The sequence below is a fragment of the Saccharospirillum sp. MSK14-1 genome (assembly GCF_003054965.1).
Taxonomy (GTDB): Bacteria; Pseudomonadota; Gammaproteobacteria; order Pseudomonadales; family Natronospirillaceae; genus Saccharospirillum.
Map to the genome: position 1 here is coordinate 114074 of NZ_MIES01000026.1, position 56440 is coordinate 170513.

The following is a 56440-nucleotide window of genomic DNA, read 5'->3' on the forward strand; positions in this document are numbered from 1 at the left end:
GTTTGAGCGCATTGGCGACGCGATCATAAAGATCTTCGCGGTACACCTGACTGGCGGAGAGGTTCACTGACACGGTGATGTCACCGAGGCCTTGTCGCTGCCAGCGGGCCGCATCCACACAAGCCCGTTGCAGCACCGCATCGCTGATCTGACCAATCAGACCGGCATCAATGGCCAGAGGAATAAAGTCTTCCGGATCAATCGGGCCGCGCTTGGGATGCTGCCAACGCACCAAGGCTTCGACCGAATCGATCATGCCGGTTTTCAGGTTGAGCTTGGGTTGGTAATCGACTCGGAGTTGGTCACTGGTTGCCGCCTTGCTCAGTTCTTCCACCAGCTTACGCCGCTCAGCGGGCCGGTCGCTTAACGCCTGCCGGTAGAACAAGAGCGTGTTGCCGCCGCGCTGGCGTGCCTGCCCCATTGCCGTGATCGCTTGGTTAAGCAGCTGATGCAAATTGTCACGATGCACCAGACAGACGCCGAGGCTGGCGGTAATGATCAGCTCGTGCTCTTCAATCAGACTGGGCCGACTGACTTCTTCGAGCGCCATCAGCAACGCAGAATCGAGCGCCTGACGATCACCGCCGTAATCCAACAACAAGGCAAATTCATCGCCACCCAGACGAGCCACCGAGCGAACCGGATCCTGAAGATTGTTCAGACGCGCAGAGACATCGCGCAACAGCTGGTCACCGATGTCCTGACCCAGGCTTTCGTTAATGGCCTTAAAACGATCCAGGTTCAGTACCGCCACCGCGTACTGATTCGACATCAGCGGTTCATGACTTTCAAACTGCTTGAGCAGCTGGTGGAAGTAGGCGCGATTGAACAGGCCGGTCAGCTTGTCATAGTTATTCAGGTAATCGAGTTCCAGCGCCGTGTGTTGTTGCTCGGTCAGATCGCGGACAATGCCCAGATAATGGCTGGTGCGACCTTCTGTACTGCGAATGGCTGTTAAGGTCAGGCGCATCGGAAAGCGATGATGACCATCGCGCAAGGCCACAATTTCACCCTGCCAGCGACCGTTATTGGTCATGCCTTGAGCAATACGATTGCGTTGTTCAGTGCGAATCACATCGAACAAACCATGGCCGACCAACTGGCTCTTCTGGCGGCCCAAGACCTGACTGAACACTCGGTTACAGGTGCGCAGACGCTGATCGCTGTCGAGAATAAACACGCCATCCGGGCTGTTATTGAACAAGGAAGACGACAGCCGCAACTCTTCTTGCAAGCGCATGTCTTTGGAGATATCACGGCGCGTACCCACCATTCGTTGAGGCCGGCCCTGATCATCACGCGAGATAACGCGGCCGCTGTCTTCCAGCCAGATCGGCCGGTCGGCATCGGGGCGGTGCAATCGATAGCGCGCGTGATAAAAACGCGTGCGACCTTTGAGATGAGCGCGCAACGCCCGCCGCACCAAGGCGCGATCCGCGGCGTCGACCCAGGATTCCAGGTCGATGTAATCCACCGCATCGGTCACCTGACCAAAAAACCGCTGCTGATCGGAGTGATACACACGTCGGCCGCTGATGTCCCAGTCCCAGAAACCGATACCGCTGGCGGCCATCGCCATGTTCATCTGCTCTTCGCTTTTCAGCAGCGTCTGGTTGACCTGCTGGCGCAAACTCACTTCATCGTTCAGACGTTGGTTGATCGCTTCCAACTCAGCCGTGCGGCGGCCGACAATGCTCTCCAACTGATCGCGATGACGCGAAAGCTGCGTGGTCAAGCGCCGGCGGTCAATCAAACTTTCCAGGTTACGATACGCCATGTTACTGGCCTGCCAAGACGCCAGCAGAATCAGCATCATTAAGGGTAAATGCAGTTCGAATAAGGTTTTTTGCGACAATCCTGGATCGGACAGAGCCGGGATCAACAGCACGGGCAGGCACGCCATCAACTGGCTGCGCCACTGTGGAATCAGCGCAATACAGGCCAACACAGCATAAGCAATGCCCAGTGTATGGCACAGGCCACCCATGCTCGCCTGAACGCCCCAATAAATGCCATGAGCACCGGCAAGCGTCGCAATCCAGACATCGGGCCGCCAGCCAGGGCGCATTTTTAAATGCTGACCGCCCCAATAAGAGAACGCCACGCCACCCAGCGTTAACGTCGTTATCAATGGCAGTTCATAGTTGGAGAACAGCGTCTGGCGCATCCACAGACAGACAATCGCCAGCAGCAGGGAACTGACCCAGAGCAGCAAGCTGTAGCGCAACAACAATGTTTGGCGCAAAAACCGCAGCGTGTCTTGGGGCTGGTGCATGAATACTTCGCCAGGGACCGGGAGGGTGCCGAATTGAGAATGACCATCATCAGTATAGTGCACATTCTCGGGATTACCGGCCAAAGGCGGCTTCGTGCCCGGTTTTTTTGTATTTTTAAATGAACGCCCGGTCAGCGGTGAAAAGGAACGCCGTTTCATCATCGTTCCACCTCCGCAACCTCGACACTCACCCCGCAACGGCGGCTCCAGATCAACTTGTTCATAGCCTTTCATAGCTCTGTATCACCCAGAGGCCGCTAGGCTAATCCTCTATCGTTTGAATATTCGTTTGAATCTACGTGGTATTTTGCGGTGGCCAGTGGCCATTTGACTCGATTTTTAGTCATCCACCTTCTACAGCCAGCCATCGCTTCTGGTACACTGCTTCACCTGTTTTTATGTACAGCTGTTTGCCGATGGATCTGAACACCTTGCTCGACCAACTGAATCCCGAACAACGCCAGGCCGTGGAAAGCGACGCCCAGCATTTGCTGGTGCTCGCCGGTGCGGGCAGTGGTAAGACACGGGTGCTGACCCATCGCATTGCCTGGCTGATTGCCGCCGGGCTCGCGTCGCCTTATTCCGTCCTGTCGGTCACCTTCACCAACAAAGCGGCGCGCGAAATGCGTGGCCGAGTCGAAGAGTTACTCGAAGCGCCGAGCACCGGTTTGTGGTTGGGTACCTTTCACGGTTTGGCGCATCGGCTATTGAAAGCCCACACCGTCGATGCCGGGCTGCCAGAAAACTTTCAGGTGATGGACAGCGACGACCAGCTGCGACTGGTGAAACGGGTGATGACCGAGCTGGGCATTCCCGACGACCGCGTACCGCCCAAGCAGGCTCAGGGTTATATCAACCGTCAAAAAGACGAAGGCATTCGCGCCCGCTATACCCAAAGCAGCGGCGACTGGTTCGGCGATACGCTGGTACAAATCTACGGCGCCTATGAAGAGTTATGCGAACGCTCCGGCCTGGTCGACTTCGGCGAACTGCTGCTGCGCGCTCATGAGTTGTGGCTGAACCAACCACACATTCTGGCGCACTACCAACAACGCTTTACTCATTTGTTGGTGGACGAATTTCAGGACATCAACACCATTCAGTACGCCTGGCTGCGCGTTTTGGCTGGCGAGCGCTTAAGCCTCACCATCGTCGGCGACGACGATCAGTCCATTTACGGCTGGCGTGGCGCTCGCGTCGAAACCATTCAAACCTTCGAGCACGACTTTCCCGGCACGCACATTGTGCGGCTGGAGCAAAACTACCGCTCCACCTCGACCATTCTCGATGCTGCCAACGCCGTTATCGCCCGCAACCCGGCTCGCCTGGGTAAAAGCCTCTGGACCGACGGCGACAAAGGCGACCCGATTCGACTCTATGCCGCCTTTAATGAGCAAGACGAAGCGCGTTATGTGGCCGACGAAATCAGTAGGCTGATCGACGGCGGCACCAATGCCAATGACATCGCCATGCTCTATCGCTCCAATGCCCAAAGCCGGGTGTTGGAAGAAGCGCTGATTCACAGTCAAATTCCCTACCGCATTTACGGCGGCCAACGTTTCTACGAACGGTTGGAAATTCGCAACAGCATTGCCTACCTGCGCATGGTGCTGAACCGTCAGGACGACGCCGCCTTCGAACGCATTCACAACGTGCCGACGCGCGGTATCGGCGGTAAAACGGTCGAAGCCATTCGCATCATCGCGCGCGACCAAGGCTGTTCTTTATGGGAAGCCAGCGCCAACGCCATTGAAAACAAAGTGCTGCCCACCCGCGCGGCCAATGCCCTAAGTGATTTCATGTTGCTGATCGCCGATCTCGAAGCGCTGATCAGCGAGCAAGACGAACTGGGCAAGATGGTCGAGAAAATCAACGACGCCTCTGGCCTGATCGAACATCACGAAAAAGAAAAAGGCGAAAAGGGCCGGGCGCGCATCGAAAACCTGCAGGAACTGGTCACCGCTGCCCAAAGTTTTGCCGGTGATGATGACGCCGAGACACCCATACAACTACTGGCGCAATTTTTAGGCGAAGCCTCGCTGGATGCCGGTGACCGCCAGGCCGATGAATTCGAAGACAGCGTAAACTTAATGACGCTGCACTCAGCCAAAGGTCTGGAATTCGAGCAGGTCTTTCTGGTCGGTATGGAAGAAGGCTTATTCCCGCATAAGATGTCGATGGACGACGCCAGCGGTTTGCAGGAAGAACGCCGTCTGGCGTATGTCGGTATCACCCGCGCGCGCAAAAACCTGACCCTGACTTACGCCGAAAGCCGACGCCTGTATGGCTCAGAACAATTCAATTCGGTATCGCGTTTTATCAAAGAAATTCCCGCGGAACTGATGAACGAAGTACGACTGCGTTCATCGGTATCACGACCGGTCAGTTTTGGTTTGCAGGAAGATATGGCGATGGACGCCGGTGGCTTCAGTTTGGGCCAGCGCGTACTGCACCCGATGTTTGGTGAAGGTACCTTGATCAACGCTGAAGGTGGTGGTGCCCAGGCGCGCGTGCAAGTTGCCTTTGATGACGGCAGCGAGCGCTGGCTGATGATGCAGTATGCGAAGTTAGAGGTGATTTAATGTTGTTTTTATCGACTGGAAAAAACTGAATGCGCGCTTCCCTTCGTGAAAAAATTATCCAGGTTTGCGACCAGAAAATCGCCACCAAAGGCGATAACGTTGGGTTGTCGTTTTATGCATTCTTTGCCAACAAAAATAACGACCCCAACTTACTGATGGAAGCAGCCACCTGGTGGATCAAGACGCACGAGCTGGACCATTTTGAAAAGGCGGTGAAGATTAAAAAGATGATATTGGCAGATAACTGAAGCCTGCCTCCCTCCGCACTGAATTACTCACCTTCCGAGTAATAAGCTTCATAGATGTCTTTTAGTAACTTGCCTTTGTATTTCAATCTCGGTGAGGGCTGGATGTTATAGTAGCCAAGTTGCTGCATTAACTCAGAAATAGGCTTGGCATCTGAACGCCTGGCTTCACGAATTACTGCCGACATCCATGTAGTCTCCCTTAGCAATTACACTTAGCCATCAACATCAGTTTTCGAGATTCAACTGCATTTCCATCAAAGTAGGAGCAAAGCCCAGCTTTTCATAAGCCCGAATGGCCGACGCATTCTGCGAATAAACATCGAGATAAAAAGCACTGACGTCCTGATCTTTGCCCCAATCGATCAGTCGCTGCATGATCTGTTTATTCAAACCTTGGCCGCGATAATTTTCAGCAACAAACATAAATCCGAGGTAACCGTGCTGATCATGATTCAGCGCGGCTTTGGATCGGCGAACCTGCACATAACCCGAAGCAATGACCTCACCGTCCGCTTCAGCCACCAGCAGCTGGGTCTGTACATCTTCAATTAAATGATCGAGGTCGTAGTAGTAAGCGCCAACTGGTTTCAGCGACGCATTAAAAGGACGTTCGGCTTCAATCAGCGATTGCTCTAACTTAAGCAAAGCGGTTTTGTCATCGTGCAATGCTTCTCTGAAAATAACATCGCTCAAGCCAGGTACCTCGTTTTCAAATGGTCGATAAAGTAGTGTGAATTCAGGGTTTCACCACTGGCATTTTTCAACAAGTCGTCATAACTCCAAAAACGACCTTGCGACCAGACGTTTTGCTCCAGCCAATTAAAGATGGGCTGCAACTGCCAGTGACTGATGCCATCGGCAGCACTCGGGACCTGCTTGATCATCGCCTGGTGTAATTGCGCCGCGTTCATCGCGCCCAGGGTGTAGGACGGGAAATAACCCACCGCGCCCATGGTCCAGTGGATGTCCTGCATCGGGCCGTCTTTGTAGTTACCGCGCGTATCCAGGCCCAGGTATTTATCCATGGCGATGTTCCAGCGCTCGGGAATGTCACTAACGCTGGCGTTGCCCAATATGAGGTCGCGTTCGAGTTCGTAACGCAGAATCACGTGCATGGGGTAGGTCACTTCATCGGCATTCACGCGAATCAGACCTGGGTTAACCTGGCTGTACAGCGCATGCAGGTTATCGGGCTCAAAAGCCGGATCGACACCGAGGTGTTTGCGCAACAGCGGTGACAGGGCTTCGATAAAGGGACGTGAACGACCCAGCTGCATTTCAAAGAACAGACTCTGGCTTTCGTGCACGCCCATGCCCATCGCCTGACCCACAGGTTGGCTGAGCCAGTCTTTGGGGCGACCCATTTCATAACGGGCGTGACCGGTTTCGTGGATCACACCCATCAGACCTTCAATGACATTATTTTCGTCGTAACGCGTCGTGATTCGGGCATCTTCCGGCACACCTCCGCTGAACGGGTGGGCGGTTTGATCAAGGCGACCCGCGTTAAAATCGAAACCGAGTTTGTCCATCAGGTCACGTGCCAGTGCATCCTGTTTTTCGATAGCGAACGGCCCGGTTGGCAACATGGGTTTGGGTTGGCTGTTCTGTCGTTCGAGGATGTTTTGCAGCAAGCCCGGTAAGGTGGCTTTGAGTTCGTCGAACACCGGGTCGATCCGCGCCATCCGCGTGCCCGGGTCGTACAGATCGATCAAGGCGTCATAGTCGTTGGCGTAGCCGCGCTCGTCGGCCAGCGCCGCCTTTAAGGCCTGAGCAGATTCTTTGGCCAGATCAAACACCTTTTGCAGCATCGGCTCAAAATCGGTCCAGTTGTTTTCCGGGCGCAATGTGCGCCAGGCGTGTTCACATTCGTTGCTGGCTAACGCCTGTGCTTCTACCAGTTCTTTCGGCACCGCTAAGGCCTGTTTCCACTGCACGGTCATCTCGCGCAAATTGGCGCGCTGCCAATCGTTTAATTCCGCTTCGTTTTCAGCCGCGCTGAACGCATCGGCCAGGCTTGGGTCCTGCAGAATTTCGGTGCTCATCACACTTAATTCGGCCATGGCCTTACCCCGTGCCGAGTTACCACCGGGCGGCATCATCACCGCTTGATCCCAACCCAGCATGGCCTGGGCATGTTCCAATTGAGCGAGACGATGAAAGGTTTTTACGAGGGTGGTGTAGGACATGATGACGGACCGGTTGCGGTGGAGTGGTTAAGTCTAACAAGAGGCAAGGGTTAGAGGGAGACGCTTGACGGGAGATGCCAAACCCCATTGACTGCCAATCGTGCTCTGCTTCCGCTAACCTGCGTCTTCCGTCTCCCGTTCAGCGTCTCCCGGAACACAATGTCCACCATCCAAAGCTTTGCACCCATCGAACCGACCCAGGCAAAAGTCCTCGTCCTCGGCTCCATGCCCGGAAAAGCGTCGTTACGAGCGCAACAGTATTACGCGCACCCACGCAATGCGTTTTGGCCCATTTGGGCGCGGTTGCTGGGATTCGATGCCGCCGCATCGTACGCACAAAAAGTGGCGCACATAGCAGCCAGCGGCGTTGGCGTGTGGGACGTTTTGGCCGCCTGTACGCGCACCTCGAGCCTGGATTCCGACATCGTTGAATCCTCCATTGTGCCCAACGACTTTGCCGGATGGTTTGAACGCCAGCCACAAACTAGGGCGGTTTTTTGTAACGGCGCCAAAGCGTTCGACAGCTATCGCAAGTACGTCATTCCTGCCCTGGCGCCGGATTTCGCGGCCTTACCACTCATTCGACTGCCATCCACCAGTCCGGCGCACGCCCGTTTAACGCTGGATGAAAAATTTGCCGATTGGTCGGTGGTAAAACTTTATTTGTTCGGCTAATTGGCCCTGGCGCCGCATTCCTTTATTGTAAGCGATTGTTTCGCACCCCGGGCCCACGGATATGCGCTTGGAAAGGACGGTTCGATCTCTGTTTCACCTTGGGATAGGTGGTTTGCTGCTGGTCAGTCAGGCGTTTGGCTATGACTTGGTCATTGGCCGTGATGCCCACAGCGTGCGCTACACCCAGACCGATCTGCTGGCGCTCGACGACACCATCCTCGAAACCGAAACCCCCTGGACCGATGGTCTGTTGCAGTTTGAAGGCGCCCATCTGGCGACCGTGCTGGACGATGCCGATATCAGAGCCGAGCAATTGCTCGCCAGCGCACTGAACGGGTATTCCGTCGTCATTTCTGTAGCGACCGCGATCGAAGAAGGCGCTTTTATCGCGGTTCAGATGGACGGCCGACCCATGCGAGTTCGCGACAAAGGCCCCTTTTGGCTGGTGTTCCCCTGGTCCGACAAACCCGAATTACTCAACCGTGAAGTGCGCTCCTGGTCCATCTGGCAACTGCAACGTCTGGAACCGGTGGAGTAGTGGCGATGATGAAACGCTATGGATTTCTCGTGCTCTGGGCACTGGCGTTTCTGGTACTGCTGATCTGGCTGTGCGCTTTAGTGGTGAACATTTCTCAGGAAATTGATCGCTTCGATGAGCAATTACGCGACGAAAGACCCTGGCATATTTCCCGCCTGCAAGTAGAGATGGAACGCATGGGCGGTTCGTTGGATTTATACCTTGCCGCACCCAACGACGAACACCGTCAACGCGCCTTACTGAATACCGAGATCTTCTGGAGCCGCGCCGCCTTATTGAACGAAGGCAGCACCGGCGAATACACCAATCGGGTTGATCCTGAGCTCTACCAAAAAGTCGCCACCATCATGGCGTATTTGGAAGCGCATCAGGATGAGGTGTATCGAATGTCGCTGGCCGACGCTCAAATGCTCGATAGCCAGTTGGCGCAGTGGATTGATAACTTCCAGTTTGGCGTTTTCCGTCTTTATGAAAGTGGTTATATCCGCGCAGTACAACGCAGCGATAACGTCCAGGCCACTTATTACCAGATTCGCGATGTGTTGATTCTGCTGGGCACGCTCGGCACCTTGGCGATGCTGGCCATGTTAATTGCGTTGTTGCGTACGCGTCGCCTGCGCATGGCGGCAGAGCGATCGCGCCAAGCACAGTCCAACTTCCTGGCGCGTATGAGCCATGAAATACGGACACCGCTGAACGGCATCATCGGCACCATTCAGTTGCTGGAACAGGCGCACGATAAAGCCGAATACGACAACCTGATCGACACACTGCATCAATCGTCTGACGCACTACTGGCGCAAATTAATGACGTATTGGATTACAGCCGCCTGGAATCAGGCCAGCATCAAGTCGATATAACTCGCTTCGATCTGATCGAACTGGTGACTCATTCGATTGCGGTTTTTATGGCGCAGGCACAAACCAAAAATCTGGCGCTGAGTTTTCAGCACGCCCAACCGGACCATCTGTGGGTGCACGGTGACGATGCCAAGATCCGTCAGATTTTGCTCAACCTGGTGGGCAACGCCATCAAGTTTACGGACCGCGGTCGCATCCGCGTTGTGTTATCCGTAGAAGAGCCCGACGACGGTCAGCTCTGGGTACGATTGTCGGTCAACGACAGCGGCATTGGCATTCCGCCAGACCAGCGTCACCGTCTGTTCAAACCTTTTAACCAGGCCAGTGGCCCCGAACAACGCCACGCCGGCGGCACCGGATTGGGGCTTGCCATCTGCCGACAGTTAGCGGAGTTAATGGGCGGCAGCATGGAACTGGAAAGCCAGGTCGGCCGAGGCAGCGAATTCACCCTGTGCCTGCCATTGGAACGCGCACCGGTCACCGTTAAGACCGAGCCTGTGCCTGTGGTGAAAAACCCCGCTGATCACGCCTTGAGTGGTCGTGTGCTGGTGGCCGAAGACAACGCCATCAACCAGGTTATCGCTCGGCGTATGCTGGAAAAACTGGGTGTCCAGTCGGACATTGCCAATAACGGTCGCCAGGCGCTTGAGATGGTTCAACAGACACCCTACGACCTGATCTTAATGGACGTACAGATGCCGGAACTGGATGGGCTAGAAGTGGCTCGGCAGCTACAGCGAGACGGCATTGAAATTCCCATCATTGCTTTGACCGCCAACGCGACACTGGATTCGCGTCAGGACTGTTTGAACGCCGGCATGGTCGACTTCCTGTCCAAACCTTACCGGCTGCGTAACCTCGAAAACGTGGTATCACCTTACCTGAAAGACGCTACCATCAGCGCCGATCCAGCCGTTGACGAAACGTCTCCATAATGGCGTCGTACAACCCATCACCCGCCCAGGCATCTTCCACGCCGCTGTCGATGGATGGGTTGTCGTTTACTTCGATGATGTAAACGTCGTCGCCTTTCTGTTTTAAATCGACGCCATACAAACCATCACCAAAGGCACTGGCCACATCCAGCGCGGCCTTTAATACCGCGCGCGGTACTTCATGCGTCGGCAACGTTTCAAAGCCACCGCTTTGCTGACTGGGCTTGGCCGCGTGGTTATAAATTTGCCAGTGACCCTTGGCCATAAAATAGCGGCACGCATAAATAGCGCGACCACCGAGCACACCGATGCGCCAGTCGTAGTCGGTCGGCACGTAAGCCTGAGCCAGAATGATGGCGCTTTGCGATAACAAATCGGCGGCGGTTTGCTTTAAACCGTCGGCATCGTTCACCTTGATCACACCGCGAGAAAACGACCCATCGGGAATCTTTAACACCATGGGATAACCCAGATCTGCCTCCAGCTCACCCAAGACGTTGCCATTCACTTGGCTGATCGCACGGCTCGCCGGTGCCGGCAAACGCCGGTTATGAATCAGGTCCGACAAATAAATCTTATTGGTGCAGCGCAAAATCGAATCCGGATCATCCATCACCACCATGCCTTCATGCGCCGCTTTGCGTGAAAAACGATACGTATGATGATTGACGTTGGTGGTTTCGCGAATAAACAGCGCATCGTATTCGGCCAAACGGAAATAATCGCTCGGCTGGATAAAATCGACTTCCATGCCCTGGCGTTTGGCCGCTCGCTCAAATTTACGCAACGCGGCTTTATCGCTCGGTGGCAGCGCTTCGTCTTTGTTGACTAAGATCGCCAGATCGTAACGGTAATTGCGTTTGGCTCTGGGTGCGCGCCAGATCTTCTTGGAAAACCGTTCCAGGCTGTCGGCGAAAAATCCCTCTTCATCTTCACCCAGTTTATTCAGGCCCACCGCTCGTACCGACGCCAATTGCCAGTCACTTTTTTTGTGAAAGCGCACTTCCAGAATGGGCAACGGAAACCGCTCAAACAACTGCCGCGAGACATCGGCTAACGCTTCTTGCTGCGTTTCGCCAAAATAGATGCGCCAATTGAGTTTGGTGGCATCACCGGCAACCTTATCCAGCGCCTTGTTGATGGCCTGATCAAAGACACCGTACACCGCCGGTTGTGACAAGTCGGTCAGCGCCTTCACCGAGGGAATCACTTTATGGCCGCGCGCTTCCGCCAGCAGCGAAACGTAGTAACCCCGGCTCATGTATTTGTACGACCGACACAGGTTAATCACCCGTTGGGGTTCCAGGTCGGCACCGTCCAGATAGGCCTGGGCAGAACGCAAATCTTCAGTGGGGTGATAGGCCTTCCAGTCGGCAGTCTGGTCGACGATGATGCTCAGTCGCGTCACGCGAAAAATCCTTTGTGTAAGACCCGAAACGGGCGACTATAGTGTTGTCGATTTGCGAAAAAACACAACGCTCTTTGCAGTGGATTTTTCAACCCGATAAACGCCCACCCGCGGGTCGTTTTGCCGCCACCTTTTTTGAGACTCAGCCATGCATTTCAGGCCCGCTGTCCCGGCCGATCTGGACGTTCTGAACCAGCTGGAACTGGATTGCTTCGACAGCGATCGCATCAGCCCGCGTTCGATGCGTCGTTTTCTAAAACGCAGCTCGCCGATCTTTCGTCTCGCCGAGCACGACGGTGAGGTACTCGGTTATGGCTTGCTGCTGTGCCACAAAGGCACCAGCCTGGCACGGCTGTATTCTTTGGCGGTGTCGCCGCGTGCTCAGGGTCAAGGATTGGGCCGGCAATTAATGGCGCAGCTGGAGCAGGCGGCCGAAGTGGCCGAGCGTCGGTTTATCCGCCTGGAAGTGCGCACTGATAACGCGGCCGCGATCCATCTGTACCAGAGTCAGGGCTACAAAATCATTGGCAAACGCGCGGGCTACTACGAAGACGGTGGCGATGCGCTGTGCCTGGAAAAGCGCCTGCATCCGGCGCATCCGCAACCCGAGAATCTGCCCTTTTTCAGTCAGACAACGCCGTTCACCTGTGGCCCGGCGGCCCTGATGATGGCATTGCATCATCAGGACCACGGACGGCCGCTGGACCGCAACGAAGAAATCCAGCTGTGGCGTGAAGCGACAACCGTTTATATGACCACCGGCCTCGGTGGTACCTCACCCTTTGGTTTGGCCGCCGCTGCGGCCCGGCGGGGTTTTGAAGTGGCCGTCTGGGCCAGCCATCTGGATGTGCCATTTCTGTCGTCGGTCCGTTCGGCTCACAAGCGTGATGTCATGACGCTGGTGCACGAGTCGTTTATTAACGAATGCGCGCAATTGCAGGTAGAGCTGGCGGTAAAACAACTGACCTTGCCCGACATTCGCCGCCTGCTGGATGAGGGCTGGGCGTTACTGGTGCTCATCAGTACCTGGCGTTTAAACCGCAACAAGGCGCCGCATTGGGTTTGGCTGGTCAGCATGGATGACGATCACGCCTATCTGAACGACCCGGACACCGACGAAGAATACGACCGGCGCGATCTGGACAATCTGTTTATGCCGGTTCGACTGGACGAGCTGAATGCACTGACGCGTTACGGTCAGCAACGTTATCGCGCCAGCGTTATGGTTCGGCGGCGTTAAACGCAACAGCTTCTTGGCGAAACCGCCGTTGATCCCGGTGGCCGCCACGCTTAACGTGCGTTGAATCCTATTGTCGAGTTGTCAGGTAACGCCATGCAGTTTGAGCATCTTGAAGTTCACCCTCGTCACGGGCCGAGTCTTTATCTGGATCAATGGCAATTAGCACCGCTGCAGAGCTGGGTGATTCTCGGCGGCAATGGCAGTGGCAAAAGTGCGCTGGCGCGATTGCTGTGCAACGACCTTCCCATCGCCAAGGGGCAACTTCATGACCGGCCGCCGCGCGTGCACTGGTTATCGCTGGAAAATCAGCAGGCGCTGTATGAGCGCGAACTCTACCGCGATGAAACCGACTTTACCGATCATCTTGATCCCGGCACGTCCGTGCGCGAACTGCTCGAAGAAATCCGCCCCTGGAACGACGAGCACCAACGCCTGGTCGATTTACTGAAACTCGCGCCCTTACTCAATCGCGGTTACCGGCTGCTGAGCAGTGGTGAAGGCCGCAAAGTTATGTTGGCGCGGGCGGTGCTCGACGCGCCCGATTTACTGCTACTCGACGAACCTTTTGAAGGGCTCGATCGTCAGGCACGACTCGATTTGATCGAGGTACTGGGCGATCTCGCCGCCCAAGGTCAGTGGCTGATGATGTTGATCGGTCAACGCCAGGACGTCCCAGCCTGGGCCAGCCACCTGGCGCTGCTCGATCGCGGTCGACTGGTACTGCAAGGCGATGCGGCGTCGGTCTTGAACCATCCGGACTGGACCGCAGCATTGGAACTCTCGGCGCGCCAGTCCATTGATCTGCCCGAGCGGCAATCCGAATTCCAGTTGCCCGACTGGCCGGGCGACAAGCCACTGGTTGAACTGAGTAATGGCCGCGTTGAGTACGCCACCGGCGTGCAGTTCGAAGGGTTGAACTGGCGATTGCAACCGGGCGAACACACTCAGATTCACGGCCCCAATGGCTGTGGTAAATCGACCTTGCTCAACCTCATCAGTGGCGACCACCCACAGTGCTACGCCAATGACCTGACCGTATTCGGTTACCGGCGCGGCCGGGGTGAAAGCATCTGGGACATTAAAAAACACCTCGGCCTGGTGTCGGGTCATCTGCATCGCGATTACCGCGTAGCGGGTAATGCACTCACCGCCGTGGTGTCTGGCCTCACCGATTCCATCGGTGTTTATCGCGATACCGGCGCCCACGAAGCGCAGTTAGCGCATCAGTGGCTTGATCTGCTGGGTCTGGGTGACAAGGCCGGCGAAGCCTTTAAGCGGCTGTCGACCGGCGAGCAACGCCTGGTGCTGATCGCCCGGGCGCTGATCAAACAGCCGCCGCTGCTGATTCTGGACGAGCCGACACAGGGATTGGATGATGTGAATCGTTTTCGGGTGCTGGCGGCGGTTGAACGCATTCTCGATGCAGGACCCACCACCTTGCTGTTCGTCAGCCATCGTGAGGATGAACAGCCGGCACTGATTCAGCGTCATTTGCGGTTCAGTGCCAACACCGAACCCTCGGCTTTATTTCAGGTGGCCATTGAATGACCTTGCGTTACTTGCTGAAATTTCTGGTGCTGCCGCCACTGGCTCAATTACTGGGTTTGCTGCTGGCGATCCTACTGTGGCGTCGATTGCCTCGACTGGCCCGCGCCCTGGCCATCCTTTCAACCGTGAGCTTGTGGCTATTGGCAACACCCCGCCTCAGCGCCTGGTTGATCGATGGCCTGGAGCAGCAGCATCCGCTGTTAACTCCCACCGAACTTTCCGACAGCAATGCCCAGGCCATTGTCGTCATTTCCGCCGGACTCGACCCGAACGGCACCGAGTTTGATCGCCCCAGCGCCAGCGAGCACACCTTAGTGCGCTTACGCTACGCAGCCTTTGCGCAACGGCAGACCGGTTTGCCACTGCTGGTTTCAGGAGGGCGGGTACTGACGCACAGCCAACTGACGCTGGCCGAGATCATGGCCACGGAACTGGTTACACAATTTCGCGTGCCGGTGCGTTGGCTGGAAGGTCGCAGCCGCAACACCGCCGAAAACGCGCGCTATTCGGCCGAGATTCTGCGACGTGCCGATGTCGACAGCGTGCTGTTAATCACCGAAGCCTTTCATATGCCGCGAGCCGTAATGGCGTTTGAAAACGCCGGTCTTAGGGTTATTGCGGCACCCACCGCACCGCTTAACAGCAGTGAATCGCGACTGCTCAACTGGGTGCCAACCGCCACGGCACTGAACCAATCCACGCTGGCGCTGCATGAATACCTCGGTTGGCTGGTCTATCGCCTGGGTTATTGAACCGACAGTTGCTCCAACACCAACCACTGCTCATCCGTCACCGGACTGACCGATAATCGCGACTGACGCAGCAACGCCATCTCCGCTAATTCCGGTGTTTGCTTGATCAGTTTGAGCGGAACCGGCTTAGGCCACCGCTGACGAAACGCCACCGTTATCACTGTCCAGCGTGGGTTATCGGCACTGCTTTTGGGGTCGTAATAACGTGATGCCGGGTCAAGGGCATCGGGATCAGGCCGCGGTTCACTGATCACTTCGGCTTCGCCCACCACCGCAGGTTCAGCACAGGCCGAGTGATAGATCAGCACCCGGTCACCCGGCACCATGGCCCGCAGATGATTGCGAGCCTGATAGTTACGAATGCCATTCCAGGGTTCACCGGCCTTACCACGGGCTTCCAGGTCGTCCAGTGAAAACTCATCGGGCTCGGTTTTTGCCAACCAGTTCGCCATTCCATTCTCCTTTGTGCCGTGGATTCATTTTTGTATTTGCTTTTTCGATGATCTGTGCGAAATTGATCGGCCGACGTGAAAATAACTGCATTTAGCAGCATTTAACGTCAATTAAATGGCTTTTCATTAAAACAGTGATCCGGGAATTGCAATACCGCCAAAATTCCGGCAGGGAAGTACGCTTATGAAACGTAAAAAGCCCGATATTTTGATTGCTCTGGCCTTTATGCTCGGCCTGGGTGTAACGCTGTCCAGCCTCAGTCAAGGCGAAGACGATACCCGTAAGTCCGGCTATAACGCCAAGGCTTCCGGTGTCATGATCAACAGCAACACATCCTACTGACGTTCTGGTACCAGACGCACGGACGAAACAGTCAGGGATCGATCACAGCCGCCACTGCTGCTGATCGGTAACAACAGCGGCCAGTGGTATGTCCCAACTTTCCAGCGGTATCCGCTCGACCTGCTGGCACTGGTGTGCCACGCCGATCAACCGCGGCTGCCGCGGCCAGCGCACACGCGCAGCAAACGTCCGATCATAGAAACCACCGCCCATTCCCAGACGACCGCCTTGGTCATCAAAGCCGACTAAGGGCAATAACACCCAATCCATGGCCCAGGGCAATATACGCCGGCCGGATGTCGGTTCAGGGATACCAAAGCGATTGGCTTTCATCGTGCTGCCCGGGTGCCAGGGGCGAAACCAGAGCGCAATTTTGCGCGGCTGCAACACCGGCAAATAAACCCCTTTACCGTCGCGCAGCAAACGTCGCATCAGAGGATACACATCGATCTCACCATCCGTTGCCCAATACAGTGCGACCGATCGCATGCGGCTGTAGCCGGGCGAACGCACCACTTGTTGAGTGAGACGCTGAGCAGCAAAACGTTGTTGGTGAGCGGTCAGTGCGCGTCGGCGAGACCGTAACTGGCGCCGTAGTTGTTGCTTAAGTTGCGCCGTGGTGGATGTCATTGAGCCCCCGACGTCAGCCTCAACAATCGATGGAAGGAAGGAAATGCCCCAGACTACCGCTGCCGTGGGAGACCTTGAACCGTGAAGTCCAAGGCGGCGTTCCACGTATCGAATTAGGCTTTCCGACCAGCGGACATGCTCACATCGACAACTCAGGAACACCTGTATTCAAAGTATCGGCTCGAGGACTGTGCACGACTGGCGCATAGCCCAGGGACACCCTCAATTATAATGAAAATCCCGACAATGACAGTCTTGACAGGGCGCTTTTCGACAGCTGTATAGCGACTTTACTTGCGCGCTCAGTCGTCGCCCGGGCTGTCTAAGTCCAGCGACAGTGGCAGTGCCTCGGCGGGCAGTACCTCATCCAGGCGCCGCAGCAGATTTTCGGTAATGATTTGTTCTTCGCGATTATCGCCCGGTTCGCGATCGAGCAATTCCCGAGTGAGGTTCAATGCCGCCATTACCGCGATGCGCTCAATACCGAACACCTTGCCGGTGGTGCGAATTTCTTTCATCTTCCGGTCCAGCGACGACGCCGCCTGTTCCAGCTTGGCTTCTTGCCCCTCGGGGCAGGCGACTCGGTATTCGCGTTCTAAGATGGTGACGGTCAGGGTATTCTGTTGGCTCATCCAGATTGCTCCATCGTCTTCAGCCGTTCGATCATCGCCTCGACGCGATCACGAGCCAGTTCATTCTGCTTCACCAGCTTAGCGCGTTCGCCCTGCCAGGCAGCACGTTCGGCTTTGAGCAGGCGGTTTTCCTGCTCCAGTTGCTGATAGAGCTCGATCAGCGTTTCAACCTTGTGCTCAAGCTGCTTCAGAGTGGGTTCGGACATAACACCGCTGGCCTGCGAAGAAAGGGTTGGAAGACCGCAGAACTATATAGACTGGCTCAAAGAGCGGTCAACGACTGCGGTCACAGTGCCAACAATGGTAGCATTTTGCCGATCAAACCCCACCTAGGGTGTCGCAACGAAGATCGCCCGCGGAGACTGCATGTCCGAATCGAACCAAGATGTCCCCCAGATGCGCCATCAGGATCTGGCCAAATTTTTTGAATTGCTCGGCTCCGGCCAGAGCCCGACCACGCTGCACGGCTCACTGACGGGCGTATTCGCGGCCGGCCATCGCATGGAGAGCGCCGACTGGGTCAGCTGGGCGAGCGATATGATCGGCCCGAGTGAAACCGTCACCGCCGATCATCAGGCCATTCTTAAGGCGCTCTACAGCACCACCTTAACGGCACTGGAAGACAGCAACATGAGTTTTCGGCCGCTACTGCCCGCCGATGACAGCCCACTGAGCGAGCGCCTGGAAGCCCTCAGCGACTGGTGCGGTTCTTTTCTCGGCGCCTTCGGTACCGTCGGCGTGGTTGCCGAAGATAAAGAGATGCCGGAGGAGATCGAAGAAATACTGGAAGACCTGTCGGCCATCGCCCAGGTCGAAACCGACCAGGACAGCGACGCTCAGGCGGAAGAGGATTTCACCGCCATCAGCGAGCACGTACGTATGGGCGTGCTGAATCTGTTCCTGGAATACAACCGCCCGGCGGCAGACGGCAAAGCCGAACCGACCGTCCATTAAGCGGCTTTGGAGACTCTTTTATGACACGCATCAGCCGAACCGAATTTGCCGAACGCCGCCAGCAGCTTATGGAACAGTTGGCACCGGGCAGCATCGCCATCATTCCTGGCGCCAGCGAAACCATTCGCAACAACGACGTGCATCATCCGTTTCGCCAGAACAGCGACTTCATGTACCTGACCGGCTTCGCCGAGCCCGACGCCGTGGCGGTATTGGTGCCCGGTCGTGAAGCGGCGCAATACATTCTGTTCGTCCGCGATAAAGACCCCGAGCGCGAGATCTGGGATGGCTATCGCGCCGGTCCGGAAGGCGCGGTCGCCGACTACGATGCCGATGACGCCTTTCCCATCGATGACATCGACGACATCCTGCCCGGTCTGATGGAAGGCCGTAGCCGCGTTTACTCACACATGGGCGTCGATGCCGGTTTTGATCATCAATTGATGGCCTGGGTTAACCAGATTCGTGCCCGGGTCCGCCTGGGTGCACGGCCACCGGAAGATTTTTCCGACATCGCCCATCTGTTGCATGACCAGCGTCTGGTGAAATCCGAGCAGGAAATCGCCATCATGCGCGAAGCCGCGCAGCTCAGTGCCCGAGCGCACAAGCGCGCCATGCAAGCGTGCCAGCCGGGCGTGATGGAATACCAACTGCAAGCCGAAATCGAACACGAATGCATGCTCGGCGGCAGCCCCTGGCCTGCCTATCCGGCCATTGTTGGCGCCGGCGACCACGCCTGCGTGCTGCACTACATCGAGAACGCCGCCCCCATCAAAGATGGCGATCTGGTATTGATCGACGCCGGTGGCGAACTGGAATACTACGCCTCCGACATCACCCGAACCTTCCCGGCCAACGGCCGTTTCAGCGAAGAGCAACGCACCCTGTACGACCTGGTATTGCGTGCTCAGCTGGCTTCCATTGAAGCGGTTAAACCCGGCGCCACCTGGATTGAACCCCACGAGGCCACGGTGCGTGTGTTAACCGAAGGTCTGGTCGAGCTGGGACTGCTCAAAGGCGATGTCGATACGTTGATCGAACACAACGCCATCAAACCCTTCTATATGCACAAAACAGGTCACTGGCTGGGCATGGATGTACACGACGTGGGCGATTACAAAGTCGGTGGAGAATGGCGGGTTCTGGAACCGGGCATGGTATTAACCATCGAACCGGGACTCTATATCTCGCCCAATAACACCGACGTCGATGAAAAATGGCGCGGCATTGGTATTCGCATCGAAGACGATGTCGTGGTCACCCGCAACGGCTGCGAAATTCTCAGCGCCGATGTACCGAAAGACCCAACCGAGATAGAAGCCTTAATGGCCAGCTCCGAGCAGCGTCTGAGCTGACACCCCTCGCGGGTATCGTCCGATACCCGCCAACGTCCCTTGCCTGATGCAAAATAATCACGCCCTCCCAGCGCAAATTGTCCGCTTTTGACTAAGCTGTCTTATTGGGATTCAGAAGATTATTGGGCCGGAGACCAACATGCAGGTTCTGATACTCGAAGACGAAGTGGTCATACGAGAACTGCTCAAAACGGTGTTGTACAGCCTGAGCGACGATGTCGAGATTTTGGAGGCCGAGACCACCAGCAAAGGCCGGGCACTGTGGCAACAGCATCATCCGCAACTGGTGCTGTGTGACTGGGAGCTGGCTGATAACAGCACCGGCCTCGAATTGGTTAAATTCATCCGCGAAACCGATACCGAAACACCCGTCCTGATGATCACCGGCCGTGGCGATCGGCAGACCGTTGTCAGCAGTCGTCAAAGTGGTGTCACCGAATTCATCATTAAACCCTTCGACCCGGTACGACTGGGTGATCGATTAAAAGCCTACCTCCGCGCCGCGGGCGAGAAAGTGCCACAAACCAAGTCAGGCCCGTTACCCCCCTTGGTCGATTGGCTGAAAGACCTCAAAAGCCGACTGATGCCACCCCCCACGCTGGGCGGAACACGCGACATCGTCAATCAACTTTCCGCCAGTGAACCACCCAGCGGACAGGATCTGGCCAAACTGTGGCGCACCAACCCGGCCATCACGGCGCGACTTATTCATGTGGCGAACAGCGGCATGGCGAACCGCTACGGAAAAAACATCGACAATCTGGTCGATGCCATCAGCAGCATCGGCGTCACTATGGCCATGCAACAAGCCTTGGCATTAACGCTGGATCAGCAAGACCAATTAGCGCATCCAGCACTGGCGCAACACGCCATATTGCTGTGCCAGGACGCAGAGAATATTGCTGCGGCAGCCGCCACCTTAGCCAAACAACTGAAGGCGAATGTTGGCCAAAGTTACACCGCCGGTTTGCTCTATCCGCTGGGTGAACTGGCATTGCTGCAAATGATGCAAAGTTATCTCGACCAGGGCGGCGCTATCGACAATGCTGAAATCGAAACGATGCTGGAAAAACTGGGTGGCGATTACCTGAAAGCGCTGGAACAACTGTGGAAATTGCCACCGGAATTATGTGAACGCATCACCGCAGCACACGAGTTACCCGCCAACGTAGAACGTCACGAATTAATTCTGATGACCGTGGCGGTTGATCAAGTAAAAGGGCGCACCGACAGCGACGATTACCAGCGCAAACTGGGATTGCTTGGCTTGCTGTAAAGCCTGCCCGTTATGGTGGTTAAATACGATGACCGGCACCGACTTTGTGCCAGTGTTTAATCAGTCGATCGGGAATGTCGTCCAGCGCCTGCACTTCGGTCACGCCGCCGGCTTCTAATGCAACACGCGGCATGCCATACACCACACAGCTGGCCTCGTCCTGAGCCAGCGTGTAGCAACCGCCGCGGTACATTGACAGCAAGCCCGCGGCGCCGTCTTTGCCCATACCGGTTAAGATCACCCCAACGGCATTCGCGCCACAGGCATCGGCCACCGACTGGAACAACACATCCACCGAGGGGCGATGCCCCTGCACCTGTTCTGAATCGACCAGACGCGTCTGAAAATCCGATCCAGAACGGACCACGGTTAAATGCCGGTTGCCCGGCGCAATAAACACCTGGCCAGGCAAAATACGTTCGTGCCCTTGCGCCTCACGCACCTCCAATGCACTGTTGCGGTTAAGCCGTTCCGCAAAGGTGCGGGTAAAACCGGATGGCATATGTTGCGTCACCACTGTACCGGGTGCGTCTGCGGGCAGCGCCGTCAACACGGCTTTAATTGCCTCGGTTCCACCGGTTGATGCACCGATCGCCAGAATGTGTTCTGTACTGACACCCAGTGCCTCTATCGGTTTAATAACCCGCTTCTGGGTGGCACGGAAACGCGTGACGGCCGCCGCTGCGCGCAATTTATCGTGAATGACCGCCTGATAGTCGCCCAGTTCACGACGCACATCGAGCTTGGGTTTGGCGATAAAATCCACCGCCCCTAAGTCCAGTGCCTGTAAGGTGGCTTCGGCCCCGCTTTCGGTCAGCGTCGAGACCATCACGACAGGCATTGGGTGGCCTTTCATCAGTTTTTGCAGAAAGGTCAGACCGTCCATGCGCGGCATTTCAATATCGAGCGTTAAAACATCCGGCGGCGATTGCCGGATAAAATCACGAGCGGCGTAAGCATCCCCGACAGCGCCAACGACGGTCAGGTCCGGCGCACGATTGATCAGCTCCGTCAGAACCTGGCGAATCAGCGCCGAGTCGTCAATGACTAACACTTTAATCACACCATCTCCTTCATTCGATTACTGCGTCTGTGATCAGACATCAAACAATTCGATATCGCCTTCGGGTCGTTCATCATTCAGGCGGTGCAGGTACTGATCCTCACGTTTGAGGATGGTGTCGTTGTGCATTTGTTTCAGCTTTTTAACCAATACCTGACCGGATTCCGTGAAAAAATAGACCTTGCGCGGAAAGGGAGACAGCAAATCTTGCGCTCTCACTGGAATGTTCTCATCGGCCAGATACTTCAACACAAAGTCGGAATTTTTTTGCCCGACACTTTGGCTGGTAATGGCCGCCAATACATTGCCACCGCCAAACACCTTTGCTTCCAGGTTATTACGACTCGCGCCCATCTTAATCAACTCGTTGATCACCAACTCCATGGCATAGGCGCCATATCGAGCCGACTTATACGACGTTAACGAATCCGACGTTTCATCCGCTGGCAGCAAGAAGTGATTCATGCCCGCAATGCCCAACTGCGTATCGCGAATGCAGGCGGCAACGCATGAACCCAGCACTGTAACAATCAGCTTGCCCGGCTGAGCCACATAGTATTCGCCGGGCAATATTTTTACCGCTTCGCGTTGAAAATAACGATCGTAATAACGATTGGGTGCCAGCTCGACATTGTGATGCTGCCGGGATTCTCCGGTAAAGGTTTCGCCGTCGCCGTAACTCACTGCGCCTCCTAGGCTTGTCGTTGATAAATGGTCTTCCCGACCAAACGCAGAGCACGATATTCGCGGTCAATGGTTTCTGAATGCCCGGCCACGTAGTAACCGTCCTTTGCCAGCAACGGCACCATACGGTCGAGCAGTTTAATCTGAGTGGGTTTATCAAAATAAATCATCACATTACGACAAAAAATAACGTCCAGATCTGGTGCGACATCCCACTTTGAATCCAACAAATTCAACCGCTGAAATTGAATCAATCGGTTGAGTTCAGGCCTTACTTTGACCAAACCCTCGCGCTCACCCTTGCCCTTCAACAGGTAAGATTTCTTTAAATCAATATCCACATCCTTCACTCTGCTTTCGGCATAAACCCCCATTTTTGCCGTTTTCAACACCTGACTGTCGATGTCAGTCGCCAAAATCTGCACGGGTGGCGTCAGACTTTTAAACGTCTGGCACGCCGTCATGGCAATGGAGTATGGCTCTTCACCGGTGCTGGCAGCGGCACACCAGATGCGCAAGGGCTGACCCTGACGATGACGTTCTGTCAGCATATCGGACAGCGAGTTGAAATGATGTGATTCGCGAAAGAAGGACGTCAGGTTGGTCGTTAACGCATTGATGAACAGTTCAATTTCATCAGGTTGTTGATCGAGAAATCCAAGATACTGCTGGAAGCTATTGAGATTGAGCGAACGCAGACGGCGTACTATGCGGCTGTACACCATCTGACGCTTGCTATCGCCCAGTTTGATTCCGGCGGCCTGGAAAATCCGTTTTCGAATGGCCTCGAAATCTGCTTCGTCGTAGTCAAACTCCCATTCCTTGTCGACTGTCATAATGGCTTAGAAAGACTCCCAATCGTCGTCTTCACTTTCCGGCAAAGGCATGACTGATCCCGTCGACTTACTGACCGATGTCTGTTTCGCAGGCGTTGCACGAATCGGGGCGATGTTATTCGACTTCGACTCCCGGTTTTCCGGTTTGGCTTCAATGCGAGCCTGCATCTTACGGCTCAACTCAAATTGCGAAAGATTACGCACCAGCGTGTCCGCCTGTGTCTGCAAATTTTCCGAGGCGGCGGCTGTTTCTTCAACCAGAGCCGCGTTTTGCTGGGTCATTTCATCCATCTGACTCACGGCCGTACTGACTTCAGAAATACCACTGCTTTGTTCAGACGATGCGGCTGCGATCTCACCCATGATGTCATTAACACGTTTGATGGATTTCACAATCTCTTCCATCGTCTCTCCGGAACGGTTAACCAGGGTATTACCGTTCTCGATTTTTTCGACCGAGTCGGAAATCAGCGACTTAATGTCTTTCGCCGCATTGGCGGAGCGCTGCGCCAGAGAACGCACTTCGGAAGCCACCACTGCAAATCCGCGACCTTGCTCACCGGCACGCGCTGCCTCAACCGCCGCATTCAAGGCTAATATGTTGGTCTGGAAGGCAATGCCATCAATCACACCGATGATCTCGGAGATTTTTTGCGCCGAGGCGTTAATGGCTTCCATCATGGTCACCACCTGACCGATCAGGTCGCCTCCCTGGTTGGCCACCTCTGATGCTTGTTCCGCCAAGCGATTCGCTTGCTGAGCGTTGTCGGAATTCGACCGTACCGTTGAACTCAGCTGCTCCATACTGGAAGCGGTTTCTTCCAGGTTCGACGCCTGTTGCTCTGTGCGGTTACTGAGATCGCTGTTGCCTTGCGCAATTTCGGCGGAGGCAGTTTGAATCGTCGCCACCGCTTCGCTGATTTGAATCAGCATGGTATCGAGGTTTTCGGCGGTCTTGTTACAGTAATTACGCAGATCACCAAAGCTACCGCCGAACTCAGTATTAATGCGCGTGGTGAGATTGCCTTCAGCCATCTTCTCCAAGGCACCGTTCACCGTGGTTAAGGCGTTATTGGCAACAGCAACCAGTTCATTAATGGCGGTTCCCAAGGTTTTGAAGAAGCCTGTGCGGCCGTCAACGTCCATCGTCAGAGTGAAGTCGCCATTGGCTGCACCTTCTACGATGCGAGTGACCTCACCCTCGGTCCAAAGTTCCTCAGTACGATCCTTCCATTCAACGATCGTACCCAGACGCTGATTCGTATCCGGATCAAAAATAGGGGTCGCCTGTAATTCAAAAGTCAGTTTACCAACTTCAATTTCAGTAATGTATGTATCGGTTAAACGGTCGAGCATACTGATCTGATGTTGCGGATTTTTGTGGAATCGATCGATATTGCCGCCGACGATTTTATCGGCAGAAAACTGCGGTAACTCTTCACGCAGATCGCCTTCCACCCGATGCATCATTTCTGACACCGCCTCGTTCATATAGACAATGTCGCGATTGGCATCAGCAATCATCACGTTGGTGCTGGTCACATCCATCGCTTTACGAATGCGCGAATCCGATACTGCATTGGCCAGGCTCGTGCGCAATGTACTGTGCATTGCCACAACCGATTCCAAGACGCTCCCGGTTTTTATTTTTTCCGGAAAACCAATCTCCTGCTGGCCGCCTTGAATGGCCTGCATGATGGACTTTAATTGATCGGGCTCCGTACCTAAACTGCCGCGTAAGTTCCGGAATCCCCAAATTGAAAACAACAACGCCAACAACATAATAATGCCGGCAGTAATCAGCTGGATGGTCACTTGCCGAATCAGGTTGGTACCGGTTATAACCGCTTCTTGCTGTTCAACAAAACCGGAAAGCAACAGATCGATCTGGTTAAAGGTTAACTGCAACTCGTCCAATTCTGACGCTGTTAATAGCAGCCCAACCGCTCCATCCGTCTGGTCGATAAAGGTGTCCAGCAGTCCCGATAAATTAGACGGAATGATGATTTCGAGCTCGACCGCATCGGTAACCAGGTGCTCCATTCGATCGTTAATTTCACGTTCGAGCTCTGCCATATCGTTGCGCAATGCCGACACACTGAATGGTACCTGATCGCGACGATAGACTTGTGATTGGTAGATGTGGTTAAGGCGTTTTTCCGCCAGAATATCCAGTGTCGCACCACTTGAAATCAAGTCGTTGCGAAACGCCGCTGCTTCCATCCGGGAGCTGAACCCGGATACAGAATTGACCAACGCAAAACCGATCACGACCAACAACACCAACGGGATCACTGTGGTCAGTAACTGTCGCGTACTGAAAGACGGTATCAGTTTGTTCATGGTTTGGATCTCCAACGTTCAGCGTTCATAAAGCGTCGTGGCGAACCCTTGCTTTCTAAGGGTTATTGGCTTCCACCTGCCTCTTTAATAGCCACGGCTTCTTCATCGATCAGGCCCAATTCATTGCTACTGATTAAGGCTTCTATGTTAACCAGAATGATCATCTGATCTTCCTGAGTGGCCAGTCCGGACAGAAATCGACTGTCAAAGGCCACGCCAAAATCCGGCGACGGTTTTATTTCATCCCGCGTCAAACCAATCACATCAGAAACCCCATCAACTACCATACCGACCAGGCGGTCATGCACCTGAACAACGATGACAATGGTGAACTCGTCATACTCCGGTTTGATGTTGAGGAATTTGATGCGCAGATCGACGATGGGTACAACTTCGCCTCGCAGATTGATCACTCCCTTAATAAACGCAGGTGCGTTGGCAATACGAGTCACTGCTTCGTAGCCGCGAATCTCCTTTACCTGCATGATGTCCATGCCATAGACCTCGTCACCCAGCGCAAAGGTCAGGTATTCGTAACGAACTTCGCTGTCGGTTTGTGCTGTCATGACGCCGCCTCCATCGCGGGTATTTCTTTCATGCCCTTGGCCATGGATGCCAGATCCAAAATCAAAGCGATGTGACCATCGCCCATGATGGTGGCTCCGGATACTCCTTTAATGCGTTTGAAATGCTGTTCCAGGCTCTTAATGACCACCTGCTGCTGTCCAATCAGTCGATCCGCCAGAATGCCGAAGCGCTGCTTACCAGACTCAACCAGCACCACAATGCCTTCGTCGAGCCTCTGGCAATCGGTATCAACCTGCATGGTTTTATGCAGTCGAACGATCGGCCAGTAGTGACCACGCACGTCCAGCAGTTCATCACCACTGAGCGTTTTAATTTCGTGTTTTGAGGGTTGAATCGATTCAACAATACTGGCCAGTGGAACAATGTAGGTTTCTTCACCGACTGCCACCGCCATGCCGTCCAGAATGGCCAACGTCAGTGGCAACAACAATTTCAAAGTGGTTCCAAAACCAGTAACCGATTCGATGTCAATCCGGCCACCTAAGCTGGTTAAATTTTTCTTAACCACGTCCATGCCGACACCGCGGCCCGAGACATCCGTTACTTGTTCGGCGGTTGAAAAACCGGCTTCAAAAATCAATTGCCAAACGAGATGATCCGGCATGTTGTCATCAACCGGCATGCCTCGTTCACGGGCTTTCGACAGGATTCGATCACGGCTTAGCCCGCCGCCATCATCCATAATGCTGAGCACTATATTGCCGCCTTGCTGAGACGCACTCAGGCGGACTGTTCCGGTTTCAGACTTACCCAGTTCTTTGCGTTTTTCCGGTGTCTCAATGCCGTGATCAATGCTGTTACGAACCAAATGGGTCAGGGGGTCGGATAATTTTTCGACCAGACTCTTATCGATTTCGGTATCACCGCCTTCAATCACTAACTCCACTTTTTTGCCTAACTTGGTTGCAATATCACGCACCACGCGCGGAAACCGATTAAACACAAACGACACGGGCAACATACGAATTGACATTACCGATTCTTGAATTTCCCGGGTATTGCGTTGCAGCTCTTCAACAACCGCTTCGAGCTTTTCTTGGCGAATGGCACTGATGTCTTTACCCATCATGGCCAGCATCGACTGGGTGATAACCAGCTCTCCAACCAGGTTGATCAAACTGTCGACCTTATCAACGTTCACCCGGATAGACTGGTTAGATGCCGTGGCATTTGCGGCCGGTGGCACCGCCTTTGTTTTAGGCGCTGACGCGGGTGTTACCGTCGCGGTTGTTTTGGCCGCCTGGGTCGTTGTTGGCTCTGGCTCATCAAAGAAACCAAAACCAGGGTCTTCAGCCGGCTCCGTTTTGGCAGAGGCTGCTTCTTCATTAAAGAAGCCATAGCCATCGTCTTGATGATCGTCTTTGCTGTAGGCGCTTTCTTCGGATTCCTCGAAGAAGCCAAACCCTTGATCGTCTTCATTGCTGGCTTCTTCGTCTTCAAAGAAACCAAAGCCCGCGTCCTCGGTCTGCGCGGCTGCCTTCGAGGCTGGCGCATCGCCCTTGAAGACGGTTTCCATATCCTGGATGCGTTGGTTCACCCAATCTTCATCGATGCTTTCTTCTGCCTGGTAACTGGCCAACAAGGCACGCAAGTCGTCCACCACAACCAGCATTTCATCAATGTGTTCTGTCACCGGACGACAGACTTCCTTGCGCCAATCATCCAGCTGGTTTTCCAGTACGTGTGTAATCTGTCCGAGCGCTGAGAAACCAAACACACCACTGCTGCCTTTAATAGAATGCGCAGCACGGAAGATGCTGTTCAGCAACTCCATATCCGGTGCATCAATATCCAAACTCATCAACCCGTTTTCGAGAGTATCCAGATGCTCCTGGCTTTCTTCGAAGAACACTTGATGAAATTGACTCAGGTCCAGACTCATAGCCTTACGTCCTGTTAACGAAGTACTTTCGCAGCGACTTCCAACAGTCGCTGCGGATCAAATGGTTTAACCATCCAGCCGGTAGCGCCAGCACTGCGTCCTTGTGCCTTCATGTCATCACTGGCTTCGGTGGTCAGTACCAAAATCGGCGTCGATTTGTAGTTAGCCTGCGAACGCAACGATTTGATTAATGTCAGACCGTCCATTCGGGGCATATTCTGATCCGTCAATACACAGTCGTAGTTGGCTGTTTGACACTTATCCAGTGCGTCTTGGCCATCCACCGCAGCCGTCACCTGATAACCCGCCGTTTTAAGCGTGTGCTCGACCATCTGTCGAATGGACGAGGAATCATCAACTATAAGAAAGTGCTTGCTCATCCGTTTTGCTTCCTGTCAGTGATAGAGAAACCATGGTCATATTACCCGGCGGTGTTACGACCAACTCTGTTGCAAGCTGTCGACACAGTGCTAAACCCCGACCGGCGACAGCATCCAAATTCAATAAAGTAGAACTGTCTCGTAAGTAGCCAGAACCGCTGTCTTCAACTTCGATAATCAAACTGCCACTGGTTAAATTCATACGAACTTCAACCCAGTCGGCATCACTTAAGTGAGCCATCCGTTGTTCGCGTTTTTCGAAATAATGCGCAAACCCTTCAGGATCCGTTTTTAAATTGGAATCCAATCCTAAGCAGCCGTGGTCAATTGCGTTGGTAATTAACTCGCTTAATACCGTGAATGCTCTTTGTTGAGTGGTCAGTGAAATGACCCAACGCTTGAGTACTTCGTCGGCTGCTGCCAGGAATGCTTCCACCACTAATGCTAGGCCACATAATCGATATCGCCACAAGGCGTTACCTTCCAATAATCGGGTGTCGATCAGTATCGGTGTTTCCGGTCGCTGAAATTGATGAGGACTGAACACCATTAGACTGACATCATCGTCTGGTGTCGGTTGATCCAGGTGGTTTTTGAACACGTCCAAGCAACCATCAATGGCGTTCGCTGCGTGTGACTGCGCCAAGCGTTCGCGTATCAGCTGTACGGGTAAAAAGTTGTCGTTTACATCGCGCTGTTCCACCAAACCGTCACTGATGGCCATAAAGAAACCGGACTGATTTGTTTTTAATACACTGGTCTGACCATCGAAATGTTCTTCACCACTCAGGCCCAGGGGTAACGCCGTGGATATAAATTCCTGTTGCACACCGTTTTCAACCCAATAAGCCGGTGGCATTCCGCCATTCCAAACCTCTAGCTCGTTCAAGTCGGGGTCGTATTCAAACAGGACCGCAGCCACAAACCGGTCATCGGGTGACTCTTCGAAGACCTTGCGATCGATCTCCCGAATAATCATCACTAAGGGAAACCCTTTTTTAACCATGGTATAAAACACACCCAATACCGGGAGCATGGTCAGCGCCGCAGCCAAACCGTGACCCGTAGCGTCGGCCACCATTCCGTACAGGTGACCGTTAGCCCCGCTGCAACTCAGCACCATGTCCCCCGAAAAATGTGAGTGGGGTTGAATGTGCCAATACAGACCGTCCACTTCTTCGTGATAGCGGGCCCGTAAATGGTCATAAATAAAGCGCGCCATGCGTGTCTCATCTTCCATCTGCACCAATAATCGTTGCAGCGACTGATTGTTGCGCTGGAAGGTTCGGCGTAACCGACGCTTCTCTAAAAAGGTTTTTACTTTCAACCGCAGCAAGGTTGGTCGGATGGGTTTGCTTAAATAATCATCGGCCCCAATCTGAAAACAACTTTCGATAAATTCCTCGCTGTCTTTAGCGCTGATGATCAGCACAAAGGGTTTGTTTTCGTGTCTCTGCCGCCTCAGAGTGCGTAATACATCGAGACCATCTCCATCACCGAGGACCTGATCCAGAATGATGAAATCGTAGTACCCTTCACTGATGCAGTTGATGGCTTCAGCGTGGCTATAGGCCTGATGGATAGGCAACCCCAGACGCTCAATGGCCGCCTTAATGGTTTCATTGGCAGAAGGCTGATCGTCAACAATCAGTAATCTTTCGGTTTGCTGAATCATCGAATAAAACTACCTACTCAAGTGGAATCAGCTTTTGAAGATTTGACAGCACGATTAAATCTTTGGCCGTGCCTTTAGCGCCACGAATGACCAGTTTTTTATTTTCTGCACTTGCCTTTCGATACAACATGTTGATCATTCCGATGGCGGAACTGTCTAAGTAAACCGCACGAGAAAAATCCAATGTAATAACGGTAATGGACGGATCTTTTAACAAGGGTTGATAGTCGGAGGTGAAACGACTGTGATAACCAAAGTTAAATTGTTCCGGGATGTTGATCACTGCGTTTTCGGTACTCATCACTGCTCCCTAAAATAGTTCAACATCACCTGAGCCTTCAGGCTGATGTTCCACGGGTGACAACTGAATGTTGTCAAGGCAACTGATCAATTTTTGGTAATCGTGTTCACTCATAGGACGCTTGATGTGAACCACTTGGTGTTGGATGGCTTGCATCAGTTTCATCTGATGCTCAATCGTCTGGTAACTGATGTCACCAAACTGAAGGCCTCGAACGGCTTCATTGGAGGCGTCGGACAGTTTGCTGGCGACCGTCTGAATATCGACGGTTGCCTTTTCGTCGGCATCGGCCTTCTTAACCAATTTGGCCACTGCATTTTCAACGTCGGATTTTGAGTTGAGGATGAAATTCATATCACTTGAAGCGGTAATACCGATGCGCTCATGCAGCGTGCGAATGTCTTTACGCACCGACACCACTTCGTTTCGTATCAAGCCACTGAATTCTGCTGAACGCGTCGACAGCGCACGTACTTCGTCGGCGACCACAGCAAAGCCTCGGCCGTGTTCGCCAGCACGGGCTGCTTCAATAGCGGCGTTTAGCGCCAAGAGGTTGGTCTGATCGGATATGCCATCAATGTCTTCCAGCGCTTTAACTACGGACGGCATTTTTTCTTCGATGCTCGCCACCAGCTCCACCAGTTCCATCATTTCCGTGCTGTTATTCACGGTGGTGGTGACAAAGTTGTCCATGGTTTTTGAGGTGCGCAGAGCAAAGTCCTGCATACTGGTATGCAGTGAATCGGTGTTCTCATCATCGTGAAATTCAAGGATGCTGTTGATTAGCGTATTCTGCTGATCCAGTAATTGATGGATCTCATTAAACGCCTCAACCAGGTTATCGACTGATTTATTTTGACGCTCATTTAAACCATCCATGACCGATTTGTGTTCACTGAGCTGATCGTTCAACCAGTTCATAGCTGCGTCAAAATAGTCGGGTTCATCAACGTTGACTGACTGCGCCGAATCTTTCTGAGAACTGGTGTCTCTCGGTACCGATGCAATGAACCACTTTTTTGACGCATTGGTCCATATCAACAATGCCGCAGCGGTTATTGTTGGAATGGAATACGTTGGTAAATAGTGCCCTAAAGCTGTCGCGGCTATGACTAACACCAAAACACCAAGGGCAAACAATCCTTTGCCCTTTTTCAGTGGGCCAACACTCAATCGCATTGAAGTTTTTCCTAAGTCGGCTGGTACCTATCTGTATTTGAACGTAGACCGACATAGCGCTTATGCAAGGACAAGGCGGACAAGAATGCGCCTGTTGTATCTCAAGGTTAAAAACACGTTGGGCGCTAAAAATGAACAAAAACTTTATATTCAAATACTCTAATTAAATGGAATGCCTACAGAAATCCTGGCTTCAGCCCCTATAAAGCTTGGCTTACGCCGTTCCAGTCATGGACACTTAACTCAGTGCCGGACCAAGAAGCGCAGTTACAAAATGCTGCATAAGCGGACAAAAACGACACCTTACGCCGTTATAAATTGGCTTATTCGCGGCGATGTTAAGAGGGTGTAACGGAAATTTTTTCACCGACCACAATAAAGTCGGCACGCCTTTTTTTTTGAACTAAAATGTAAGTTCTGCGCGTGTTCAGTTTTGACATTAAAAACAAAAGGGATGTTGATTGTGGCCAGTGAATCCATTGTTGATCAGTACATTGATTCGTTGTTTGTTTTTGATATTTCCGAACCCGAATCCGTCGCTTTGGTAGCGTCGACCATTGATGCCAAACAGTCGTTAGTGCCAACATTTAAAACGCCCAATCAGTTGGGGCAGTTTATGTTGATGGCACAGCAGCTGCTTGCTCTTGCCAGCCAGATGCCACCGTCACGTTTGAAGCAACATTGCTTAGATACTGGCATGAACGCCTTGTGTTCCGGAGCACAATTGACGCATCAGGGTAGGGCAACGAACAACAACCCAAGCCCCAGTCTGAATGACTTACTGAAACTGAATACGCTGTTGCGGTAACAACGGCTGAGTGGCTATATGGTTAGAACAGATTGATTTAGGATCCTTACCTTAACGGCCTTGAAATCTGCCTGGGCATCTCGACTTTTGAGGGTACCGATCATCGTTATTTTGTTCGGTATCATCCCTGGATTAGGAGGCCACAATTATGTCATTGCGCATTAACGATACTGCTCCAAACTTTACTGCCCAGACAACCCAGGGCGTGATCGACTTCCATGAGTGGATCGGTGACAGCTGGGCGGTTCTGTTTTCTCATCCGAAAGACTTTACGCCTGTGTGCACCACTGAGCTGGGGTACATGGCTGGGTTACAGCCCGAGTTTGAAAAGCGCAACACCAAGATCATCGGGCTGAGTGTCGATGCGGTCGACAATCATGAAAAGTGGGCAAACGATATTGAGGAAACTCAGGGCCACTATCCCAAGTACCCGATGATTGGCGATACCGACCTGAATGTTGCCAAGTTGTACGACATGTTACCGGCTGACGAAGCGGGCGATTCGGAAGGACGCACGCCCGCGAACAACGCGACGGTTCGTTCGGTTTTTGTGATCGGTCCGGATAAGAAGGTCAAATTGACCATGACCTACCCAATGACCACCGGTCGGAATTTCGATGAGATCCTGCGTGCGCTGGATTCCATTCAGTTAACGGCCAACCATCAAGTGGCTACCCCGGTGAATTGGAAGCATGGCGAGGATGTCATCATTCCACCGGCGGTCTCCGATGAGGAAGCGCAGAAAAAGTATCCTCAGGGTTATCGCACTCTGAAGCCCTATCTGCGGTTGGTGGAACAGCCGAAATAACCGGATCGCTTTAGCGTCCGAATGACTCAACCCGGCCTTGCGCCGGGTTGTTGCGTTAGCGGCTGTGCAATCCGATACGATTGCCTTCACTGTCTTCGAAATGGCCGACAAAACCGCGCTCACCAATACTCATTTGAGCGTTAATGACCAGGCCACCTTGCTGCTCAACGCAGTCAAGCGTCGCGCGGATGTCATCAACTCCAAAATACACCATGGCACCTTGATAGGACGGCGTGTAACTGGGGGCTTGCATCAGAGCCCCGGCACGGTGATCCGAGGCAGGGAACAGCGCCATTTTAAAGTTGTCACCCAAATCCAGCGGTTGGAGTCTGGTGTCAAAAATACGCTCATAAAAGCGGCAGGCGCGTGCCATATCCGTCACAGGAATCTCAAACCACGCGATGGGATGGGCGTCCAGAGCCATGATCAGCTCCTTGCCGGCAGGGCCGGTCAGTTTTGGGAGCCCTCAGTTTAGACGCTTTTCATCCGTTCAAGGCCGGTCGGTCATAGACAACAAAGGAATAGTCATAGGGGTTGGGTCCTTCGGCGGAAAAGTCCTCGCGTCCCTGTTCCTGCCAGGCATTGAAATCAATCGTTGGGAAAAACGCATCGCCCTCGACCGTCGCGTGCACCTGCGTAACGTAGAGCCGATCAGCTCGCGGCAGCGCCTCGGCGTAAATCTGTGCGCCGCCCATCACAATCACTTCATCACCGCCGTTAACCGCCAGTTGCGCGCCCGCCAGTTCCAAAGCCTCATCGAGCGAATGCACAACCTGGCAACCTTCGGCGCGGAAGCCGGTATCACGGCTAATCACAATGTTGGTGCGGTTGGGCAGCGGCCGGCCGATGCTGTCATAAGTCTTGCGACCCATGATGACGGGCTTGCCGGAGGTGACCTGTTTGAAGTATTTCAGATCGTTGGGCAGGTACCAGGGCAGTTTGTTGTCGCGGCCAATGACACGGTTCTCAGACATGGCCCAGATCATTGCGATGCGCATGCGTTCTCTCCTTCACTGAGCGCGGTATACTACCAGAGCCCGGCCAGTGACGACGACGCTGGCGCAGTCGGTCACACGCTTGCGCGCTTGCATCAGAGCCGCTAAAGTTCGCAACCCTTTTTTCCTGACCACTTATCCAGCATACCGAGGCCGCTATGACCGCCATTCCCGCCGAGATTCGTGAAGTGCGCGAACAGGCCGACTGTCTGTTCACTGAAACCCAGGTCGAACACGCCATCGATACCATGGCCACCGACATCTCCCGCGACCTGGAGCAGACCAACCCCATCGTATTCAGTGTTATGAATGGCGGCCTAGTGCTGACCGGCAAGCTGGTCACCAAGCTGGGCTTCCCGCTGGAAATCAGCTACCTGCACGCGACCCGCTACCGCGATAAGACCTCCGGTGCCGATCTGGAATGGCGCATGCTGCCCCAGCAGTCGTTGGAAGGCCGCACCATACTGGTGGTTGATGACATCTACGACGAAGGCGCCACCCTCGGCGCTATTGTTGACCACTGCCGTGAAGCCGGCGTCGCTGAGATCAAAATCGCCGTCTTGGTCGACAAACAACACAACCGCAAAGCCCGCCCGGACATCGTACCCGACTATGTCGGCCTGCAATGCGAAGACCGCTATGTGTTTGGCTACGGCATGGACTACAAAGGCTACTGGCGTAACGCGCCGGGTATTTACGCCGTTAAAGGGCTTTAACGGAAAACACTGAACGGGAGACGCAGAACGCTGGGTTAGGTTTTCCACTGACCGGCGTCTCCCGTCTCCCGTCTCCCGTCTCCCGTCTCCCGTCTCCCGTCCAGCATCTCCCAGCCGCATTCAAGATGCGGTTGTCATCGACTTGCCATCCAGTTGTCATACACTCGGGTAAACGACCTTACCGAGTTCTGGCATGAGCGAACCCCTTAGCGTTACTCCGGCCCACTTCATCAATCGCGAGCTGTCACTGCTCGAATTCCACGATCGGGTGCTGTCTCAGGCTGAAAATGATCAGATTCCGGCGCTCGAACGGCTGCGCTTTCTGTGCATTTCCAGCACCAATCTGGATGAGTTTTTCGAAATCCGCGTCGGCGGTCTGAAAGAGCGTTTCGAAGCCGGTTCAACGCTCACCGGCCCGGAAGGGCTGACGCCACGCCAACAATTGGATGATATTGCAGAACGTGCTCACCATTTGGTCGACCGGCAATATCAGATCCTCAACCAGCAACTCCTGCCGCTGCTGGCCGAGCATCACATTCGCGTGATCAAACGCGAAGACTGGAGCGATGCGCAAACCGCCTGGTTGCAGCAATTTTTTGAACACGAAGTCCTGCCGCTGTTGAGTCCGATCGGGCTCGATCCGGCACATCCCTTTCCGCGCATTCTTAATAAAAGTCTGAATTTTATCGTTAAGCTCGACGGCAAAGACGCCTTCGGCCGGAACTCCGGTCAGGCGATTGTGCAATGCCCGCGTGCGCTGCCGGATATGATTCAACTGCCAGCCGATGAAACCGGTTCAGGTTCGCAAGACTTTGTCTTTCTGTCGTCCATCATTCACTACTTTATGGACGAAATTTTCTTTGGTATGACGGTCAAAGGCTGCTATCAATTCCGCGTCACCCGTAACTCCGATTTGTTTGTTGACGAAGAAGAAAGCGGCGACCTGCGTCGCGCCATCGAAGGCGAACTGGTGTATCGCCAATACGGTGATGAAGTCCGCCTGGAAGTGGCCGCGAATTGCCCCGATGAACTGCTGGTATTTTTGTTCAAACAATTCGAAATTACTGAAACGGATTTATACCGAGCCGATGGACCGGTGAATCTCAATCGGCTAGCCAGCCTGATTGATTTGGTAGCCCGACCAGAATTGCTTTACCCGCCATTTGATGCGCGCGTTCCACGTGTGTTACGTCGCAAAGCCAACATTTTTGATGCCATTAAAAAAAGCGATATTTTGCTGCATCATCCATTCGATTCCTTTATGCCAGTGGTCGATTTTATTCGACAGGCGGCGAAAGACCCGAACGTTCTGACCATCAAACAAACGCTGTATCGCACCGGTGCGAATTCGATCATCGTGGATGAATTGGTCGCTGCTGCAAAAGCCGGAAAAGAAGTCACCGTCATCATCGAATTACTGGCGCGTTTTGATGAAGAAGCCAACGTGGTGTTAGCCGAGCGATTACAAGAATATGGCATCCATGTGGTCTACGGCATCGTTGGTTATAAAACCCACGCTAAGATGCTGATGGTGGCACGTCGCGAAGGCGATAAGCTGCGACATTACGTGCATCTGGGGACAGGCAACTACCATCCGAAAACCGCTCAGGTGTATACAGACTACGGCTTATTAACCTGCAACAAACAGATTGGCGATGACGTCTATCGCGTGTTTTTGCAACTGACCAGCTTAGGCAAGGTGAGCAAACTCGACACCTTATTTCAGTCGCCTTTTACGCTGCACAAAACCATGATGCGCCGCATAGAACGTGAAATAGAAAACGCTCAGGCGGGCAAAGCCGCGCGCATCATTTTGAAGATGAATTCGCTCTACGAAGAGCAACTGGCCCGCAAACTGTATGAAGCCAGTCAGGCGGGTGTTCAGATTGATTTGATCGTTCGCGGTGTGTGTCAGATTCGCCCCGGTTTACCCGGGGTTTCAGACAACATTCGCGTGCGTTCCATCGTGGGTCGTTTCCTTGAGCACACCCGTGCTTACTGCTTCCACAACGATGGTGATCCGGAGGTGATTCTCGCCAGTGCGGACTGGATGAGCCGCAATATGTTTCACCGGGTAGAGATCGGCTTTCCGCTGTTAACGAAAAAGCTGCGCGATAAAGTCATCAAAGATCTGGAAAGCTATCTGGCCGATAATTCTCAGGCCTGGGAGCTCGACAGCGATGGTCATTATCAGCTTTGCCGTCCGGGTTCGGATGAACCGATCTTGGCGCAGCAAAGCTTATTGGATGACGCCATCCAAGGTGCTGGTTCTAACTGAATTAAGGGTCGTTGGCGTCCATCGCAGGCAGCTGTAACTGGAAGCCCAGTTTGTTCAGATACTGGGCTTCCTGTTCCAGATCGGCCTGGGTCAAACTGTGGTCTTCCCACCAGTCGGCGGTAGCGATCAACATCAGATCGGTATCATCCAAGCGCAGCGAAATACCTTCAGACTGACTGCCGGTCCGGGCGCGATGCAATACCACCGCCAAACGAAACATCGCCAGTAACGTCGGTAAAATCGCCCGATCTTCATCGCTTAAATTCGCCAGCGCATCGGCGTCTGGTTTTTTGCGGTGATGTTGAATCAAAAACGTCAGTCGTTGCTGTTCTTCACGACTGAAACCAGCCAAGTCACAATGCTGCACGATGTATGCAGAATGTTTGTGGAACTGGTTATGGCTGATGTCCAAACCGACCTCGGCCAGCTGCGCCGCCCAACGCAAATAATTGTTCCACGGATGTGGATCGCTTAGCCCCAACGCTTCGACATTGTCGTTCAAAAAACCTTCGGCGGTGGCGGCGACGCGCTCGGCCTGTGCGGCATCGGCATGAAAGCGCTGCGCCAGGTGTGTCACACCACGACTGCGCACATCTTCCTGGTCGAGCCGGCCAATCAAATCGTACAACAGGCCTTCACGCAACGCCCAGGGTGAGGCTTCCATGCTGTCTAAACCCAAGCCTTCAAAAACGGCGCGCAATACGATTAAACCGCCAACAAACACCGGCTGGCGGTCACTGCCCAATCCATTAGGTTTAAAGTCGTCAACGGACTTAGCCTGACCAGCTTGGTCGCACAATTCATCCAGCAAAGCGCGAGTGATGATGGGTGAACCGGTGGTCGCTTCGGCGACTTTGGAAATGGCCTTTATCGAACCGGAACAACCAATAGCACGCTGCCAGCCCACCGATAAAAATTCGTCACGAACGGGTTCAATTTTTTGCAGGCAAAAGGTGGTGGCTTTCTTCACCGCTTTTTTGCTCAGCGCGCCGGACTCGAAAAACTCGCGCATCAAGGCAACGCACCCCATGCCGAGACTTTCCAATTGCAGCGGCTGGAATTGTTCGCCGACAATCACCTCGGTACTGCCGCCGCCAATGTCGACAACCAGACGACGATCGAGTTCGTCGTCCAAACCCTGAGCCACACCTTGATAAATCAGTCGTGCCTCTTCGGCGCCGGCAATGACATCGATGCGATGGCCCAGCGCCTGCTCTGCTTTGGTTAAAAATGCGGCCGAGTTGGTCGCCTTGCGCAAAGTCCGCGTGCCCACGGCTCGCACCGCTGAAGCCGGTAAATGGCTGATGCGCTGACCAAAGCGGCTGAGACATTCCAGCGCGCGACGCTGCGACAAATCGTCTAAAGCGCCATCTTCGCTTAAGCCAAAACCCAGACGAACCGGCTCTTTGATGCGGTCGAGCACGGTCAGTTCGCCTTTATCCAGACGAGCGACAATCATATGAAAAGAATTGGAACCCAGATCGATAGCGGCCATCTCTTCGACCCGGTTTCGCCAGAAATCCGACAACTTAAGCATGGGCAATGCAACCTAACAGGCAAACTGCGACAATGCTGACTCAGCTTTATGACAGGAGCAAGGACGATGGCCATCCATTCATTTCGCCACCATACCCCCCAACTGGGGCAGGCGGTTTTTGTCGATCCGAGCGCAGTGGTCATTGGCGACGTGACACTGGGTGATGATGTTTCTGTCTGGCCTGGCGCCATTGTGCGCGGCGACATGCACCGTATCCGTATTGGTGCTCGCACTTCGGTGCAGGATGGTGTGGTACTGCACATCACTCATGCCAGCGATTACAACCCGGATGGGTTTCCACTGACCATCGGCGCTGACGTCACCATCGGCCATCAAGCCTGTCTGCACGGCTGCACCATAGGCAATGAAGTGCTGATTGGTATCGGCGCGACCGTCCTCGATGGCGCTGTCGTTGAAGACCAGGTTGTCATCGGTGCCGGTTCATTGGTGCCGCCGGGTAAACGGTTGGCATCAGGCTTTCTATACGTGGGTTCACCCGCCCGGCAAAAACGCGCGCTGACTGAGAAAGAGCTGAGCTACTTCCGCTACTCAGCCGCCAACTACGTCAAGTTGAAAGACGAATACCGTACCGAAGGCCTGAACGGTGTTACGGAATCCTGACAGCCAGTGTCTGGCAAAAAGTTTCGTTGACGAAACTTTTCAACTTGAGCCTTTGTAAAGGTTCGGATAAAGTTGCCCAAGTTGAAACGCACTGTTTCAGCTTTTTAACCCTTAACACGAATTCACTGCATCAGAACGGAGGTTAGCTATGCGAATCATCATCCATCCATATGCGAAAAATACCTCTTGCTCCGCCCGCCAAATGGCGACCGGAGTGAATACTCTGTTGCGTCCGCGAATCGTGTAACACCTGCCTCACGAGCCGCGGATTGAAGCCGCGGCTTGTACTGCTATAGCACCACAAAACAGTTCCCCTCCCAGGCTCCAATCCGTCGCTCCAGGCTTAATCAACTGGAGAATGAACCATGTTAGTCAACAAACTGATCAACCATCTGCAACGCCGCCGGGAACTGAACCAGTGGCTGAAAGAAAAACGCCAAGACCGCTATCTGGCAAACCAGCTCAGCGAACACATTCAGAACGATATTGGCTTACACCACCAAGCGAACGAACGCCCGTTGACGTGGAAGACGGTCAAAGAAGAGCGCCGGGAGCAAGCCAGCGTCGGCAAGGAGAGAGCCGGGCCCGGTAGCGCCTAACGATGGGGAGCATCCATTCCGTCAGAGACGACGCTGACAGGATGCTCCCCATTTTTTGTGTCGGGGCGCCAAGGCAGATCCGCACCCCGACGACACTTGCTTTATCCCCCCCCGCTCAGTGATAGACTGCCAACAAGCCCCTCAGATATGGCTTGTATGCGCACCGACATCGAACGCCTCTACCAACAAGAAAACCGCCGCGTTCTCGCCACCTTGATTCGTCTGCTCGGCGATTTCGATCTGGCTGAAGAAGCCTTGCACGAAGCCTTTATGGCTGCACTCAAGCAATGGCCCGAAGACGGCATACCCGATAACCCCCGCGCCTGGCTGGTGTCCGCCGGACGCTTCAAAGCCATTGACCAACTGCGCCGCCGAAACCGGCATCGCGATGCCGTCGATGAACTCACCATCCAATCACTGATCGAGCAAGACGCCGAACCCGAAGTTGACGATCACAGCATCGACGATGACCCACTGCGGCTGATTTTTACCTGCTGTCACCCAGCATTGGCCAGGTCCGCTCAGTTGGCACTGACCCTGCGCGAAGTCTGCGGCTTGCGCACCGAAGAAGTGGCACGCGCTTTTCTGACCAAAACCCCGACCATCGCCCAGCGCATCGTGCGCGCTAAAACCAAGATTCGTGACGCTGGTATTCCTTACGAAGTCCCCGAGCGCCACGAACTGGCGGAACGGCTGGAATCGGTATTGGCTGTGGTTTATCTGTTGTTCAACGAAGGGTATGCGCCGTCTGATGGGGATGCGCTGACTCGCCCAGATCTGGCTGAAGAAGCCATTCGCCTCGGTCGCATGTTGGCGGCGCTGTTGCCCGAACCGGAAGTGCTCGGTCTGCTCGCTTTGATGTTGCTGCACCATTCGCGCCGACCCGCGCGCAGCGACGCCACCGGTGAATTGGTCCGACTGCAGGATCAGGATCGCAGCCTGTGGGACCAACTGTTGATCGCAGAAGGCTGTGCCTTGGTCCCCCGTGCCCTGACGCCCGGCGGCATTGGTCCTTATGGTTTACAAGCCGCCATCGCGGCGCTGCACGCCGAAGCCAGAACCTTTGCAGAGACCGATTGGGCGCAAATTCTTGGCCTTTATGAGGCACTGCTGCAATTGACGCCCTCACCCATCATTGCTTTAAACCGGGCGGTGGCACTGGGAATGAGCCAGGGAGCGGCTGCGGGGCTTGCCGCCGTCGATGCCTTACTGAACGATCCAACCTTGCAGCATTATCACCTGACGTTCGCAGCACGCGCCGACTTTTGTCGCCAACTCGGGCAAGTGGAGCACGCACGCGTTGCTTACCAACAGGCATTGACACTGACCTCACTGGCGCCCGAGCAACGCTTTCTGCAACGCCAATTACAGACGCTGGGATAACCCTGTCGAAACCCGCCACCGTCTAGCGACTACGACAAAACAACGACGGAGAAACGCCATGCAATACTTAGCACTGGTCTACTACAGCGAAGCCAAGATGGCCGAACTGTCCACCGATGACTGGGATGCCCTGAACCGCGAATGCATTGCTTGCGGTGAAAACCTCAGCGCCGCTGGTCAAATGCTCGATGGTCGACCGCTCATGCCAGTGGAAACGGCCACTACCGTTCGCGTACGCGATGGCAAAGTGACCGTCACCGACGGACCTTTCGCCGAAACCCGCGAACAGTTGGCTGGGTTTTATTTACTGGAAGCGAGGGATTTGAATCAAGCCATTCAACTGGCCGGAAAAATTCCGCCGGCAAGGTATGGCAGTGTGGAAGTAAGGCCAGTGCGGGAATTAAAGAGTGACGGGAACGACCATTATCGTTAATCCAATAAATGGCACACTAAACTCAGTCGTTCATTCATTAGGTTCTATTTTGCTAAAAACTGTTCAAAAAATTAAGCAAACCTCAAGCGAAAGGGACTGAGGTACGACTGATACACCCGAAAGAACATTTCAAACGACCACCATTAATACCCATGATACTTTGATTATCGGACGGAATAGGACAAATAATGAAAACAGACAATCGGGTACTTCGATCGAAACAGTAAGGTTGACAACTTAACCTAAGACTATCGCTTTGCTAAATCGCGCATAGCCAGGAAAAACGGGTAATTTGCTTATGGAACAACATGGAAAGCGGAAACTAAAAATCCTATTGCTCTGGTTAGGTTTTTTTTTCGGCATGCTGATACTCGCTGTTCTCTATCGCCATGGCGGCAACATTAATGGCAAAGACCACCCCATTTTAATTGCTGCGCTGCTACCACTTTTTACAGGGTTTGCTGTTGTATTCTACGTCGTTCTTTGGGAGTTGTTTGTTGAATTTAAATGGAAATTACTGGTCATATTGTTACTAATTCCCTTCCCAGCACTGTTTTACCTGACTGTCTACGCTGTCTTTTTGGTGAAGCTGGTTCGTGATTCCATCTACGTATTCCGTTTCAACAAATAACCAACCCAATGACTTTTTGAATTGGTTATTGAGTGGACTCTGCTTATCGAACGTCTTTTTGAAAAAATTTAGAGCCTGATAGGACATGTCCCTTGATCATCTGTAAAACCAAAAGGTTGGCGCTGCGCAAAGCGCAGCTCGATGATGTGGCCTTTCACCTTGAATTGCTTAACGAGCCCGCTTGGCACCAGTACATTGCGCCGCATTCGATCGACAACATCGAAAAAGCAGCCGATTACATCGAACAAAAATGCTGTCCAGCTATCGCCAACAGGGCTTTGGTTTATGCGCACAAGACGCTGACTCTGAATCAGATTCTCGCCATCGTTAAACCCGTCAATCACCGTTCTATCGCTTTACTAGACAGGCTCGGCTTTGGTTACCAGTCCAATTTTACTCATCCGGATTCTGACGAATACTTGTCGTTGTATAACAAACTACTCGAAGGATAAAAAAGGCTGTCGAAATCCGCCTAGCTGATTCGACCAAATGAACAAACCCCAACCGTCAGGAGCCCCATCATGCGTTTTATGATTATCCGTAAAGCCGACCCGGACACCGAAGCCGGCGTTATGCCCGGTCAGGATTTATTAGCAGCCATGGGTCGTTACAACGAAGCCTTGGTCGATGCCGGTGTGTGGCGCGGCGGCGAAGGGTTAAAGCCGACGAATGAAGCCTACCGCATTCAGTTCAGCGGTGGTGGCGAGCCGACCGTTATCGACGGGCCTTTCGCTGAAACGCGCGAGTTAATTGCCGGCTATACCATGATTGAAACCCAGACCGTCGAGGAGGCGCTCGACTGGGTAAAACGCTGGCCGCGTGAAGATGGCGATGTGTGTTTGGAATTGCGCACGGTTTTTGGTTTGGAAGATTTTGAGCCCAGCGCGGGTTTGGATGTTCATACCAATCTGGACGCGCGCATCGCGCGACAATCGGTCAGCCAGGCGGTGCATTTGTCCTTTACCGGTAACTGCCGTGAGGCGTTGGAATTCTACGCTGAGTTATTGGGCGGTAAGTTGCTCACTGTTTCGACCTACGGCGATGCACCGGAACAAGCGCCGGTGCCAGATGACTGGTCCGATAAAATTATTCATTCGGAATTATCGCTCGGCCAATTGGTGTTAATGGGTGTCGATGCACCGCCCGCCTATTTTGAAAAGCCGCAGGGTGTGAGCGTGCAACTGAGTTTCGACAGCGTGGAGAAGTCACGCTACGCGTTTGATCAACTGGTCGAAGGAGGGCGGGTACGGATGCCATTCGAGGCGACGTTCTGGTCGGCCGGTTTCGGCATGCTGACCGATCGCTTTGGCATTCACTGGATGATCAGCACCGTTTAACGGTTTGATCTAACGCAACTGACTGTCTTTGGAACCGCGCCGATTGTAGCTGCTGTGGGCGGCATCGGCGTCGCGTTCGGCCTGGCAGTTAATGCACAGTTGCACGCCGGGCAACGCTTGGCGTCGGGCTTCGGGAATCAGCTCGCCGCATTCGGCGCATTCGTGGCGGCTTTCGCCCTGGGGCAGGTTGCGACGCGCGCGCTCTAAGGCATCATCGATGGTGGCATCGATTTGATCCTGGACGGCGCCATCGCCGGCCCAACCACTGGCCATATCCACCTCCGCACGTTATCGCAATGAATCCCTAGCTTAGCAAACAGCCATCGATCAGCCATGGCTGTTTACGACACTATAAATAGGGTTCAACCGACCCCGCGTAAAGGGTGTATCCGGCCGAACCCAGTTCGGAATCGTGTTTTTGGGTGCGCATCAGGCCGGTGACATAAACCGGTTCATCCAAGCCTGGTGTCGGGAAACCACCTTGCGTCTGGACGTGGATAATCTGATTCGCCGGTGGTGGTGGTGTATGAATGCAGGCGCCAAAGTAGGGGACCAGTAAGAAGCTGAGCACCCGATCTTCGTCCTGCTCCAGCGGCACCACAAAACCGGCGATTTTCACTGACAGGCCATCGTAGGCTTCCACCACCGGCGCATCGGCCAGAGCGTTGCGCATCGACTGGTACAGCCGTTGGGCTTCCGGGTCATCATCGGCCAGGCTCGACAACGGTGTTGCTGGCTGCTCAATCTTGGCCGCCAGATCGCCATAGCTGAAGCCGCTGGGAATCAGTTCTCCCCAACGCAGTTCCTGCACCGGGCGGCTTTCGGCCCAGGCGGTGCTGATCAGCATTAGACCCATCAGCGCCAGACGAAGTTTCATGCAGTGTCCTCAGGTGGTTACGGTCAAGCCGTCACTGAGTGAACGGCGATAGGCTTTCCAACCCGGCGCCAAGCCAATCAGAATACTCAGCGCAACCACGGCCAACAAGACGCCGGACATCGGCCAGACCGGCAGGCTCAGCGTCAATTGAATGCCATAAGCTGGCTGTACCCAGAGCGCGGCGATGGCAATCAGCGCCCAGTGCAGCAACAGACCCAGCACCAGACCGGCGATGCCATAGAAGCCGGATTCGATCATCAACAAGCCAAGGATATGCGAAGGCCGCGCCCCCAGTGCCCGCAAGATCGCCATTTCGCGGCGGCGTTCGTTCAGGCCAGCAAGAATGACCGTGACCATGCCGAGCAAGCCGGTGACAACCACCAGCCCGGAAATGGCAATCAATGCATTTTCGGCGATGCCGATCATCTGCCACAGTTCAGCCAGTGTTGCGCCCGGGATAATCGCTGTTAGCGGCTCAGCGCGATATTGGTTAATGCGCCGCTGAAAACCCAACGCCTGAATGCGCGATTCCATGCCGACCAATACGGCGGTCACGGTGTCGGGCGTCAGGTCCATGTCCAACGCTTCTTCGGCCGACACATCAAAGCCCGGCAGGCGCACACCGGCGGTCCAATCGACATGGATGGCGGTCATGCCTTCCAGTGGAATGTGCAAGGTGCGATCCACCGGCGTCCCGGTCGGCGCCAGAATACCGACCACGGTGAAGGGTTTGTCATCGTGCATCTCGAAAGAGGTGCTGCCCAGACCGTGGGCGATGACCACTTCGTCACCCAACTGATAATCCAATGCCTTAGCCACGGCGCTGCCCAGGACCACATCATAAACGCCCTCAAGACGGCGGCCTTCGTTGATGCTCACATTCTGACGGCGACCGTATTGGTAGTGTTCAAAATAATCGTTGTTGGTGCCCAGCACGCGATAGCCATGATGCGAGTCGCCCAATGAAAACGGAATGGTCCAGGCAACGGCATCGTTATTGCGGATGTCGTCGTAGGTTTGCCAACTGATGTTGTTGGTGGCATTGCCAATGCGAAACACGCTGTACAACAGCAGATTCAAGCCGCCGGTTCGACCACCAACGATCAAATCGGTACCGGACAATGTATTGGAAAAACTGGCGCGAGTGTCTTGGCGGACGCGGTCGACCGTCAGCAACAACGCCAGTGATAGCGCCACCATCAATAACGTCAGGACGGCCGTAGAACGACGGTTCCAAAGACTGCGAAGAGCGAGGTTAATCCAGTTCATTCAGCCTCCTCCGCGGTCGCGTTAAGCGTCAGCTGATGATCAAACCAGTGCGCCAGACGACGGTCATGGCTGACAAAAATCAGCGATGCCTGAATGCTGCGGCACTGCTCGGTGAGCACCTGCATAAAGTTGTCGACGTTGTCTTCATCCAGCGCCGAGGTGGGTTCGTCGGCGATGATCAGTTCCGGCGACCCAATCAATGCCCGCGCCGCTGCCACGCGTTGTTGCTGGCCGACGCTGAGCCGGGATACCGGAGCGTGCCACAGGGTTTCCGGCAATTGCAGACAACGCAGCCAATGCTCGACGGCGGCGTTCAGTCCGCCATGCTCATCCTGAGTGCGTTGCAACCGACGTTTGGACAGTCGCGCTGGTAACTCAACATTGGCCGCGACCGATAAATAAGGCAGCAGATTGAACTGCTGAAAGATGTAACCCAGGTGATCGGCGCGAAAGCGATCGCGTCGCCGTCCGGACCAATCGCTCAGGGGTTGTTCGAGCACCTGCAACTGGCCTTCGCTGGGCACCAGTACACCGGCGAGCAGATTCAGCAGCGTGCTTTTACCACTGCCACTGGGTCCTTGGATAAACAGGGATTCCCCTTGCGGCAAGGCCAGATCGGTAAGCTCGACCGTGGGCCGGGAAATGCCCGGCCAGCGGTAGCTCAGCGCCTGCCAACAGACGGCTGTGCTCATGGTGTGATTACTCCAGGTTTAACGTGGTACGGCTTGGCGACAATTCGGCAGCACCCTGGCTGGTTTCAGTCAGGTATTGAACGTCGAGATCTTCAAAACGTTCAAAAGCGTCGAACAGACCAACGTCCACCTGCACCAGTTCTCCTGGATTGTCGCAATGGAAGTGCCAGCTCACGTCAACATCACTGTGCTGGCCGCCTTCGTGATCATGGTCGTGTTCTTCGTCGTGGTCGTGTTCTGCTTCATGGTCATGGTCATGGTCATGGTCATGGTCATGGTCTTCATCATGATCGTGTTCGTCGTGATGGTCATGGTCTTCGTCATGATCATGATCGTGCGCTTCGTCGTGATGGTCATCATCGTCGAGCACGGCACTGTCAATGTCGACCTCTTCCAGCTCACAATCGGCCGCTGCACTGAGCGTCCAAAGCGCATCGGCATCCCGCAATTTAGCCACCGCAGCATCGACAGCGGCGTGCTGTTCATCCGTGCTTGGGGTGTGTTCAAAACCAAAAATATTGTACGACGGTGACGCCAGTGCAATCACCACGTCATGATGATCAACAGCGACGGATAACTGAGCCGCACCGTGTTCGTGTGCGCCGTGTTGGCGTTCGGTTTCGGCCATCACGGACGTGGCCAGCGGTGCCAAAGTGAAGGATGCCAGCAACAGCGAAAGATGGTTTTTCATAGTGTCCTCAATTCAATAAGCGTTTTGATGGCCGACGATCGACCTTAACTAACGTTCAGCTGGGAATTGAAGACAGGCGGGGCGGTCCACGCGCGGCGGGTTCCGTCAGGCGCTGATCATTGGATTCATCGACGCTCAGCTGCGCCATGGGTGCACTCATCGTCGGCAGCGTTGCCCGGTGTAATGCCAGCGCCCCCAGTTGGCTGAGCTTGAGCAGGTTGCAGCTTTGACAATCGGTCAGATCGTCGAGGTTAGCGTGTATATCGCGGTCCGACACGGCCAGGCCAGGTTTGACCTGATCAATATCGATCAGCGCTGCCTGCATCTGTTCAGCCAAATGCACCGGCGCATGCCAATATTGCAGAGCCCCCTGACACACCAGCACCACCAAAAGGGCACTGACTAACCTTGTCCACCGGTGCTGACTGAGCCAGAACATCGGGCAAACAGCACCGGATCGGCCGGTGCCTGGGTTGAGTGCTGTCTGCCCGCGAGTGAACATTACGGCTTCATCATCCTTTAACGCTTAACAACCGGCACAACCAGCGTGGCCTGACGCGGTTCTGCGCTGTTTGCCTCGATGGTGGCCGTAAGTACCAACTCACCGGCGTTACTGCCGGTACTGAATTCGGCATAGAACGATTGCTCGCGGTCATTGGTTGGATCGGACAAAGACGGATCCGAGTGCAACGCCAGTGTCATCGGATGACTACCGGGACGTTTTATCGTCAGACTGATGTGGCTGGCATCTACTGCGTCCATTGAATCGGGCAGGATACGGACAATCGCCTTGGCCTGATCACCCGCCTGATAAATGGGCGCTTCGGTATCCACACTGACACCGATCAAAGCCACCAGGTCGCCCAAGGCGGTAAAGATGCTGGTCCGTTGGCGCACTGGCACCTGCTCCACCGCGGTTTCAGCGCCCACCTGCAAGGCCGTCACCACAAAATCCTGCGCCGAGGTTTCATTCAGAATCGCTTGATGCGTCGCGAAACTGGTGGGAAAGACATGGCGATTATCGAGCACTGCGCTGTTGCGCATGACCACACCATCGCCACCCCAACTGGTTTCAATCTGCAATTGTGCTTCTTCATGACCCGAGTGGTAGTCGATGCGGTATTGCTCCGGTGTGCGCTGGTCGATACCGATGACAATGACATCTTCAATATCAGCGGGCAGCGACTGTTCGATGATTTCCTGTATGTGCATTTGGCGTTCACGAGCAGCTTTTAAGTCGGGCAGCCGATCAGCATCGATACCGTCCCAGTTTAACCGCACCCAGTCATCGGGGTTGTCCATATTAAAATCGGCCAAGCGACTGCCGTCCTGACCGCAGCAGCCGTCGTAGCGTGGAATCAAATCAAAGGTCGATGGAAAGGTCAGCATGGTACGACGAAACCCTTCTATGCCACCCATAAAGAGGTTGGCCGTGCCCCAACCGTTCTCCAGTAAATCGAACACTTCCACCGAACCGCGCAGTGGTGTGCCGGCGGTAATGAGACGGTGCACACGTTCGGTGCCACCCTGCTCCAGAATATAAGCGCGGGAAATCAAACCACCCATGCTGTGCGCGACCAGATCGACGCTTTCGTCGGCCGCAATGTTCTGGTCAATAAAGTCAGCCAACAGGCGGGCGTTGTCGAAAACACTCCGCCGCCAGTCGTAATCGAATAACCATAAATCCTCACCTTCGCGATAGCCTTCATCCGTCAGGCGATTCACAAAGCCGGCGTACACTTCCTGTTTGTAGACACCGAGATAGGAAATTTCCCGGATCAAGCCGCAAGGCTGAATCCGGGTATCGGTCGGATCGTAAGCCAGGCTTGGAAACTGAGTGATCGATGTAACGGTTCCCCAAACCACCTGTGATTCGCCGTCGGCGTTGTCTCGACACAGCCGGGACCCAAGCAGGCCGGGCACAACCACCACCGGGTTGCGCACCTGCGGATCAACGTTCGTCTCAGCCACCGTCGCCTGACTGGCGGTGACGAGAACAAACAAGGTGCACAGCCAGACGCGCCTTTGCACCTTGTTCAGTGTCTGTATAAATACCATGGTCTTTCTCCCTGGGTTGAATCCTGCACAACCCCGGCCGAATGTTACAGTGTATCATTTGATTTGCAAAGCCGGACGGGTATTGCGCGCTTGGATATACTGATGTTTTCCCTGTTGTGAGTTCGCTGTGATCGCCACCTATCTCAATGCACTCTTTCCGGTGGTGTTTTGCGCCGCCCTGGGTTGGTTATTGGCAAAACGAACCACCTTATTGTCGGCACCGGGGCTGTCGCAGCTGGTCACACAGATTGGTTTACCGGCACTGATTCTTAACGCCCTGCTGACTATGGAGGCGCCCTTAGCGGAGGTCTCCACAACGGCTGTTGCCATCGTGCTGGTGTTGGCCGTAACGGCCATTCTGGGCGCGGTGATATTGACGCTCAGTGGCCTGAGCGTGCGCGGTTACTTGTCGATGCTGGTCAATCCCAATACCGGCAACCTGGGTATTCCGCTGGTCTTTGCCCTGCTCGGGCAAGATGCTTTGGTGCACGCTGTGGTCATCTCCACCGTCGTCCAGATCAGCCATTTTACCCTTGGCACTTGGCTACTGTCCGGCCGTTTCACGCTGAAATCGGCGTTGAGTAACGCTTCTGTGATGGCGTTAATGGTTGGTGGCATCTGGCACCTCAGTGAACTACCTACGCCCGCGGCCATGATCCGCACGCTCGACCTTTTAGCCGGTATGACCATACCGGTGATGCTGTTGTTGTTAGGGCGCTCATTGGCGGGAATCGATTTGCGCGAGTGGCGACGTTTGGGTCGGATATTTGGATTATCGCTGGTTCGAGTGGCGCTCGGGGTCAGCGCGGCGGCCACGGTCATTTGGGCGCTGCCGCTGGCGCCGGTCGTGGCGCAAACCTTAATGATTCAGGCGAGCATGCCGGTCGCGGTCATCAGTTACATTCTGGCCAGCCACTATGACGGACCCAAAGACGATATTGCCGCGGTGACCTTGATCAGCATTCCGCTGTCGCTGCTGGCGGTCATGGCCTTGATGCAATGGGCGCCGGTGTTTGCTTAACGACCGGGCTTGACCCCTATAGCGTGCCACCGGTCTCAATGCGATACCCCAGATCGATGATTGCGTCCTTCACGGTTTCACCGCGTAAACGCGCCAACAAAGCCTGGGCAGCACGTGTGCCCATGGCTTCGCGCGGCGTTACCACACTGGCCAATTGCGGCGCCATCACCTGCCCCACATCGTGACCGTGAAAACCGGCAATGGCTAACTGACCAGGCACCTCCAAACCGCGTCGCACGCATTCGAAATACGCCCCGATGGCCACGTCATCGTTGGTGCAAAACAGACCATCGGCCTGCGGATATTGCTGCAGCACTTCATCGAGCAAGGTCGCACCAACGCTGTACGATGAACGCTCGGCACGGCGCAAGGTTTGCGGTTGCAGACCGGCCGCGCGCATCGCCTGGTTGTAGCCTTCTTCGCGCTGCAGGGTGCGCGCATCCAGCCGTACCGCCAAATACAAAATATGCCGACGACCGCGTTCAATCATGGCTTCGACCATGGCTCGGGCCGCGGCAACGTTATCGAAACCCACGGCCTGATGAATGGGCGGGTTGCGGGTATCCATCAACTCCACCGTCGGCACGCCAGCGGTTTCCAACATGCGCAAGGTGCGATCGGTGTGCTGACTTTCCGACAGCAAGACGGCATCGACGTTGTACGACAACAACGACGCCAAGGTGCGCTCTTCCACATCCGGACTGTAACCGTAGTGCGCCAGCATCAGGTGATAACCCGCCGGCTCGGTGACCGCTTCAATGCCCTTGAGCACGTCGGCAAACACCTGGTTGGTCAGCGAGGGCAGCAAGACACCAATGGCGCGACTGGTCGATTTGGACAAAATGTCCGGACCGCGATTAGGAATATAACCGAGCGTTTCCGCGGCTTCGAAAATGCGCTGGCGCAACCCTTCGGACACCGTATCCGGGTCGCGCAGACAGCGACTGACGGTCATCTTGGTAGCGCCAACCTGATCGGCGATGTCTTGCAATGTAGGACGTCGTTTCTTCACGGGGCTTCGCTATTGGCCAGGGCAAACCGCTCCATCTTACACCAGGGGCGCACTAAGCGATGCCCCGTCCAATGGCATCAAGACAGGCGGCCAATACCGCTTCTGCGGGGCGATCTATGTCTATTCGAAACGCTTCACCCAAGCCCGGGCGCTCGAGTTGCGCAAACTGACTTTCCAGCATGTCACGGCCACTGAAATAATGATCGCGCCGCTGTGACAATCGGGCCCAGATAGTGTCGATTTCCCCATCGAGGTGTACAAACACCAAAGCCGGATCGGCACGACGCAGCTCATCACGGTAACGTTGGCGCAATGCCGAACACGCCAATACCAACGGCGCGCGCGTGCGAAGCAATTGCGCCAGACTCGCCAACCAGTCGGCCCGATCAGCGTCGGTCAGCGGTACGCCACTGGCCATCTTGCTGACATTGGCGTCGCTGTGAAAATCGTCAGCGTCGAAAAAAGGCAGGCCCAGTTTCTGCGCCAACTGCTGACCGATCAGACTTTTACCGCAGCCGGAAACACCCATCACGATAATGCTGTGATCGTTCATTTATTGCCACCACAAGGCTAACTGCGGAAAGGCAACCAGCAATGCCAACGCCACAATCTGCAGACCAATAAAGGGCAACAAGGAGCGGAATATCTCACCCAGCGAAATGTCTTTTGGTGCGACGGTTTTCAGGTAAAACGCAGCAGGTCCAAACGGCGGCGACAGAAAGGACACCTGCATGTTCATGCAGAACAACACACCAAACCAAATCGGGCTGTAACCGAGCTCGGTAATAATGGGCACGAAAATCGGCATGGTCAGCAGAGCGACGCCCACCCAATCGAGAAACATGCCCAGCACCAGCAGGATCGCCATCATAAAGAGAATCGTTGCCAGGCCATTACCACCGCTGACCGCCAGCACCGTTTCGCGCACGAACTCGATACCGCCCATCAGGTTGTAAACACCGACCAGTGCGGTGGCGCCAATGCCGATCCAGATGATCATGCCGCAGGTGCGTAAGGTGGTGATGGTGGCTGAGCGGATCATTTGATAACTCAGTTCACCACGCACCCAGGTGCTCAGCGCAATACCAATCACCCCCAGCGCCGAGGCTTCGGTGACCGACGCCACGCCGGTGTAAATTGAGCCCAACACAACCGCAACCGACAACAATGGAAACAGCAATGCCTTGAAGAAATTGGGTGCCGGCCCGGCGTCTGCCTCAGCCTCTTTATCGGACGGCAGCGGCGCCAGCGATGGATTTAAATAAGCCCGAATCAACACATAGCCGACGTACAGCAAGGCCAACAGCAACGCCGGGAGAAAAGCGCCTTTAAACAGATCGCCGATGGAAACGTTGGCCGTTAAACCATAAATAATCAGCACGATGCTCGGCGGCAACATGGTGCCCAGGGCGCCGCCTGCGCAGGTGGTGCCAATGGCTAAACGACGGTCGTAACCCAGGCGCAGCATCTGCGGCAGCGCCAGCAAACCGAGCAAAACGGTTTCACCGCCGATCACGCCGGACATGGACGCCAGTATCACCGCCACAACCAAGGTCTGAACCGCCACACCGCCGCGAATTTTGCGGCCGAGTCGGTTCATGGCATCGAACAGATCGCGAGCGATACCCGAGTGGTCGAGCAGTGCGGCCATCAACACAAACATCGGCACCGCTAGAAAAACGTAGCTGCCGATAAAGCTGAACATGCGGCTGCTGACGATGCCCAACGCCGGCGGACCAAACCACCCCAGCGCAAAAATCAACGCCACAAAACCGGTGACAAAGGCCAACTGCATGCCGGTCAGCAACAGAGCAATCATCAAGACAAGCATCAGCAAGCTGCCATAGCCGATGCCGATATCGGAAAGTTCAAACATCAGTCTTTCCTCCGCCACTGGCGCAAATCGCGCAGCAGATGCAACAGGTATTGCAGCGTCAGCACGATGATGGCGAGCAACACCATCACTTTGAGTAACGCGGGAAACGGCGGGTTCCAGGCTGAGCCAGAAGTTTCAAGTCGAAACGCGCCCCAGGGTGTAAACACCGCTTTCTTCGCCATGATCGAAGAGGCATAGAGCATCATGGCACAGAAACCCAGACCAACGAGGTGATGCACTATGCGCAGCGCACGCTGACCGCGTTCAGACACATGGTCGTAGATCAATACAACGCGCACGTGCTTGTCGGTGGCAAAAGCGTATAGCCCACCAAAAATAAACAAGGCAGCACCGAGAAAGGTCGCTGTTTCGTGCACCCAGAAAGTCGGGGCATTAAACACATAGCGTCGCACGACTTCGTAACAACCGATGAGGGCGACGAGAGCGAAGATTAGGCTCAGTTTTTTACCCAGCCAGATAATGCCGCGGTCCAGCCAGGACGACGCCAGATTGGCATCGTCTTCAGTTGGCACTGCCGCAGCCAAAGGTTCGGTCTTCATGCAAAGGCTCCGGCCCCGGCGGAAACCGAGGCACCAAAATGACCGCTTAGAGCAGGCCCTGAGATTCCAGGAAGGCGGTTACCGAGTCGTAAACGCGACGTGCGTTGGGCGATTCTTCGGCGTATTCCTCCCATTGAGTCCGGGCGATGGCGCGAAATTCCATGCGTTCTTCGGCGGACCAATCGTGGATGGTAATGTCGGGATTTTCACGCGCTTCTTTGACCGCATCCACATCGGCCATCGCCAATTGCGTGCTGATGTCGTTCGCAAAATCGCGTACTGACACGGTGAAAATCGCCTGAATGTCTTCCGGCAGTTCGTTCCACTCATCCAGATTCATCGCCACTTCTAACAACGGCAGCGAGTGGAAGCCCGGGTAAACCGGATGCGGCGCGATGTCATGCAAACCTTGAGCGTGATTGGTGGAAAACACCGTATAGTCAGCGGCATCGATCACGCCTTTGCTCAACGCGGTATACACTTCTGAGCCCGGCAGGTTCACCGGCGCCGCCCCTGCGGCCGCAAAGACCGACTGCACAAGACCTTCAGGCGCGCGCAGCTTCAACCCTTGCAGGTCTTCAACACCATCCAGCGGCACTTTGGAGACAAACGCTTCCAGGCCGGTCGCGCCACCCCCTACGAACTTAACGCCATAAGGCTCGTAAAGTTCGTTCATCAACTCATAGCCACCACCGTAGTAGATGTAGTCAATCAGTTGATCGGGGTTGGACCAGGCACCGACGGTGTTACCGATCAAACCAAAAGCCGGGTCTTTGCCCGAGAAATAGCCCGTCACCGAGATGTGGCCATCGAGAATGCCGGATTCGATGGCATCGAGCGTTTCGGTGTGGCTCACCACCGAATTGACCGGCAGGATTTCGATATCGACACGGCCACCGGACATGGCTTCAACGCGCTCAGCCCATTCCTGTTTGATCTCGAAATTGCGTACCCCGGACGGGTCGGACGATTGAAACTGAAAACGGTAATCTGCGGCGATTGTCTGGCTGCCGATGGCGACCAACGCCAATCCGGCCGCCCACTTGAGAGAAGCGTGCATGGTAGTCTCCTGCTGTATATTTTGTTTTTGTTGACCTTGTTACCGGTAACATAAAACATAATGTTACCGGTAACTCGGCGCACTTTAATGCAGCGATTCCTGCTTGGCAAGCAACGAATTGAAACCGTGAAAAACTATTCGAAGGGGTAACGGAAACCCCAGTCGGCACGCATCGAGTCCATCAACTGCATCATCGACAACGTCTCAGCCAGCGGAATCACAGGGCTTTCCAGCTCACCGGCAGCCAGACAACGCGCCACTTCTTCAACCTGATAAACAAAGCCATTGTCATGCCGCTGCAGTTCATAGGTGTCGCTGGCGAGCACCTCATTTCCCCCGTCATGACGGTGATGAACGTAGCGATTGCCTTGCTGAAATTCGGGAAATTCGACATAACCCTGGCTGCCATAAATCAGCGCTTCCGGCTTCATTTTCAGGCTGCAGCTGGTGCTGATATTCACCATCACACCGGACGGATAACGCAGCAGATAATTGGCCCATTCATCAACGCCCGTGGCGCCAAACTCCGCCATCGATTGAACGTCGACAGGCCGTTCACCGAGCAGAAAGTTCGCGAAAGTCAGCGGGTAAATACCCATGTCCAGCGTCACACCACCGGCCAGATTCGGGTCTTTCAATCGCGTCTCATAATGTGGCGGTACAAAGGCACCAAAGTTGATGTTCAGTTGGCGAAGGTCACCGACTAAACCGCTGTCGAGTTGCTCTTTTAGCTGCGCCTGAGCCGGCAAAAACCGCGTCCAAATGGCCTCCATCAGAAACACACCCTGTTCACGCGCCAGGTCGATCAATTGCTGCGCCTGAGCAGCATTCACGGTAAAGGGTTTTTCCAACAAGACCGACTTGCCATGTTGCAGTGCCAGTCGAGCGTTATCGAAATGGAAGTTATGGGTGGTGGCGACATAGACCACATCGATATCGCTGCGTTTGAGCAAGGTGTCATAATCGCTGCCATCGATGCCAAATTCCGCCGCGAATTCGGTGGCTTTCGCAGGCGTCCGAGAAGCGACGGCCAGCAATTCACTGCCATCGTGTTGCTGCACCGCAGACGCCAGTTTGTGGGCAATGATACCGGCACCGAGAATGCCCCAGCGAATAACCTCTGTACTCATTATTGTTCTCCTTGGCATGTCAGCCCGTCGTCAAGATGGCGCAAAATGTGACCTCTGACTGGCCGAGGCTGATTGCAATGTGTCAGGCTAGCCCCATTGACCTAAAACCATTTTACCGACCGCTGCTGTGCTGCAGCGTCTCGAATGACCCACAAAAGGACAGGTGAACCACCCATGTCTCCGCTGAAACGCTTACTCGCCGCCATTATCGGTCTGGCCGTTAT

The 56440-nt window shown here is 54.4% G+C and carries 60 protein-coding genes and 1 other RNA gene (2 of these 61 cut by a window edge); 25 read left to right on the forward strand and 36 right to left on the reverse strand.

Translation table 11 applies throughout. The features are described from left to right. Positions 1-2275 carry the 5' portion of a bifunctional diguanylate cyclase/phosphodiesterase gene (locus tag BGP77_RS04405; RefSeq protein ID WP_158269268.1) on the reverse strand. Its footprint begins 455 nt before the window's first position, so only the first 2275 of its 2730 coding nucleotides appear in the window; it begins with the start codon at positions 2273-2275; the stop codon falls past the left edge of the window. A 416-nt stretch (positions 2276-2691) separates the two neighbouring features. Here BGP77_RS04405 and uvrD point away from each other — a divergent pair, with 416 nt between their 5' ends. Continuing rightward, positions 2692-4857: a DNA helicase II gene (gene uvrD / locus BGP77_RS04410; protein WP_108163515.1), complete on the forward strand. Its 2166-nt coding sequence runs from the start codon at positions 2692-2694 to the stop codon at positions 4855-4857. Positions 4858-4886: 29 nt separating this feature from the next. Beyond that, positions 4887-5105 (forward strand): DUF6500 family protein, encoded by a 219-nt coding sequence (locus BGP77_RS04415; RefSeq protein ID WP_108163516.1) that lies wholly within the window; start codon positions 4887-4889, stop codon positions 5103-5105. Between the two features lie 23 nt (positions 5106-5128). Here BGP77_RS04415 and BGP77_RS18030 read toward each other — a convergent pair whose 3' ends face one another. The 3 genes from BGP77_RS18030 to BGP77_RS04425 are packed head-to-tail and all read right to left on the reverse strand — an operon-like array spanning position 5129 to position 7294. Further along, positions 5129-5290, reverse strand: a complete 162-nt coding sequence (locus tag BGP77_RS18030; RefSeq protein ID WP_158269269.1) for a hypothetical protein — start codon at positions 5288-5290, stop codon at positions 5129-5131. 40 nt (positions 5291-5330) lie between these two features. Next, positions 5331-5798: a GNAT family N-acetyltransferase gene (locus BGP77_RS04420; protein ID WP_199224195.1), complete on the reverse strand. Its 468-nt coding sequence runs from the start codon at positions 5796-5798 to the stop codon at positions 5331-5333. After that, entirely contained in the window at positions 5795-7294 is a 1500-nt protein-coding gene (locus BGP77_RS04425) for a carboxypeptidase M32 (protein ID WP_108163517.1), read from the reverse strand. Before BGP77_RS04425 ends, BGP77_RS04420 begins: the two co-directional genes overlap by 4 nt. A 159-nt stretch (positions 7295-7453) precedes the next feature. Here BGP77_RS04425 and BGP77_RS04430 point away from each other — a divergent pair, with 159 nt between their 5' ends. From BGP77_RS04430 to BGP77_RS04440, 3 genes are all read left to right on the forward strand, one after another. Next, positions 7454-7969, forward strand: a complete 516-nt coding sequence (locus BGP77_RS04430; protein ID WP_108163518.1) for a DNA-deoxyinosine glycosylase — start codon at positions 7454-7456, stop codon at positions 7967-7969. A 112-nt stretch (positions 7970-8081) separates the two neighbouring features. Continuing rightward, entirely contained in the window at positions 8082-8507 is a 426-nt protein-coding gene (locus BGP77_RS04435) for a molybdopterin-dependent oxidoreductase (RefSeq protein WP_158269270.1), read from the forward strand. Positions 8508-8512: 5 nt separating this feature from the next. Next, the gene (locus tag BGP77_RS04440) at positions 8513-10303 is read left to right on the forward strand and encodes an ATP-binding protein (RefSeq protein WP_108163520.1); all 1791 of its coding nucleotides are present in this window, start codon (positions 8513-8515) and stop codon (positions 10301-10303) included. Here BGP77_RS04440 and BGP77_RS04445 read toward each other — a convergent pair. Then, positions 10266-11711, reverse strand: a complete 1446-nt coding sequence (locus BGP77_RS04445; protein ID WP_108163521.1) for a RimK family protein — start codon at positions 11709-11711, stop codon at positions 10266-10268. The genes BGP77_RS04440 and BGP77_RS04445 overlap by 38 nt on opposite strands. Positions 11712-11859: 148 nt before the next feature. On the opposite strand from BGP77_RS04445, the gene BGP77_RS04450 reads away from it, so the two are divergent. From BGP77_RS04450 to BGP77_RS04460, 3 genes are all read left to right on the forward strand, one after another. Beyond that, a complete protein-coding gene (locus BGP77_RS04450) occupies positions 11860-12951 on the forward strand; it encodes a GNAT family N-acetyltransferase/peptidase C39 family protein (protein ID WP_108163522.1) in 1092 nt (363 codons plus the stop codon). 93 nt (positions 12952-13044) lie between these two features. Next, positions 13045-14499 (forward strand): ATP-binding cassette domain-containing protein, encoded by a 1455-nt coding sequence (locus BGP77_RS04455; RefSeq protein ID WP_108163523.1) that lies wholly within the window; start codon positions 13045-13047, stop codon positions 14497-14499. Then, on the forward strand, positions 14496-15251 hold the full coding sequence (locus BGP77_RS04460; RefSeq protein WP_108163524.1) for a YdcF family protein: 756 nt from the start codon (positions 14496-14498) through the stop codon (positions 15249-15251). Before BGP77_RS04455 ends, BGP77_RS04460 begins: the two co-directional genes overlap by 4 nt. Here BGP77_RS04460 and BGP77_RS04465 read toward each other — a convergent pair. After that, positions 15245-15703 (reverse strand): EVE domain-containing protein, encoded by a 459-nt coding sequence (locus tag BGP77_RS04465; RefSeq protein ID WP_108163525.1) that lies wholly within the window; start codon positions 15701-15703, stop codon positions 15245-15247. The genes BGP77_RS04460 and BGP77_RS04465 overlap by 7 nt on opposite strands. A gap of 184 nt (positions 15704-15887) precedes the next feature. Between BGP77_RS04465 and BGP77_RS18035 the strand changes: the two genes are divergently transcribed. Continuing rightward, entirely contained in the window at positions 15888-16046 is a 159-nt protein-coding gene (locus tag BGP77_RS18035; RefSeq protein ID WP_158269271.1) for a hypothetical protein, read from the forward strand. Positions 16047-16088: 42 nt separating this feature from the next. On the opposite strand, the gene BGP77_RS04470 is transcribed toward BGP77_RS18035, so the two are convergent. The 4 genes from BGP77_RS04470 to BGP77_RS04485 form a co-directional block, all read right to left on the reverse strand. Then, positions 16089-16676: a 5-formyltetrahydrofolate cyclo-ligase gene (locus tag BGP77_RS04470; RefSeq protein WP_108163526.1), complete on the reverse strand. Its 588-nt coding sequence runs from the start codon at positions 16674-16676 to the stop codon at positions 16089-16091. A 41-nt stretch (positions 16677-16717) separates the two neighbouring features. Next, a non-coding RNA gene (gene ssrS / locus BGP77_RS04475) (6S RNA) lies at positions 16718-16896 on the reverse strand. An 82-nt stretch (positions 16897-16978) separates the two neighbouring features. Then, on the reverse strand, positions 16979-17308 hold the full coding sequence (locus BGP77_RS04480) for a cell division protein ZapA (RefSeq protein ID WP_108163527.1): 330 nt from the start codon (positions 17306-17308) through the stop codon (positions 16979-16981). Then, complete coding sequence (locus BGP77_RS04485) at positions 17305-17514, reverse strand: TIGR02449 family protein (RefSeq protein ID WP_108163528.1); 210 nt, start codon at positions 17512-17514, stop codon at positions 17305-17307. The genes BGP77_RS04480 and BGP77_RS04485 overlap by 4 nt, the downstream gene beginning before the upstream one ends. Positions 17515-17674: 160 nt before the next feature. Between BGP77_RS04485 and BGP77_RS04490 the strand changes: the two genes are divergently transcribed. The 3 genes from BGP77_RS04490 to BGP77_RS04500 all read left to right on the forward strand — a co-directional run bounded on the left by BGP77_RS04490 (position 17675) and on the right by BGP77_RS04500 (position 20893). Further along, positions 17675-18262 carry a UPF0149 family protein gene (locus BGP77_RS04490; RefSeq protein WP_108163529.1) on the forward strand — a complete coding sequence of 196 codons (588 nt, stop codon included), beginning with the start codon at positions 17675-17677 and terminating at the stop codon, positions 18260-18262. 20 nt (positions 18263-18282) lie between these two features. After that, on the forward strand, positions 18283-19617 hold the full coding sequence (gene pepP / locus BGP77_RS04495; RefSeq protein WP_108163530.1) for a Xaa-Pro aminopeptidase: 1335 nt from the start codon (positions 18283-18285) through the stop codon (positions 19615-19617). Between the two features lie 139 nt (positions 19618-19756). Further along, the gene (locus BGP77_RS04500) at positions 19757-20893 is read left to right on the forward strand and encodes an HDOD domain-containing protein (RefSeq protein WP_108163531.1); all 1137 of its coding nucleotides are present in this window, start codon (positions 19757-19759) and stop codon (positions 20891-20893) included. Between the two features lie 19 nt (positions 20894-20912). Here the strand turns inward: BGP77_RS04500 and BGP77_RS04505 are convergent, their stop codons facing one another. The 10 genes from BGP77_RS04505 to BGP77_RS18200 all read right to left on the reverse strand — a co-directional run bounded on the left by BGP77_RS04505 (position 20913) and on the right by BGP77_RS18200 (position 31824). Then, complete coding sequence (locus BGP77_RS04505) at positions 20913-21956, reverse strand: chemotaxis response regulator protein-glutamate methylesterase (RefSeq protein ID WP_108163532.1); 1044 nt, start codon at positions 21954-21956, stop codon at positions 20913-20915. Between the two features lie 33 nt (positions 21957-21989). Beyond that, positions 21990-22640, reverse strand: coding sequence for a chemoreceptor glutamine deamidase CheD (gene cheD, locus BGP77_RS04510; protein ID WP_108163533.1), 651 nt, complete (start codon positions 22638-22640; stop codon positions 21990-21992). 8 nt (positions 22641-22648) lie between these two features. Beyond that, positions 22649-23476: a CheR family methyltransferase gene (locus BGP77_RS04515; protein ID WP_108163534.1), complete on the reverse strand. Its 828-nt coding sequence runs from the start codon at positions 23474-23476 to the stop codon at positions 22649-22651. Positions 23477-23482: 6 nt separating this feature from the next. Further along, positions 23483-25819: a methyl-accepting chemotaxis protein gene (locus BGP77_RS18315; RefSeq protein WP_304572196.1), complete on the reverse strand. Its 2337-nt coding sequence runs from the start codon at positions 25817-25819 to the stop codon at positions 23483-23485. Positions 25820-25881: 62 nt separating this feature from the next. Continuing rightward, a complete protein-coding gene (locus BGP77_RS04525; protein ID WP_108163535.1) occupies positions 25882-26385 on the reverse strand; it encodes a chemotaxis protein CheW in 504 nt (167 codons plus the stop codon). Then, entirely contained in the window at positions 26382-28289 is a 1908-nt protein-coding gene (locus BGP77_RS04530; protein WP_108163536.1) for a chemotaxis protein CheA, read from the reverse strand. The genes BGP77_RS04525 and BGP77_RS04530 overlap by 4 nt, the downstream gene beginning before the upstream one ends. Before the next feature lie 14 nt (positions 28290-28303). After that, positions 28304-28669 carry a response regulator gene (locus BGP77_RS04535; protein WP_108163537.1) on the reverse strand — a complete coding sequence of 122 codons (366 nt, stop codon included), beginning with the start codon at positions 28667-28669 and terminating at the stop codon, positions 28304-28306. Continuing rightward, entirely contained in the window at positions 28644-30344 is a 1701-nt protein-coding gene (locus BGP77_RS04540; protein ID WP_108163538.1) for a fused response regulator/phosphatase, read from the reverse strand. The genes BGP77_RS04535 and BGP77_RS04540 overlap by 26 nt, the downstream gene beginning before the upstream one ends. A gap of 13 nt (positions 30345-30357) precedes the next feature. Further along, positions 30358-30645 (reverse strand): STAS domain-containing protein, encoded by a 288-nt coding sequence (locus tag BGP77_RS04545; RefSeq protein WP_108163539.1) that lies wholly within the window; start codon positions 30643-30645, stop codon positions 30358-30360. 9 nt (positions 30646-30654) lie between these two features. Beyond that, complete coding sequence (locus BGP77_RS18200) at positions 30655-31824, reverse strand: methyl-accepting chemotaxis protein (protein ID WP_108163540.1); 1170 nt, start codon at positions 31822-31824, stop codon at positions 30655-30657. A gap of 463 nt (positions 31825-32287) precedes the next feature. Between BGP77_RS18200 and BGP77_RS04555 the strand changes: the two genes are divergently transcribed. Together BGP77_RS04555 and BGP77_RS04560 are read left to right on the forward strand one after the other, a co-directional pair. Continuing rightward, positions 32288-32632: a hypothetical protein gene (locus tag BGP77_RS04555; RefSeq protein ID WP_146171191.1), complete on the forward strand. Its 345-nt coding sequence runs from the start codon at positions 32288-32290 to the stop codon at positions 32630-32632. 148 nt (positions 32633-32780) lie between these two features. Beyond that, a complete protein-coding gene (locus BGP77_RS04560; protein WP_108163542.1) occupies positions 32781-33440 on the forward strand; it encodes a peroxiredoxin in 660 nt (219 codons plus the stop codon). 55 nt (positions 33441-33495) lie between these two features. On the opposite strand, the gene BGP77_RS04565 is transcribed toward BGP77_RS04560, so the two are convergent. Together BGP77_RS04565 and BGP77_RS04570 are read right to left on the reverse strand one after the other, a co-directional pair. Then, positions 33496-33864 carry a VOC family protein gene (locus BGP77_RS04565; RefSeq protein ID WP_108163543.1) on the reverse strand — a complete coding sequence of 123 codons (369 nt, stop codon included), beginning with the start codon at positions 33862-33864 and terminating at the stop codon, positions 33496-33498. Positions 33865-33922: 58 nt separating this feature from the next. Next, a complete protein-coding gene (locus BGP77_RS04570) occupies positions 33923-34438 on the reverse strand; it encodes a dihydrofolate reductase (protein WP_108163544.1) in 516 nt (171 codons plus the stop codon). 155 nt (positions 34439-34593) lie between these two features. Here BGP77_RS04570 and BGP77_RS04575 point away from each other — a divergent pair, with 155 nt between their 5' ends. Both BGP77_RS04575 and ppk1 read left to right on the forward strand, forming a co-directional pair. Then, positions 34594-35151: a hypoxanthine-guanine phosphoribosyltransferase gene (locus BGP77_RS04575; protein ID WP_108163545.1), complete on the forward strand. Its 558-nt coding sequence runs from the start codon at positions 34594-34596 to the stop codon at positions 35149-35151. A gap of 193 nt (positions 35152-35344) precedes the next feature. Continuing rightward, positions 35345-37429: a polyphosphate kinase 1 gene (ppk1, locus tag BGP77_RS04580; protein WP_108163546.1), complete on the forward strand. Its 2085-nt coding sequence runs from the start codon at positions 35345-35347 to the stop codon at positions 37427-37429. 1 nt (position 37430) lies between these two features. Here ppk1 and BGP77_RS04585 read toward each other — a convergent pair whose 3' ends face one another. After that, complete coding sequence (locus BGP77_RS04585; protein WP_108163547.1) at positions 37431-38966, reverse strand: Ppx/GppA phosphatase family protein; 1536 nt, start codon at positions 38964-38966, stop codon at positions 37431-37433. A gap of 66 nt (positions 38967-39032) precedes the next feature. Between BGP77_RS04585 and BGP77_RS04590 the strand changes: the two genes are divergently transcribed. The 7 genes from BGP77_RS04590 (at position 39033) to BGP77_RS04620 (ending at position 43970) form a co-directional block, all read left to right on the forward strand. Next, positions 39033-39587, forward strand: coding sequence for a gamma carbonic anhydrase family protein (locus tag BGP77_RS04590; RefSeq protein ID WP_108163548.1), 555 nt, complete (start codon positions 39033-39035; stop codon positions 39585-39587). Positions 39588-39952: 365 nt separating this feature from the next. Beyond that, the gene (locus BGP77_RS04595) at positions 39953-40186 is read left to right on the forward strand and encodes a hypothetical protein (RefSeq protein ID WP_108163549.1); all 234 of its coding nucleotides are present in this window, start codon (positions 39953-39955) and stop codon (positions 40184-40186) included. Positions 40187-40342: 156 nt separating this feature from the next. After that, positions 40343-41569, forward strand: a complete 1227-nt coding sequence (locus BGP77_RS04600) for an RNA polymerase sigma factor (RefSeq protein ID WP_108163550.1) — start codon at positions 40343-40345, stop codon at positions 41567-41569. A 58-nt stretch (positions 41570-41627) separates the two neighbouring features. Beyond that, positions 41628-42002 (forward strand): YciI family protein, encoded by a 375-nt coding sequence (locus BGP77_RS04605; protein WP_108163551.1) that lies wholly within the window; start codon positions 41628-41630, stop codon positions 42000-42002. A 298-nt stretch (positions 42003-42300) separates the two neighbouring features. After that, positions 42301-42633 (forward strand): hypothetical protein, encoded by a 333-nt coding sequence (locus BGP77_RS04610; RefSeq protein WP_108163552.1) that lies wholly within the window; start codon positions 42301-42303, stop codon positions 42631-42633. Positions 42634-42725: 92 nt separating this feature from the next. Further along, on the forward strand, positions 42726-43085 hold the full coding sequence (locus BGP77_RS04615) for a GNAT family N-acetyltransferase (protein ID WP_108163553.1): 360 nt from the start codon (positions 42726-42728) through the stop codon (positions 43083-43085). A 69-nt stretch (positions 43086-43154) separates the two neighbouring features. After that, complete coding sequence (locus tag BGP77_RS04620; RefSeq protein ID WP_108163554.1) at positions 43155-43970, forward strand: YciI family protein; 816 nt, start codon at positions 43155-43157, stop codon at positions 43968-43970. Between the two features lie 9 nt (positions 43971-43979). Here BGP77_RS04620 and BGP77_RS04625 read toward each other — a convergent pair whose 3' ends face one another. The 7 genes from BGP77_RS04625 to BGP77_RS04655 form a co-directional block, all read right to left on the reverse strand. Next, complete coding sequence (locus BGP77_RS04625) at positions 43980-44243, reverse strand: DksA/TraR family C4-type zinc finger protein (RefSeq protein ID WP_108163555.1); 264 nt, start codon at positions 44241-44243, stop codon at positions 43980-43982. Positions 44244-44319: 76 nt separating this feature from the next. Further along, positions 44320-44847, reverse strand: a complete 528-nt coding sequence (locus tag BGP77_RS04630; RefSeq protein ID WP_108163556.1) for a DUF3299 domain-containing protein — start codon at positions 44845-44847, stop codon at positions 44320-44322. A gap of 9 nt (positions 44848-44856) precedes the next feature. After that, the gene (locus BGP77_RS04635; RefSeq protein ID WP_108163557.1) at positions 44857-46116 is read right to left on the reverse strand and encodes an FtsX-like permease family protein; all 1260 of its coding nucleotides are present in this window, start codon (positions 46114-46116) and stop codon (positions 44857-44859) included. Beyond that, positions 46113-46808: an ABC transporter ATP-binding protein gene (locus tag BGP77_RS04640; protein ID WP_108163558.1), complete on the reverse strand. Its 696-nt coding sequence runs from the start codon at positions 46806-46808 to the stop codon at positions 46113-46115. Before BGP77_RS04640 ends, BGP77_RS04635 begins: the two co-directional genes overlap by 4 nt. A gap of 7 nt (positions 46809-46815) precedes the next feature. Continuing rightward, positions 46816-47499 carry a DUF2796 domain-containing protein gene (locus BGP77_RS04645; protein ID WP_108163559.1) on the reverse strand — a complete coding sequence of 228 codons (684 nt, stop codon included), beginning with the start codon at positions 47497-47499 and terminating at the stop codon, positions 46816-46818. Between the two features lie 55 nt (positions 47500-47554). After that, the gene (locus tag BGP77_RS04650; protein ID WP_146171192.1) at positions 47555-48001 is read right to left on the reverse strand and encodes a hypothetical protein; all 447 of its coding nucleotides are present in this window, start codon (positions 47999-48001) and stop codon (positions 47555-47557) included. 17 nt (positions 48002-48018) lie between these two features. Further along, positions 48019-49557, reverse strand: coding sequence for a triacylglycerol lipase (locus tag BGP77_RS04655; protein ID WP_108163561.1), 1539 nt, complete (start codon positions 49555-49557; stop codon positions 48019-48021). 127 nt (positions 49558-49684) lie between these two features. Between BGP77_RS04655 and BGP77_RS04660 the strand changes: the two genes are divergently transcribed. After that, positions 49685-50578: an AEC family transporter gene (locus BGP77_RS04660; protein WP_108163562.1), complete on the forward strand. Its 894-nt coding sequence runs from the start codon at positions 49685-49687 to the stop codon at positions 50576-50578. Positions 50579-50594: 16 nt separating this feature from the next. Here the strand turns inward: BGP77_RS04660 and gntR are convergent, their stop codons facing one another. The 6 genes from gntR to BGP77_RS04690 form a co-directional block, all read right to left on the reverse strand. Beyond that, positions 50595-51590 (reverse strand): gluconate operon transcriptional repressor GntR, encoded by a 996-nt coding sequence (gntR, locus tag BGP77_RS04665; protein ID WP_108163563.1) that lies wholly within the window; start codon positions 51588-51590, stop codon positions 50595-50597. Between the two features lie 52 nt (positions 51591-51642). Further along, positions 51643-52143 (reverse strand): gluconokinase, encoded by a 501-nt coding sequence (locus BGP77_RS04670; protein WP_108163564.1) that lies wholly within the window; start codon positions 52141-52143, stop codon positions 51643-51645. After that, positions 52144-53466 carry a TRAP transporter large permease subunit gene (locus BGP77_RS04675; RefSeq protein WP_108163565.1) on the reverse strand — a complete coding sequence of 441 codons (1323 nt, stop codon included), beginning with the start codon at positions 53464-53466 and terminating at the stop codon, positions 52144-52146. Then, positions 53466-54026: a TRAP transporter small permease subunit gene (locus BGP77_RS04680; RefSeq protein ID WP_108163566.1), complete on the reverse strand. Its 561-nt coding sequence runs from the start codon at positions 54024-54026 to the stop codon at positions 53466-53468. The genes BGP77_RS04675 and BGP77_RS04680 overlap by 1 nt, the downstream gene beginning before the upstream one ends. A 46-nt stretch (positions 54027-54072) precedes the next feature. After that, positions 54073-55086, reverse strand: coding sequence for a TRAP transporter substrate-binding protein (locus BGP77_RS04685; RefSeq protein ID WP_108163567.1), 1014 nt, complete (start codon positions 55084-55086; stop codon positions 54073-54075). Positions 55087-55220: 134 nt separating this feature from the next. Beyond that, the gene (locus BGP77_RS04690; RefSeq protein WP_158269272.1) at positions 55221-56216 is read right to left on the reverse strand and encodes a Gfo/Idh/MocA family protein; all 996 of its coding nucleotides are present in this window, start codon (positions 56214-56216) and stop codon (positions 55221-55223) included. 174 nt (positions 56217-56390) lie between these two features. On the opposite strand from BGP77_RS04690, the gene BGP77_RS04695 reads away from it, so the two are divergent. Then, positions 56391-56440, forward strand: partial view of a hypothetical protein gene (locus tag BGP77_RS04695; RefSeq protein WP_108163569.1) — the beginning only. Its footprint extends 217 nt past the window's final position; the window shows 50 of its 267 coding nt (coding positions 1-50); its start codon is at positions 56391-56393; the stop codon falls past the right edge of the window.

Coding starts and splice junctions, on each gene's coding strand:
- uvrD (WP_108163515.1), top strand. CDS start 2,692: ATGGATCTGAACACCTTGCTCGACCAACTGAATCCCGAACAACGCCAG.
- BGP77_RS04415 (WP_108163516.1), top strand. CDS start 4,887: ATGCGCGCTTCCCTTCGTGAAAAAATTATCCAGGTTTGCGACCAGAAA.
- BGP77_RS18030 (WP_158269269.1), bottom strand. CDS start 5,290: ATGTCGGCAGTAATTCGTGAAGCCAGGCGTTCAGATGCCAAGCCTATT.
- BGP77_RS04425 (WP_108163517.1), bottom strand. CDS start 7,294: ATGTCCTACACCACCCTCGTAAAAACCTTTCATCGTCTCGCTCAATTG.
- BGP77_RS04430 (WP_108163518.1), top strand. CDS start 7,454: ATGTCCACCATCCAAAGCTTTGCACCCATCGAACCGACCCAGGCAAAA.
- BGP77_RS04440 (WP_108163520.1), top strand. CDS start 8,513: ATGATGAAACGCTATGGATTTCTCGTGCTCTGGGCACTGGCGTTTCTG.
- BGP77_RS04450 (WP_108163522.1), top strand. CDS start 11,860: ATGCATTTCAGGCCCGCTGTCCCGGCCGATCTGGACGTTCTGAACCAG.
- BGP77_RS04455 (WP_108163523.1), top strand. CDS start 13,045: ATGCAGTTTGAGCATCTTGAAGTTCACCCTCGTCACGGGCCGAGTCTT.
- BGP77_RS04460 (WP_108163524.1), top strand. CDS start 14,496: ATGACCTTGCGTTACTTGCTGAAATTTCTGGTGCTGCCGCCACTGGCT.
- BGP77_RS04465 (WP_108163525.1), bottom strand. CDS start 15,703: ATGGCGAACTGGTTGGCAAAAACCGAGCCCGATGAGTTTTCACTGGAC.
- BGP77_RS18035 (WP_158269271.1), top strand. CDS start 15,888: ATGAAACGTAAAAAGCCCGATATTTTGATTGCTCTGGCCTTTATGCTC.
- BGP77_RS04470 (WP_108163526.1), bottom strand. CDS start 16,676: ATGACATCCACCACGGCGCAACTTAAGCAACAACTACGGCGCCAGTTA.
- BGP77_RS04480 (WP_108163527.1), bottom strand. CDS start 17,308: ATGAGCCAACAGAATACCCTGACCGTCACCATCTTAGAACGCGAATAC.
- BGP77_RS04485 (WP_108163528.1), bottom strand. CDS start 17,514: ATGTCCGAACCCACTCTGAAGCAGCTTGAGCACAAGGTTGAAACGCTG.
- BGP77_RS04490 (WP_108163529.1), top strand. CDS start 17,675: ATGTCCGAATCGAACCAAGATGTCCCCCAGATGCGCCATCAGGATCTG.
- pepP (WP_108163530.1), top strand. CDS start 18,283: ATGACACGCATCAGCCGAACCGAATTTGCCGAACGCCGCCAGCAGCTT.
- BGP77_RS04500 (WP_108163531.1), top strand. CDS start 19,757: ATGCAGGTTCTGATACTCGAAGACGAAGTGGTCATACGAGAACTGCTC.
- BGP77_RS04515 (WP_108163534.1), bottom strand. CDS start 23,476: ATGACAGTCGACAAGGAATGGGAGTTTGACTACGACGAAGCAGATTTC.
- BGP77_RS18315 (WP_304572196.1), bottom strand. CDS start 25,819: ATGAACAAACTGATACCGTCTTTCAGTACGCGACAGTTACTGACCACA.
- BGP77_RS04525 (WP_108163535.1), bottom strand. CDS start 26,385: ATGACAGCACAAACCGACAGCGAAGTTCGTTACGAATACCTGACCTTT.
- BGP77_RS04530 (WP_108163536.1), bottom strand. CDS start 28,289: ATGAGTCTGGACCTGAGTCAATTTCATCAAGTGTTCTTCGAAGAAAGC.
- BGP77_RS04535 (WP_108163537.1), bottom strand. CDS start 28,669: ATGAGCAAGCACTTTCTTATAGTTGATGATTCCTCGTCCATTCGACAG.
- BGP77_RS04540 (WP_108163538.1), bottom strand. CDS start 30,344: ATGATTCAGCAAACCGAAAGATTACTGATTGTTGACGATCAGCCTTCT.
- BGP77_RS04545 (WP_108163539.1), bottom strand. CDS start 30,645: ATGAGTACCGAAAACGCAGTGATCAACATCCCGGAACAATTTAACTTT.
- BGP77_RS18200 (WP_108163540.1), bottom strand. CDS start 31,824: ATGCGATTGAGTGTTGGCCCACTGAAAAAGGGCAAAGGATTGTTTGCC.
- BGP77_RS04560 (WP_108163542.1), top strand. CDS start 32,781: ATGTCATTGCGCATTAACGATACTGCTCCAAACTTTACTGCCCAGACA.
- BGP77_RS04565 (WP_108163543.1), bottom strand. CDS start 33,864: ATGGCTCTGGACGCCCATCCCATCGCGTGGTTTGAGATTCCTGTGACG.
- BGP77_RS04570 (WP_108163544.1), bottom strand. CDS start 34,438: ATGCGCATCGCAATGATCTGGGCCATGTCTGAGAACCGTGTCATTGGC.
- BGP77_RS04575 (WP_108163545.1), top strand. CDS start 34,594: ATGACCGCCATTCCCGCCGAGATTCGTGAAGTGCGCGAACAGGCCGAC.
- ppk1 (WP_108163546.1), top strand. CDS start 35,345: ATGAGCGAACCCCTTAGCGTTACTCCGGCCCACTTCATCAATCGCGAG.
- BGP77_RS04585 (WP_108163547.1), bottom strand. CDS start 38,966: ATGCTTAAGTTGTCGGATTTCTGGCGAAACCGGGTCGAAGAGATGGCC.
- BGP77_RS04590 (WP_108163548.1), top strand. CDS start 39,033: ATGGCCATCCATTCATTTCGCCACCATACCCCCCAACTGGGGCAGGCG.
- BGP77_RS04595 (WP_108163549.1), top strand. CDS start 39,953: ATGTTAGTCAACAAACTGATCAACCATCTGCAACGCCGCCGGGAACTG.
- BGP77_RS04600 (WP_108163550.1), top strand. CDS start 40,343: ATGCGCACCGACATCGAACGCCTCTACCAACAAGAAAACCGCCGCGTT.
- BGP77_RS04605 (WP_108163551.1), top strand. CDS start 41,628: ATGCAATACTTAGCACTGGTCTACTACAGCGAAGCCAAGATGGCCGAA.
- BGP77_RS04610 (WP_108163552.1), top strand. CDS start 42,301: ATGGAACAACATGGAAAGCGGAAACTAAAAATCCTATTGCTCTGGTTA.
- BGP77_RS04620 (WP_108163554.1), top strand. CDS start 43,155: ATGCGTTTTATGATTATCCGTAAAGCCGACCCGGACACCGAAGCCGGC.
- BGP77_RS04625 (WP_108163555.1), bottom strand. CDS start 44,243: ATGGCCAGTGGTTGGGCCGGCGATGGCGCCGTCCAGGATCAAATCGAT.
- BGP77_RS04630 (WP_108163556.1), bottom strand. CDS start 44,847: ATGAAACTTCGTCTGGCGCTGATGGGTCTAATGCTGATCAGCACCGCC.
- BGP77_RS04635 (WP_108163557.1), bottom strand. CDS start 46,116: ATGAACTGGATTAACCTCGCTCTTCGCAGTCTTTGGAACCGTCGTTCT.
- BGP77_RS04640 (WP_108163558.1), bottom strand. CDS start 46,808: ATGAGCACAGCCGTCTGTTGGCAGGCGCTGAGCTACCGCTGGCCGGGC.
- BGP77_RS04645 (WP_108163559.1), bottom strand. CDS start 47,499: ATGAAAAACCATCTTTCGCTGTTGCTGGCATCCTTCACTTTGGCACCG.
- BGP77_RS04650 (WP_146171192.1), bottom strand. CDS start 48,001: ATGTTCACTCGCGGGCAGACAGCACTCAACCCAGGCACCGGCCGATCC.
- BGP77_RS04655 (WP_108163561.1), bottom strand. CDS start 49,557: ATGGTATTTATACAGACACTGAACAAGGTGCAAAGGCGCGTCTGGCTG.
- BGP77_RS04670 (WP_108163564.1), bottom strand. CDS start 52,143: ATGAACGATCACAGCATTATCGTGATGGGTGTTTCCGGCTGCGGTAAA.
- BGP77_RS04675 (WP_108163565.1), bottom strand. CDS start 53,466: ATGTTTGAACTTTCCGATATCGGCATCGGCTATGGCAGCTTGCTGATG.
- BGP77_RS04680 (WP_108163566.1), bottom strand. CDS start 54,026: ATGAAGACCGAACCTTTGGCTGCGGCAGTGCCAACTGAAGACGATGCC.
- BGP77_RS04685 (WP_108163567.1), bottom strand. CDS start 55,086: ATGCACGCTTCTCTCAAGTGGGCGGCCGGATTGGCGTTGGTCGCCATC.
- BGP77_RS04690 (WP_158269272.1), bottom strand. CDS start 56,216: ATGAGTACAGAGGTTATTCGCTGGGGCATTCTCGGTGCCGGTATCATT.